Source organism: Cellulomonas citrea (genome assembly GCF_009829685.1).
Lineage (GTDB): Bacteria > Actinomycetota > Actinomycetes > Actinomycetales > Cellulomonadaceae > Cellulomonas > Cellulomonas citrea.
Window position 1 is genome coordinate 1 of the sequence record NZ_VWSD01000001.1, and the last position, 56585, is coordinate 56585.

Annotated in this window: 51 protein-coding genes, 2 tRNA genes and 2 pseudogenes (1 of these 55 running past the window's edge); 17 read left to right on the forward strand and 38 right to left on the reverse strand. The window is 70.2% G+C overall.

All coding sequences use genetic code 11. The features are described from left to right. Positions 1 to 143: 143 nt before the first annotated feature. The 4 genes from F2B26_RS00010 to F2B26_RS00025 all read right to left on the reverse strand — a co-directional run bounded on the left by F2B26_RS00010 (position 144) and on the right by F2B26_RS00025 (position 2908). Positions 144 to 800 carry a DsbA family oxidoreductase gene (locus tag F2B26_RS00010; RefSeq protein WP_159805111.1) on the reverse strand — a complete coding sequence of 219 codons (657 nt, stop codon included), beginning with the start codon at positions 798 to 800 and terminating at the stop codon, positions 144 to 146. A gap of 75 nt (positions 801 to 875) precedes the next feature. Further along, positions 876 to 1427 carry a hypothetical protein gene (locus F2B26_RS00015; protein WP_159805113.1) on the reverse strand — a complete coding sequence of 184 codons (552 nt, stop codon included), beginning with the start codon at positions 1425 to 1427 and terminating at the stop codon, positions 876 to 878. A 61-nt stretch (positions 1428 to 1488) separates the two neighbouring features. Further along, positions 1489 to 2508: an NADP-dependent oxidoreductase gene (locus F2B26_RS00020; protein WP_159805115.1), complete on the reverse strand. Its 1020-nt coding sequence runs from the start codon at positions 2506 to 2508 to the stop codon at positions 1489 to 1491. Between the two features lie 13 nt (positions 2509 to 2521). Then, positions 2522 to 2908: a DUF1304 domain-containing protein gene (locus F2B26_RS00025; RefSeq protein ID WP_159805117.1), complete on the reverse strand. Its 387-nt coding sequence runs from the start codon at positions 2906 to 2908 to the stop codon at positions 2522 to 2524. 109 nt (positions 2909 to 3017) lie between these two features. On the opposite strand from F2B26_RS00025, the gene F2B26_RS00030 reads away from it, so the two are divergent. From F2B26_RS00030 to F2B26_RS00045, 4 genes are all read left to right on the forward strand, one after another. Next, positions 3018 to 3608 carry a TetR/AcrR family transcriptional regulator gene (locus tag F2B26_RS00030; protein ID WP_159805119.1) on the forward strand — a complete coding sequence of 197 codons (591 nt, stop codon included), beginning with the start codon at positions 3018 to 3020 and terminating at the stop codon, positions 3606 to 3608. Between the two features lie 44 nt (positions 3609 to 3652). Next, a complete protein-coding gene (locus tag F2B26_RS00035) occupies positions 3653 to 4663 on the forward strand; it encodes a DUF2804 domain-containing protein (protein ID WP_159805121.1) in 1011 nt (336 codons plus the stop codon). A 72-nt stretch (positions 4664 to 4735) separates the two neighbouring features. Continuing rightward, positions 4736 to 5119, forward strand: coding sequence for a hypothetical protein (locus F2B26_RS00040; RefSeq protein WP_159805123.1), 384 nt, complete (start codon positions 4736 to 4738; stop codon positions 5117 to 5119). Between the two features lie 168 nt (positions 5120 to 5287). Further along, positions 5288 to 7222 carry a hypothetical protein gene (locus F2B26_RS00045; RefSeq protein ID WP_159805125.1) on the forward strand — a complete coding sequence of 645 codons (1935 nt, stop codon included), beginning with the start codon at positions 5288 to 5290 and terminating at the stop codon, positions 7220 to 7222. 58 nt (positions 7223 to 7280) lie between these two features. On the opposite strand, the gene F2B26_RS00050 is transcribed toward F2B26_RS00045, so the two are convergent. After that, positions 7281 to 8006, reverse strand: a complete 726-nt coding sequence (locus F2B26_RS00050) for an SDR family oxidoreductase (protein WP_159805127.1) — start codon at positions 8004 to 8006, stop codon at positions 7281 to 7283. Positions 8007 to 8059: 53 nt separating this feature from the next. Here F2B26_RS00050 and F2B26_RS00055 point away from each other — a divergent pair, with 53 nt between their 5' ends. From F2B26_RS00055 to F2B26_RS00065, 3 genes are all read left to right on the forward strand, one after another. Continuing rightward, positions 8060 to 8464, forward strand: a complete 405-nt coding sequence (locus tag F2B26_RS00055) for a winged helix-turn-helix transcriptional regulator (RefSeq protein WP_159805129.1) — start codon at positions 8060 to 8062, stop codon at positions 8462 to 8464. A gap of 134 nt (positions 8465 to 8598) precedes the next feature. Further along, complete coding sequence (locus tag F2B26_RS00060) at positions 8599 to 10458, forward strand: methyl-accepting chemotaxis protein (RefSeq protein WP_159805131.1); 1860 nt, start codon at positions 8599 to 8601, stop codon at positions 10456 to 10458. 153 nt (positions 10459 to 10611) lie between these two features. Then, entirely contained in the window at positions 10612 to 10995 is a 384-nt protein-coding gene (locus tag F2B26_RS00065) for a cupin domain-containing protein (protein ID WP_159805133.1), read from the forward strand. A 134-nt stretch (positions 10996 to 11129) separates the two neighbouring features. Here the strand turns inward: F2B26_RS00065 and F2B26_RS00070 are convergent, their stop codons facing one another. From F2B26_RS00070 to F2B26_RS00095, 6 genes are read right to left on the reverse strand one after another with little or no spacing between them, the layout of a single operon-like run. Further along, the gene (locus F2B26_RS00070) at positions 11130 to 12185 is read right to left on the reverse strand and encodes a LacI family DNA-binding transcriptional regulator (protein ID WP_159805135.1); all 1056 of its coding nucleotides are present in this window, start codon (positions 12183 to 12185) and stop codon (positions 11130 to 11132) included. Continuing rightward, positions 12182 to 13603 (reverse strand): glycoside hydrolase family 13 protein, encoded by a 1422-nt coding sequence (locus tag F2B26_RS00075; RefSeq protein WP_159805137.1) that lies wholly within the window; start codon positions 13601 to 13603, stop codon positions 12182 to 12184. Before F2B26_RS00075 ends, F2B26_RS00070 begins: the two co-directional genes overlap by 4 nt. A gap of 1 nt (position 13604) precedes the next feature. Further along, positions 13605 to 14423 carry a carbohydrate ABC transporter permease gene (locus F2B26_RS00080; protein WP_159805139.1) on the reverse strand — a complete coding sequence of 273 codons (819 nt, stop codon included), beginning with the start codon at positions 14421 to 14423 and terminating at the stop codon, positions 13605 to 13607. Continuing rightward, positions 14420 to 15370: a carbohydrate ABC transporter permease gene (locus F2B26_RS00085; RefSeq protein WP_159805141.1), complete on the reverse strand. Its 951-nt coding sequence runs from the start codon at positions 15368 to 15370 to the stop codon at positions 14420 to 14422. Before F2B26_RS00085 ends, F2B26_RS00080 begins: the two co-directional genes overlap by 4 nt. Beyond that, positions 15367 to 16653, reverse strand: a complete 1287-nt coding sequence (locus F2B26_RS00090) for an ABC transporter substrate-binding protein (RefSeq protein WP_159805143.1) — start codon at positions 16651 to 16653, stop codon at positions 15367 to 15369. Before F2B26_RS00090 ends, F2B26_RS00085 begins: the two co-directional genes overlap by 4 nt. Before the next feature lie 41 nt (positions 16654 to 16694). Next, entirely contained in the window at positions 16695 to 18389 is a 1695-nt protein-coding gene (locus F2B26_RS00095) for a glycoside hydrolase family 13 protein (protein ID WP_159805145.1), read from the reverse strand. Between the two features lie 177 nt (positions 18390 to 18566). On the opposite strand from F2B26_RS00095, the gene F2B26_RS00100 reads away from it, so the two are divergent. Then, on the forward strand, positions 18567 to 18911 hold the full coding sequence (locus F2B26_RS00100; protein WP_159805147.1) for a PadR family transcriptional regulator: 345 nt from the start codon (positions 18567 to 18569) through the stop codon (positions 18909 to 18911). After that, positions 18911 to 19510 carry an HAAS signaling domain-containing protein gene (locus F2B26_RS00105; RefSeq protein WP_159805149.1) on the forward strand — a complete coding sequence of 200 codons (600 nt, stop codon included), beginning with the start codon at positions 18911 to 18913 and terminating at the stop codon, positions 19508 to 19510. The genes F2B26_RS00100 and F2B26_RS00105 overlap by 1 nt, the downstream gene beginning before the upstream one ends. A 6-nt stretch (positions 19511 to 19516) precedes the next feature. Here the strand turns inward: F2B26_RS00105 and gtfA are convergent, their stop codons facing one another. From gtfA to F2B26_RS00185, 17 genes and pseudogenes are all read right to left on the reverse strand, one after another. Then, positions 19517 to 20998, reverse strand: coding sequence for a sucrose phosphorylase (gene gtfA, locus F2B26_RS00110; protein ID WP_159805151.1), 1482 nt, complete (start codon positions 20996 to 20998; stop codon positions 19517 to 19519). Positions 20999 to 21108: 110 nt separating this feature from the next. Further along, positions 21109 to 21885: a siderophore-interacting protein gene (locus F2B26_RS00115; RefSeq protein ID WP_159805153.1), complete on the reverse strand. Its 777-nt coding sequence runs from the start codon at positions 21883 to 21885 to the stop codon at positions 21109 to 21111. Between the two features lie 9 nt (positions 21886 to 21894). Then, entirely contained in the window at positions 21895 to 22527 is a 633-nt protein-coding gene (locus F2B26_RS00120) for a MerR family transcriptional regulator (RefSeq protein WP_159805155.1), read from the reverse strand. Beyond that, positions 22440 to 22940 carry a hypothetical protein gene (locus tag F2B26_RS00125; RefSeq protein WP_159805157.1) on the reverse strand — a complete coding sequence of 167 codons (501 nt, stop codon included), beginning with the start codon at positions 22938 to 22940 and terminating at the stop codon, positions 22440 to 22442. Before F2B26_RS00125 ends, F2B26_RS00120 begins: the two co-directional genes overlap by 88 nt. Before the next feature lie 49 nt (positions 22941 to 22989). Then, a complete protein-coding gene (locus F2B26_RS00130; RefSeq protein WP_159805159.1) occupies positions 22990 to 23532 on the reverse strand; it encodes a hypothetical protein in 543 nt (180 codons plus the stop codon). 114 nt (positions 23533 to 23646) lie between these two features. Then, the gene (locus tag F2B26_RS00135) at positions 23647 to 24429 is read right to left on the reverse strand and encodes a carbohydrate ABC transporter permease (protein ID WP_235929400.1); all 783 of its coding nucleotides are present in this window, start codon (positions 24427 to 24429) and stop codon (positions 23647 to 23649) included. Between the two features lie 32 nt (positions 24430 to 24461). Beyond that, positions 24462 to 25412 (reverse strand): carbohydrate ABC transporter permease, encoded by a 951-nt coding sequence (locus F2B26_RS00140; RefSeq protein WP_159805163.1) that lies wholly within the window; start codon positions 25410 to 25412, stop codon positions 24462 to 24464. 83 nt (positions 25413 to 25495) lie between these two features. After that, positions 25496 to 26737, reverse strand: a complete 1242-nt coding sequence (locus F2B26_RS00145) for an ABC transporter substrate-binding protein (RefSeq protein WP_159805165.1) — start codon at positions 26735 to 26737, stop codon at positions 25496 to 25498. A gap of 147 nt (positions 26738 to 26884) precedes the next feature. Continuing rightward, on the reverse strand, positions 26885 to 27766 hold the full coding sequence (locus F2B26_RS00150) for a glycoside hydrolase family 43 protein (RefSeq protein ID WP_159805167.1): 882 nt from the start codon (positions 27764 to 27766) through the stop codon (positions 26885 to 26887). Positions 27767 to 27958: 192 nt separating this feature from the next. Continuing rightward, entirely contained in the window at positions 27959 to 29014 is a 1056-nt protein-coding gene (locus tag F2B26_RS00155; protein WP_159805169.1) for a LacI family DNA-binding transcriptional regulator, read from the reverse strand. Positions 29015 to 29140: 126 nt separating this feature from the next. Further along, the gene (locus tag F2B26_RS00160) at positions 29141 to 30055 is read right to left on the reverse strand and encodes a glycoside hydrolase family protein (RefSeq protein ID WP_159805171.1); all 915 of its coding nucleotides are present in this window, start codon (positions 30053 to 30055) and stop codon (positions 29141 to 29143) included. A 259-nt stretch (positions 30056 to 30314) separates the two neighbouring features. Next, positions 30315 to 31922 carry an alpha-L-fucosidase gene (locus F2B26_RS00165; protein ID WP_235929407.1) on the reverse strand — a complete coding sequence of 536 codons (1608 nt, stop codon included), beginning with the start codon at positions 31920 to 31922 and terminating at the stop codon, positions 30315 to 30317. Positions 31923 to 32120: 198 nt separating this feature from the next. After that, positions 32121 to 32618 (reverse strand): annotated as a pseudogene (locus F2B26_RS17130) (fumarylacetoacetate hydrolase family protein); the annotation flags it as partial. After that, entirely contained in the window at positions 32554 to 32826 is a 273-nt protein-coding gene (locus tag F2B26_RS00170; protein ID WP_159805175.1) for a hypothetical protein, read from the reverse strand. The pseudogene F2B26_RS17130 and the gene F2B26_RS00170, both read right to left, overlap by 65 nt. A gap of 111 nt (positions 32827 to 32937) precedes the next feature. Then, positions 32938 to 33738: a hypothetical protein gene (locus F2B26_RS00175; RefSeq protein ID WP_210766837.1), complete on the reverse strand. Its 801-nt coding sequence runs from the start codon at positions 33736 to 33738 to the stop codon at positions 32938 to 32940. 142 nt (positions 33739 to 33880) lie between these two features. Further along, entirely contained in the window at positions 33881 to 36679 is a 2799-nt protein-coding gene (locus F2B26_RS00180; protein ID WP_159805179.1) for a LamG-like jellyroll fold domain-containing protein, read from the reverse strand. 354 nt (positions 36680 to 37033) lie between these two features. Beyond that, complete coding sequence (locus tag F2B26_RS00185) at positions 37034 to 37600, reverse strand: dihydrofolate reductase family protein (RefSeq protein ID WP_159805181.1); 567 nt, start codon at positions 37598 to 37600, stop codon at positions 37034 to 37036. A 122-nt stretch (positions 37601 to 37722) separates the two neighbouring features. Between F2B26_RS00185 and F2B26_RS00190 the strand changes: the two genes are divergently transcribed. After that, positions 37723 to 38202, forward strand: a complete 480-nt coding sequence (locus F2B26_RS00190) for a hypothetical protein (protein ID WP_159805183.1) — start codon at positions 37723 to 37725, stop codon at positions 38200 to 38202. Positions 38203 to 38363: 161 nt separating this feature from the next. Next, positions 38364 to 38693: a hypothetical protein gene (locus F2B26_RS00195; protein ID WP_201292529.1), complete on the forward strand. Its 330-nt coding sequence runs from the start codon at positions 38364 to 38366 to the stop codon at positions 38691 to 38693. Positions 38694 to 38739: 46 nt separating this feature from the next. On the opposite strand, the gene F2B26_RS00200 is transcribed toward F2B26_RS00195, so the two are convergent. Then, positions 38740 to 39195 (reverse strand): MarR family winged helix-turn-helix transcriptional regulator, encoded by a 456-nt coding sequence (locus F2B26_RS00200; RefSeq protein ID WP_159805185.1) that lies wholly within the window; start codon positions 39193 to 39195, stop codon positions 38740 to 38742. Positions 39196 to 39280: 85 nt separating this feature from the next. Here F2B26_RS00200 and F2B26_RS00205 point away from each other — a divergent pair, with 85 nt between their 5' ends. Further along, on the forward strand, positions 39281 to 40699 hold the full coding sequence (locus tag F2B26_RS00205) for an MFS transporter (RefSeq protein WP_159805187.1): 1419 nt from the start codon (positions 39281 to 39283) through the stop codon (positions 40697 to 40699). 11 nt (positions 40700 to 40710) lie between these two features. Beyond that, positions 40711 to 41277 carry a YbhB/YbcL family Raf kinase inhibitor-like protein gene (locus F2B26_RS00210; RefSeq protein ID WP_159805189.1) on the forward strand — a complete coding sequence of 189 codons (567 nt, stop codon included), beginning with the start codon at positions 40711 to 40713 and terminating at the stop codon, positions 41275 to 41277. A gap of 619 nt (positions 41278 to 41896) precedes the next feature. On the opposite strand, the gene F2B26_RS00215 is transcribed toward F2B26_RS00210, so the two are convergent. Beyond that, positions 41897 to 42421, reverse strand: a complete 525-nt coding sequence (locus F2B26_RS00215; protein WP_159805191.1) for a GNAT family N-acetyltransferase — start codon at positions 42419 to 42421, stop codon at positions 41897 to 41899. A gap of 320 nt (positions 42422 to 42741) precedes the next feature. Between F2B26_RS00215 and F2B26_RS00220 the strand changes: the two genes are divergently transcribed. Then, positions 42742 to 43907 (forward strand): IS3 family transposase gene (locus tag F2B26_RS00220; RefSeq protein WP_235929401.1). Its coding sequence is split into 2 segments (ribosomal slippage): positions 42742 to 43026 and positions 43029 to 43907, totalling 1164 coding nucleotides; the frame shifts between segments, so codons are not numbered across the junction. 129 nt (positions 43908 to 44036) lie between these two features. Here F2B26_RS00220 and F2B26_RS00225 read toward each other — a convergent pair. The 6 genes from F2B26_RS00225 to F2B26_RS00250 all read right to left on the reverse strand — a co-directional run bounded on the left by F2B26_RS00225 (position 44037) and on the right by F2B26_RS00250 (position 51387). Further along, positions 44037 to 44741 (reverse strand): hypothetical protein, encoded by a 705-nt coding sequence (locus tag F2B26_RS00225; protein ID WP_159805193.1) that lies wholly within the window; start codon positions 44739 to 44741, stop codon positions 44037 to 44039. Positions 44742 to 44758: 17 nt separating this feature from the next. After that, positions 44759 to 46198, reverse strand: coding sequence for a deoxyguanosinetriphosphate triphosphohydrolase family protein (locus tag F2B26_RS00230; RefSeq protein WP_159805195.1), 1440 nt, complete (start codon positions 46196 to 46198; stop codon positions 44759 to 44761). A gap of 626 nt (positions 46199 to 46824) precedes the next feature. Then, positions 46825 to 46960: transfer RNA gene (locus tag F2B26_RS00235), tRNA-OTHER, on the reverse strand. Positions 46961 to 47099: 139 nt separating this feature from the next. After that, on the reverse strand, positions 47100 to 48131 hold the full coding sequence (locus tag F2B26_RS00240; protein ID WP_159805197.1) for a hypothetical protein: 1032 nt from the start codon (positions 48129 to 48131) through the stop codon (positions 47100 to 47102). Beyond that, entirely contained in the window at positions 48106 to 50763 is a 2658-nt protein-coding gene (locus tag F2B26_RS00245; RefSeq protein WP_159805199.1) for a hypothetical protein, read from the reverse strand. Before F2B26_RS00245 ends, F2B26_RS00240 begins: the two co-directional genes overlap by 26 nt. Before the next feature lie 429 nt (positions 50764 to 51192). After that, positions 51193 to 51387 carry a hypothetical protein gene (locus F2B26_RS00250; protein WP_152187124.1) on the reverse strand — a complete coding sequence of 65 codons (195 nt, stop codon included), beginning with the start codon at positions 51385 to 51387 and terminating at the stop codon, positions 51193 to 51195. 577 nt (positions 51388 to 51964) lie between these two features. On the opposite strand from F2B26_RS00250, the pseudogene mobF reads away from it, so the two are divergent. The 3 genes and pseudogenes from mobF to F2B26_RS00265 all read left to right on the forward strand — a co-directional run. After that, positions 51965 to 52540 (forward strand): annotated as a pseudogene (mobF, locus tag F2B26_RS00255) (MobF family relaxase); the annotation flags it as partial. 217 nt (positions 52541 to 52757) lie between these two features. Next, positions 52758 to 53672 carry a tyrosine-type recombinase/integrase gene (locus tag F2B26_RS00260; protein WP_235929402.1) on the forward strand — a complete coding sequence of 305 codons (915 nt, stop codon included), beginning with the start codon at positions 52758 to 52760 and terminating at the stop codon, positions 53670 to 53672. A 210-nt stretch (positions 53673 to 53882) separates the two neighbouring features. Beyond that, positions 53883 to 54254, forward strand: coding sequence for a DUF4357 domain-containing protein (locus F2B26_RS00265; RefSeq protein ID WP_159805201.1), 372 nt, complete (start codon positions 53883 to 53885; stop codon positions 54252 to 54254). A gap of 575 nt (positions 54255 to 54829) precedes the next feature. Here F2B26_RS00265 and F2B26_RS00270 read toward each other — a convergent pair. After that, positions 54830 to 54902, reverse strand: a tRNA-Arg gene (locus F2B26_RS00270). Positions 54903 to 55069: 167 nt separating this feature from the next. Next, positions 55070 to 56585, reverse strand: partial view of an arsenical pump-driving ATPase gene (gene arsA / locus F2B26_RS00275; protein WP_328698639.1) — the 3' portion only. It continues 290 nt past the right edge of the window; 1516 of the gene's 1806 nt are visible here — the last part of the coding sequence; its start codon lies off the right edge, out of view; the stop codon is at positions 55070 to 55072.

The following is a 56585-nucleotide window of genomic DNA, read 5'->3' on the forward strand; positions in this document are numbered from 1 at the left end:
GGCCGAGGCCTGTCCGCCGGCCGGGGTCGCGGCCGCCGGTGCGGCTGTGTCGGCGTCGTCCGGCACCGGGCCGCACACCCCGTCGGCGCACACCGGCGCGGGCCCGTCGCTCGCGATCATGATGAGGCCCGGGAGCTGCGGGTTCATACCGCACGCTCGGCGGCGACCTGGGCCAGCACCTGGGCGAACGTCTCGGGCGGCTGGGCGCCGGAGATGCCGTAGCGCCCGTCGATCACGTAGAACGGCACGCCCTGGATGCCGTAGGCGACCGCCTGGTCGAGGTCGGCCTGCACCGCGGCCGCGTACCGGCCGTCGGCCAGCGCGGCGCGCGCCTCCTCGGGGTCCAGCCCGACCTCCTGCGCGTAGCCGACGAGGTCCTCGACGTGCCCGACGTGCCCGCCCTCGGTGAAGTAGGCCCTGAACAGCCGCTCGGCGAGCTCGAGCTGCAGACCGCGCGCCTTCGCCAGGTGCAGCAGCTGGTGCGCCGCCAGGGTCTTGGTGTGCCGCAGCGCGTCGAAGTCGTAGTCCAGGCCGACCTCGCGGGCCAGCCCGGCGACGTGGTCGAGCATCTGGTGCACCTGGTCGGCGGGAAGCTGCTTGTACTCGGCGAGGAACTCGACCTCGCTGCCCTCGAAGTCGAGCGGGGTGTCCGGCGCGAGCTCGAAGGAGTGGTAGGTCAGCGTGACCGGCGGGGCCTGGTCGCCGAGCGAGGCGAGCCCCGCCTCGAAGCGCCGCTTGCCGATGTAGCACCACGGGCAGGCGATGTCGGACCAGACGTCGACGGTGAGAGGTGTCGTCACCCCCGGACCAACCGCGCCGGCCGCGCGAGTGTTCCCGGCGGTCAGGCGGAGAGAGTCGAACAGACCCCGGGCGGGTCACGGCACGCGCGAGGCCTCGCGGACCGGGACCGGGCAGCCGCTCTCGTTCGGCAGCCGGCGCACGATCGCGTACCCGAGCAGCACGATCCCCGCCGCCCCCAGCAGCGGCTGCACGGGTGCGAACCACTGGATGGCACCGGCGTAGCCCAGTGCGAGCAGCGCCAGCTTGTTGCACACCGGGCAGCCGACGGCCAGGAAGGTGAGCAGCCCGCCGGCGGCGCCGAACCGGCCGGGGCGGTCGTCATCGGCCGGGACGGGGGCGACCGCGAGCCCGGTGCCCGCCAGCCCGGTGCCCGCCGGCTCAGCGGCGCGGTCCCGCACGTACGAGGCGCTCAGCACCCCGGAGAGTGCGGCCGTGACAAGCAGCACCGGCCAGGCCCACACCGTCACGGCGACCTCCCGCCCGAAGACCGGCGTCGGGATCATCGCCGTCGGCACCGCCACGACGAGCACGGTGAGCACGGCCGCACCGGCCGCGACGAGGTGCCGGCGGGCCGACCAGCCACGCCAGACGCGGACGGCGTCACCCACCTGGGTCGAGATGCTCATCTGATCCCCGTTCGTGAGGCGGCGCCCCGTGGCGCGCCGCCTCACGATACCCCAGGGGGTATCAGACGGCCGGGTCGATCCGGACGACCATCTTGCCGACGTTGGCCCCCGCCATGAGCGCGTCGAACGCGTCGAGCGCGTGGTCGATGCCGTCGACGACGGTCTCGTCGAACACGACCTCGCCCGCCGTGAGCCAGCCGGACATGTCCCGCAGGAAGTCGCCGTACAGCTCGGTGTGCGAGCCGACGGTGAACCCGCGCAGCGTGAGCCCCTGGGTGATGAGCAGCGCCATGTTGTCCGGTCCGGGCGCCCGCGTCGTGGCGTTGTACGCCGAGATGGCCCCGCACAGCGCGACGCGCCCGTCGCGGTTCATCACGTCGAGCGCCGCCTCGAGGTGGTCCCCGCCGACGTTGTCGAAGAACACGTCGACACCGTCCGGCACGAGGGCCGGCAGCTGCGTGCGCACCGGGGCGTCCTTGTAGCTGAACGCCGCGTCGTAGCCGTAGCGGCTGGTGAGCAGGTCGACCTTGGCGGCCGAACCGGCCGACCCGACGACGCGCGCCGCACCGAGTCGGCGGGCGATCTGCCCGACCGCGGTGCCGACGGCCCCGGCCGCACCGGAGACGAAGACGGTCTCGCCGGGGGTCAGCGCGGCGATCTTCCGCAGCCCGACGTAGGCCGTGTAGCCGGTCATTCCGAGGATGCCCAGGTGCACCGAGAGCGGCAGCCCCGGCAGCTTGGGCACCACGCGGAACTGTGCCGCGTCGCCCTGCGCGACGTCCCGCCAGCCCAGGGTGTGCAGCACGGTGTCCCCGGGCGCCAGCCCCTCGGCGGCGGACTCGACGACGCGGCCCACGGCGGCACCGGTCATCGTCTCGCCGAGCGCGTAGGGCGGCGTGTAGCTCTTGGCGTCGTTCATCCGGCCCCGCATGTAGGGGTCGACCGAGATGAACTCGTTGCGCACCCGCACCTGCCCGTCGGTCAGCGGCGGCAGGTCGAGGGTGAGCGTGCGAAAGCAGTCCGGCGTCGGGCGGCCGTGCGGGCGCGCGACGAGCTGGACCTGGGTGCTGGTGGCAGACATGGTTCCTCCGGGGTCAGGCGAGCAGGCCGACGACGAGGACGAGGACGCCCAGGGCCGGCGGGACGAGCTGGACGAGGGCGGCACGCGCCTTGTCCGGCGAGGAGACGAGCAGCACGAGCCCCGCGGCGACCATGGAGCCGGCGCCGGCGAGCACGAGGGCCAGGCCCACGCCGTGCTGCCCGGCGGCGACGAGCACGGTGCCGACGGCGACGAGCACGGCCAGGAACAGGTTGTAGAAGCCCTGGTTGAGAGCCATCTCCCGGGTGGCCTGCGCCTGCTGCTCGCTCAGCCCGAAGGTGGCGCGGGTGCGCGGCGAGGTCCAGGTCAGCGACTCCATCGTGAAGATGTAGACGTGCATCGCGGCCGCCACCGCGGTGAGCACGAGTCCGATGACGAGCATGCGCCCTCCCAGGTCAGGGGTTCTAGACCGAATGATCTAGTAATTTGTGTACCGCTCGATCCAGTTGAGAGACTATAGTGGATCGAGCGATACACAAATCGGAGGTCAGATGGGCAGGCCGGCCGGCTACGAGCTGAGCGAGGTCGTGAGCGCCGCGCGCGACGTGTTCTGGGACCGCGGCCTCGACGGCACCTCGCTGCCCGACCTCGAACGCGCCACGGGCCTGTCCCGGTCGTCGATCTACCACGCCTTCGGCTCCAAGCGCGGGCTGTTCGACGCCGCCGTGCGCGACTACCTCGACACCGTCGTCCGCCCCCGGCTCGCGGTGCTCGTCGACGAGCCCGTGGCCCCCGATGCGGTCCGCAGCTACCTGCGCGGGCTCACCCAGGCCGTCGAGACCCTGCCCGACGACTCCCCCCGCCGTGGCTGCCTGCTGTTCGCCTGCGCCACGAGCGCCGGGCACGACCCGGCCCTCGCCGACGTGATCGAGGACTACCGCGCCGAGCTCACCGGCTCGTTCGCCGTGGCGCTGTCCGCGCGCTACCCCGCCGCCTCGTTGGCCCGGCTCGCCCGCCGCGCCCGCCAGCTCACGTCGATGACCGTGGCCGGGCTCGTGCTCGCCAAGATCAACCGCGACGAGGCCGTCGCGACCCTGCGCGCCGGGCTCGAGCAGATCAACGAGTGGGACCAGGACGACTGAGCCGTCGCACAGACAGCGCACACCGCCGTCAGGCACGATGGCTCATGGCCGTCGACCAGACCGAGATCACCGCACCCGTCGCCCTGCAACGCCCCGACGGGACGCTCGACCCCGCCGCGGTCGGCTGGACCCGCACCCCCCTGCACCGCACCGACCTCGTCGGCCGGGTGCCGCGGCGCTGGGGCAGGGCCAAGCGGTGGGAGTACTGGGCCGTGCTCACCCCGACCCACGTCGTCGGGCTCACCGTGTCCAGCCTCGACTACCTCGGGCTCACCCAGCTGTGGGTGCTCGACCGGGTCACCGGCCTCGAGATCGACCAGGTGAGCATCGTGCCCTTCGCCGTGGGCACGCACCTGCCCGGCACGCTGGGCGCGGGCCCGGCCACCGCACGCACCCGCGGCCTGGCCGTCCGGATCGACGAGACCCCGGCCGGCACCCGGTTGCGTGCCGCCACCGCCCGGGTGCGGCTCGACCTCACCGTGCCGCTGCCGCCCGGGCACGAACGGCTCGGCGTCGTCGTGCCCTGGGACGACCACCGCTTCCAGTACACGGTCAAGGACGTCGCCCGCCCGGCCCGCGGCACGCTGCGGGTCGATGCGCTGCGCCACCCGGTCGACCTCGACGCCTCCTGGGCGACGCTCGACCACGGCCGCGGCTACTGGCCCCGTGAGCTCGCCTGGAACTGGGGCTTCGGGGCCGGGGTGGTCGACGGGCGCACCGTCGGGCTGCAGGTCGGCGGCCGCTGGACCGACGGCACCGGCTCCACCGAGAACGCCCTCGTCGTGGACGGGCGGCTGCACAAGATCCGCGAGGAGCTGGTGTGGGACTGGACGCCCGGGGCCTGGACCGAGCCCTGGCACGTGCGCGGCGCCACGGCCGACCTCACCTTCACCCCGTTCCACGACCGGGTCTCGAGCACCGACGCCGGCCTCGTGCGCTCGTCCACCCACCAGTGCTTCGGCCACTGGTCCGGCTGGGTGCTCGACGCCTCGGGCGACCGGCAGTCCGTGGACGGGCTCGTCGGCTCGGCCGAGGACGTCGAGCAGCGCTGGTGACCGGGGTCGCGGCGCGCCCGGCGGCAGCAATGTCCTCGCGGTGCGCGCGCGGGGACGCCTAGCCTGCCACCCATGGTCCCCACCGGCTGGTTCGAGCACCGACGCCCGGGCGACCGCGAGGTGCTCGGCTACCTGCGGCCCGACGGCGACGGCTTCGTCGCGGTCGACCGGCTCGGCCGGGACGTCACCGGAGTCGTCGACTGGGTCGAGGCCGAGGAGGCCCTCGAGGCCCACGGGCTCGGCTGGTTGGCCGACCTGTGGCAGCTCACCCAAGCGGACGGCACGCGGGTGCGCGTGCGGCTGGTCGAGGTCGGGCCGGACCGGGTGGTCGTCGCGGCCGACGACTTCGGCGCGGTCGACGCTCAGGTGCCGAGCTACGTGCTGCCGTTCCCGGCGCCCGCCACCCTGCAACGCTTCGACGGCGACAGCGGCCAGATCGACGCCCTGACCCGCTGACCGGGCGTGCCCGCGGCGCGGTTCGAGCTCCGCCGCGGCACCGCACTGGCCCGTCCGGGCGACGCCTCGGCACACCGGATCTGACATGCCGTCACGACCACACCCGTCGGCGGTCGCGTGTCGATAGGGTCGTGGGGTTCTCACCTGCAGATTCGCCCAAGGAGCCCCATGCTGCGCCGGCTGATGCACGCCGCCCTCCCCCTGGCAGTCGCGGCGCTCGTCGTGGCGGGAACCGCACCGGCCGCCGCCGCGTTCGACGGCTCCGCCAGCGTGTCGGCACCCTCCACCGCGACCGTCGGCACGAATGTCAGGATCACCATCGACAACAGCGGTCTGGTCCCGGCGCCGACGTCCTACACGGTGCTCTGGCAGTCCCAGCCGGTCGGCGGCGGGACCATCACCGACCTGGCGGCCACCGGCCCCGCGATGCCCGACCCGAGCGGCATCACGGACGTCACCTTCACCGGGACCACCACCGTCGGCACCTATCTGCTGGCCCAGGTGACGCTCACCAACGGTGCCAACACCTACGTCGCGGGGTCGCAGACCGTGATCCAGGCCGGCACCTTCAGCACCGCGCCGAGCGCGCTCGCGGTGTCGGGCACCGCGCGGGTGGGCCAGACGCTGTCGGTGACCACGACCGCATCGGCGTGGACACCCGCGCCCGGCGCCATCACCTACGCCTGGCACGACGTGGCCGACAACTCCGTGATCGGCACCGGCAGCAGCTACACGCTCACGGCGGCCGACCTGGGCCGCACCCTCTACGTCCAGGCCGCGGCCACCAAGGACGGGTACACGACGAGCGAGGTCGCCTCGTCGTTCATCGGCGCCGTGGGCGCCGGCTCGTTCACGCTGGTCAGCGCCCCGGCGGTCACCGGGGGCCTGCGGGTGGACGAGTCCTTCACCGCCACCGCTCCGTCGTTCACCCCCACCCCCTCCTCGATCACCTACCAGTGGCGGCACACCTCCGGCGGGGCGGCCGTCCCCGGCGCGACGTCGCTGAGCCTCACCCCGACCGCGGACCTCGTCGGCGAGTCGCTCTACCTCGAGGCCACCGCGACCCTCGACGGCTACCAGTCCTACGTGACTGCGTCGAACACGTCCGGCGCCGTGGCGCAGGCCGCGCTCACCCCGGTGACCGCGCTGGCCGTGCCGTCCGGCGCGACCTTCGGCGTCCCGGTGACGCTCACCGTCCCGACCTTCACCCCCGCCGCACAGTCCGTGACCTACCAGTGGTACCGGACGCCGGACGTGGCGATCGACGGGGCCACGGGCACCAGCTACACCCCGACGGTCGACGACGTCGGGAGCCAGCTCTACGTCGTCGCCACGGCGACGGCGACCGGCGCGCAGGGCTACGAGTCCGCCTCGAACCTCACCGGTGCGGTCGCCCTCGCCTCGTTCACCACCGCACCGGTCCCCGCGATCAGCGGGCTCGGCCTCGTGGGGGCGGCGTACACCGTCGACGCGGAGGCCGGCTCGTGGGCACCCGCCCCGACCTCGATCACCTACCGCTGGTTCCGGGCCACCCCCGACCAGCCGGTCGGCACCCTCCTCGTGGGGGTCACCGGCACGACGTACACGCCCACCGAGTCCGAGATCGGCTCCTACTTCTACGTGGAGGCGACGGCCCACCGGACCGGGTACGCCGACTACGTCATCGGGTCCAGGCCGAGCCAGTCCGTGGGGCAGCGCTGGGTGCAGACCGACACGGCGGACGGCACGGTCACGACGAGCGTGCGCGGTCAGCTCCATGTCACCCTGCACGGCCTGTCCCCGCTGACGACCTACCAGCTGGAGATCCACTCGACCCCGATCTCGCTCGGGTCGTTCACGACCGACGCGTCCGGTTCGGCCGTCATCGACCTGCCGCTGCCGGACGGGGTCGGCGCCGGCCACCACACGCTCGTCGTGCTGCAGAACGGCACCCAGGTGCTCAGCGCCCCGGTCACGGTCACGGCCGCCACGCTCGCCTCGACGGGCGCCGAGCCCGGGGTGCTGCTCGCGCTCGCCACGTCGCTGCTGGCGCTGGGTGCCCTCGCGCTCCAGGTGGCCCGCCGCAGGACGTCGGCGCGCCCGCAGGCGGTCCGCACCCGCTGAGCCTCGTCGGTGGTGCGCGGCCCGGGCGGGCTGCGCACCACCGCGGGACGCGCGACGCTCAGACCAGCCGCGCGCCGCCCTCGACGTGCAGGGTCTCGCCGGTGACGAACCCGGCACCCATGAGCCACAGCACGGCGTCGGTGACGTCCTGGGGCCGCCCGGCGCGGGCCACCGGGTTGGCGGCTGCTGCACCGGTGAGCAGCGCATGCTTCGCGTCGTCGCCGAGCCCGTCCCAGGCACCGGAGTCGATGATCCCCGGTGAGACCGCGTTGACCCGCAGCGGCGCCAGCTCGACGGCCAGGTGCGCCGCGAGGAACTGCACCGCACCGTTGGTCACGCCCATGACGGTGTAGGGCGCAGCGGGACGCCAGGCGGTGACCCCGGAGAACAGCGTGAGGGAGCCGCCCTCGCCCATCACCGGTGCGAGGTGCTTGGCGAGCAGCAGCGGGCCGACCACCTTGGCCTCGAGCGCCGCGAGGACGCCGTCACGCTGCACGGCGGTCACGGGGACGTTGTGGTGGGCCGTGGGCAGCACCACGACGTGGTCGAGCGGGCCGGTCGCGGCCACCGCGGCGACGATGCTCGCCTCGTCGGTGATGTCCAGGTGCACCGCCTGGGCGTCGGGCAGCTGGGTGGCGAGGGCCTGGGCCCGGTCCAGGTCACGGGCGCCGACGACGACGTGCGCGCCGGCATCGGCGGCCGCGCGGGAGATCGCGGCGCCGAGGTTCCTGGCCCCGCCGACGACGAGGACGCGGGTTCCGTTCAGAGAGGTGTGCGTTGTCATAGCGCGACGGTATGGTTTTGATACCAGTATCTTCAACGGAACCGGGAGCACCGATGGGCCAGGCCTACGACGTCATGTCGGCGAGCTGCCCGGGCCGCGTCGTGCTGCACCGGATCGGTGCGCGCTGGACGGTGTTCGTCGTGGTCGCGCTCGAGGACGGGCCCCTGCGGTTCACCGCGCTCAAGACCCGGATCGAGGGCATCACGCCCAAGGTGCTCACCGAGACGTTGCGCGCCATGCAGGTCGACGGGCTGCTCGAACGTCGTGACCTGGGCGGCAACCCGCCGCACGTGGAGTACGCGCTCACCGATCTGGGCCGGTCGCTGCTCGGGCCGCTGGGCGCCGTCCGGGACTGGGCGCAGACCCACGTGCCGGACATCATGGCCGCGCGCGACAGGGCTGGGATCCCGCTGCAGAACGGAGCGCAGGCCGCCGATCTGGCCGCAAACATCCCCTGACCAGGGACGACGCTCACTCTTTCGGTGGTATCAGAGCGCCGATGACTGGTATTCGGGCGAAACGGGTCGATACCAGCGCTGTGAGCACCGACGGCACTGCGTCAACCCTGCCTGCTCCCCCCGTCGACGACGGCGTGCGAGGGACGACCCCGCACGCCCGCGGCTGGCGCCGCCTCGCCGGCCGGCTCACCTCGCGACTCCCGCTGCGCACCCGGCTCAGCCTGCTCGTGGCGGCCCTCATGGTGCCGACCGTCGTGGCCGTCTGGTCCTTCGCCGGCGCCGTGGGCGCGTCCATCGCGTTCTCCGCGGCCGAGCGTGACGGGCTCGTCGTCCTCGAACCCGCCCTCCTGGCCCTGTCGGCGACCGCCGGCGGGCAGGACGTCGACCTGAGCGCGCTGCGGACCGCCGTGGACGCCGAGCCCTCGCTCGCGCTCGACGGCTCGATGAGCAAGGCCGAGGCCCTCGTCCCGGCCGCCACCGACCCGGCGGGCCGGGCCGCGCTCGCGCAGGCGCTGGCCGCGCTCGTCACCGAGGCCGGCAACAGCTCGAACCTCATCCTCGACCCGGACCTCGACTCCTTCTACGTCATGGACCTGCTCGTCGTCCAGGTGCCGAAGGCGCTGGTCACCGCCGCGCAGGCGGCCGTCGAGCCGACCGGCGGCCCGAACGAGAAGGTCGCCGCGCACGCGCTGCTCGCCGGGTCGCTCGCGGCAGCGGCGGGCTCGTTCGGCTCGGATGTGGAGACGTCACTGTCCACCACCTCCTCGACCGCACTGAAATCTCAGCTAGCCGAGGTCGCGGCCGCCGCGACCTCCGTGACGGCACTGGCCGACACCCTCACCGCGGGGCTCGCGTCCCCCGCCGCGCAGGACCCCGCTCCGGCCGCGGCCGCCGTGGCTGCCGCCGTCCCGTCGGCGTCCGCCGGGCTCGACGCGCTGCTCACCACCCGGATCGCCGGGATGACCGACAAGCGCCTGTCCACGCTCGCGCTCACGGCCGTGGCCACCCTCATCGCCCTCGCGTGGGCGTTCGCTGTCGTCACGAGCACCCGCGACGACGTCGACACCGCGCTGCGCGGGATCGAGGCCATCGCAGCCGGCGACCTCACCGCCAAGCCGGTACCGACCGGGCGTGACGAGGTCGGCGACATCGGCCGGGCCATCCAGCGCGCCCGCACGTCACTGGCCGACGTCGTCAGCCGGCTGCTCGAGGCGTCCGGGCAGGTGGCCGGGTCGGCCGAACGGCTCAGCCGCACCGCCCAGGCCGTCGACTCCTCCGCGAACCAGACGCTCGCCCTGTCCCGGGCCGCCTCCAGCGAGGTCGAGACCGTCACCGCGATGATCGGCGAGGTGAGCGCCGCGACGCAGCAGGTGACCGCCGCCTCCGGCGAGATCGCCTCGACCATGACCGAGGTGAACGCCACCGCGGCGAAGGCCCTCGACGACCTGTCCCACGCCGTGACCCTGACCTCCGCGCTCGGCGAGTCCAGCCGCACCATCGAGAGCACCGTCGAGGCGATCGCCGCAGTGGCCGCCAAGACCCGCATGCTCGCGCTCAACGCCACCATCGAGGCCGCGCGCGCCGGCGAGGCCGGCAAGGGCTTCGGGGTGGTCGCCGACGAGGTGAAGAACCTCGCGCAGGCGTCCTCGGGGGCCAGCAGCGACATCGGCCATGTCGCCGGCACCCAGCACGCGGAGATCGACGAGGTGCTGGCCGCGATCGACCGCGCGCACCGGGCGATGGACGTGGCCACGCAGTCGCAGGGCACCGTCATGGCGGCGACCGAGGAGCAGCGGGTCACGATGACCGATGTCGCCGGCTCGCTGTCGGCCACCGCCGCGGCGACCGGGCGGATCAGCGAGGGGATCCGTCAGGTGGAGGACGTCGCGGTCGGCACCACCCGGGAGGCGGACGCCCTCACCGAGGCCGCCCGTGGCATGGCCGACGTCGCACGTGCGCTGGCGGTCCAGGTCGGGGCGTTCCAGGTCGCCTGAGCCGCAGGCGTGGGCCGGCCGCAGGCGCGCGCCCACCCGTGCTGTCGCCCGGCTGTCCGCCTGCTGTCCCGCCCGTCCCGCCGACAGCGGTACCGGCAGGATGTGCGCAGCGCCACCGCGCGCCGTCCCGCACCCCGCCCCGGAGGACCCGCCATGCCCGCCAGCGCCGCCGAGCCGCTGCCCGCCACCACCGCCCTCGCGCAGGCGAGCGCCACCCTCACCGGCTACGACCTGCCCGCCGAGACGGTGGTCGCCGGCGACCCGAAGGCCGCGCTCCTCGAGCTCGGCACCGTCGGTGGCGCCCCCGTCGGGCTGTGGGAGCTGACGTGCGGCACGGTGACCGACGTCGAGCAGGACGAGGTGTTCGTCGTGCTCGCCGGTCGCGGCACGCTCACGGTGCTGGACCCGCCCGCGACAGTGCTGCTGGAGCCCGGGGTGGTGTGTCGCCTGGTCGCCGGCGCCCGGACCCACTGGAATGTCAGTGAGCCGATCCGCAAGCTCTACGTGACCGGCGCGTACGCCGCACCCGAGGTCTGAGCCCGGCTACCGACCCGCTGAAATGTCAGTTGAGGGCGGCGCGCGGGCCGAACAGGCATGAGCCGCAGCGCCCTGACCTGCAGAGCGACCCACGATCGCACCACTGAAATTTCAGCAGGTCCCGCCGGCCCCGGTCAGGCCGGGGGCGGCGGCGCCGTCGAGCCGCGCAGCAGCAGCACGGTGGGCAGCCGCATCTGACGGGCCGTCGGGGTCTGCTGGTCGGCCGTGATCGCCTCGACCAGATAGTCCGCGGCCAGACGCCCCTTGGTCTCGATCGGCTGACGCACCGTGGTGAGGCCGGGCCGGGTGTTCTCCGCCTCGGCCAGGTCGTCGAACCCGGTGACCGACAGATCGGTCGGCACGTGCACGCCGTGCCGCTCGGCGGCGGTGAGCACCCCCATCGCGATCACGTCGCTGAAGCACACCACGGCCGTCGGCCGGTTCGCGGGGTCGGCCCACAGCTGCTCGAAGCCCTGCTCACCGCCGCCGCGCGTGCACGGCACCTGCCGCACCTGCACCTGCGGGTCGTCCAGGCTGAGCCCGCGGGTGGCCAGCGCCGCCTCGACGCCCAGCAGCCGGCGCTTGACCGGGCCGTGCCACTGCCGCCACTCGACGTCGACCCCGGTGTCGATCGCCAGCACGCCGATCCGCCGGTGCCCCAGGTCGAGCAGGTGCTCGACGAGGGACTGCACCGCCTCGGCGTCGTCGATCTCGATCGAGGAGACGCCCTCCACCGGTTCGCTGTCGACCAGCACGAACGGGATCTTGCGCTGGCGCAGCGCACTCACCTCGCCGCGGTCGGTCTCCAACCCGCTCACGATGAACCCGTCGACCGCCGCGTAGGGGATGGCCTTGAGCATCGACCCGCGCAGCGGCGGGGCCAGCAGCAGCGTGTAGCCCTCCTGGTGGCAGGTCTGCCCGACCCCTTGCAGGAACTGCGTGTAGTACGGGTTGGTGAGCACCAGGTCGAGCTGCTGGGGCAGCAGCAGCCCGAGGCTGCTCGTGCGCCGGGTGCGCAGCATCCGGGCCGCCGGGTCCTGCGCGTAGCCGAGCTCCTCGGCGACGGCCAGGACGTGCCGCAGCGTGGCCTCCGACAGCCGGGAGCTGTCGTTGAACGCGAACGAGACCGCGGTCTTCGACACGTGCGCCGCATCCGCGACGTCCTGCATCGTCACTCGCCGCTGTCTCATGCCCCGCGGCCTCCCGCTGTCTCCCCCGCCGCCAGCACGACGGCGTCGGCGGGGCCGACCCGAAGGCTACCGGCCACCTTCGACGGGTCACCGCCGACCCGCCCGTGCAGCACCTGCCACGACGTGCCGGGCGCGCGGCCGACGAGCGCGTCGAGGTCGACGTCGAGGTCACCGCTCCCCCGGTTGACCACGACCAGCGCCAGCTGCGGACCGTCCTGCCGGACGAGGGCCAGCCCGTCGGGGCCGAGCGCCACCACGCGCTGCTCACCGCGTCGCAGCGCCTCGTTCGCCCGCCGGGCCGCCGCGAGCCCGCGCACGGCGGCGTACAGCTCACCGTCCCAGCGCTCGCGCTCCCACACCATCGGCGCACGGCAGCCCGGGTCGTTCTCGCCGACCATCCCGACCTCGTCGCCGTAGTAGACCATCGGCGCCCCCTGCGCCCCGAACAGCAGCGCGTAGGCCAGCAGGGCTGCCGCCCGGTCGCCGCCGTGCCGGGTGAGCACCCGCTCGGTGTCGTGGCTGCCCAGCAGGTTGAGCATGGCGGGGCGGGCAGGGGCCGGCACCCGGTCCCACAACGTGGTGAGCCCGGCGGCCACCGCGGGTGCGTCCAGGGAACGGTCGGCGGTGAAGCCCAGCACGAGGTCGCGGAAGGTGTAGTTCATCGTCCCGTCGGCGGTGTCCCCGGCCAACCACTGCTCGGGCTCGCGCCACTCCTCGGCCACGATGTAGAGCTCCGGGTCGATGCCCTTGACCGTCTCGCGGAACCGCCGCCAGAACGGCATCGGCACGTAGTAGGGCACGTCGAGCCGCCAGCCGTCGATGCCCTCGGCGATCCAGTGCCGGGCCACCTCGAGGTGGTGCTCGCGCACCTGCGGGTTGAACGCGTTCCACTTGGGCAGGTACCAGCAGCCCGAGCAGGTCTTGTAGTTGGGCTCCGGGTGCGAGGTCACCGGGAAGTCCGCGACCGAGAACCAGTTCACGTACGGCGAGGCGGCCTCGTGCTCGATCACGTCGGCGAACGCGTGGTGGCCGATCCCGCAGTGGTTGAGCACCGCGTCGAGCACGACCCGCAACCCGCGCTCGTGGGCCGCGGCGACGAACCGCCGGAACGCCGCCAGGTCGCCCAGCCGGTGGTCGACCGTGAAGTAGTCGACCGCGTCGTACCGGTGGTTGGTCTGCGCCTCGAAGATCGGCGTGAGGTAGAGCGCGGTGACGCCCAGCTCCACGAGGTGGTCGAGGTGCTCGACGATGCCCGCCAGGTCGCCGCCGAAGAAGTTGTCCCTCGTCGGCTCACCGCCCCAGGGCTCGACGTCGGGCGGGTCGAGCGTGCGGTCCCCGTTGGCGAACCGCTCGGGGAAGACCTGGTAGAAGACCGCGTCGGCCAGCCAGGCAGGTGCGTTCCAGGTGGTGTCCGTCATCTCAGTCCTTCAGTCCCGTCATCGCGATGCCCCGGATGAGCAGCCGCTGGAACGCCATGAACACCACCATCGCCGGCAGCGTGGCCATCACGGTGCCCGCCATGAGGTAGTTCCAGGAGGTCCCGTACCGGCCCTCGAACGAGGCCAGGCCGATCTGGATGGTGCGCATCTCGTCGGAGTTGGTGACCAGCAGCGGCCACAGGAAGTCGTTCCAGGCGAACAGGAAGCTGAAGATCGCCAGCGTCGCGAAGGCCGGGGTCGACAACGGCACCATGATCCGGACGAACGTGCCGGCACGCGAGCACCCGTCGATGCGTGCCGCGTCCTCCAGCTCCTGCGGGATGCCCGCGAAGTACTGGCGCAGCAGGATGATGCCGAACACGTCGGCCAGCCGCGGCACGATGAGCCCGGCGTAGGTGTCGATCCAGCCGAAGCCCGCGACCAGCGAGTACGCCGGGATGACGGTGACGAAGGTCGGCACCAGCAGCATCGCCAGCAGGAGCACGAACAGCGGGTCGCGTGCCGGGAAGCGGAACCGCGCGAAGGCGTACGCCGCGAGCGCGTCGAGCACGAGGTGCCCGAGCACGATCCCGGCAGCCATCACGAGGCTGTTGAGGTAGTAGCGGCCGAACGGCGCCGCGGCCCACGCGTGCGCGTAGTTCTCCCAGTGCCACGACGTGGGCAGCACGCTCGTGCTCGTGTACGTCTGCGCCCGGGTCTGCAGCGATGTCGTGACCATCCACAGGAACGGGACCACGACGGTGACCGACCCGGCGAGGAGCACGGCGTGCCGGGCGAGGGTGGCGGTGCGGCGGCTCATCGCAGGCTCGACCTCCCCGACCCGGAGGCCCGCCACTGCACGAGCGTCACCCCGAGCACCAGGAACAGCGTGGTGAAGGCGATCGCGGTGCCGTAGCCGAAGTGGCCGAGCCGGAACGCCTCGCGGTACATGAACATGCCGAGCACCTCGGTCCCCCCGCGCGGCCCGCCGCCGGTGAGGACATAGACCAGGTCGAAGGACTGGAACGTGGTGATGAGCGCCTGCACCACGACGAAGAACGTGATGGGCCGCAGCAGCGGCACCGTGATGAGGCGGATCCGCTGCCAGGTCCCGGCACCGTCGAGCTGGGCGGCCTCGAACACGGAGGTCGGCAGCGCCTGCAGCCCGGTGAGGTAGAGCACGACGTTGAAGCCGAGGCTCTTCCACACGGTGAGCGAGGTGAGCAGCACGAGCGCCCACCAGCGGTTCCCCAGCCAGTCGGGCCCCGCGACACCGACCCGTTCGAGCAGCCCGTTGACGTACCCCGACGGGTCGAACAGGTACCGCCAGACGATCGCCGCCGCGACCGAGGAGGTCACGGTCGGCAGGAAGTACAGCCCCCGGTAGAACCCGCGGCCGCGGATCGGGGCGTCCAGCAGCAGCGCCACCGCCAGCCCGCTGACCACGCCGAGCACGCTCACCCCGGCGGCGTACAGCAGGGTGACGCCCAGGGAGTTCCACAGCGCCGGGTCGTGCGCCAGCGCGACGTAGTTGGCCAGGCCGACGAACGGTTTGGTCGGGCTGTAGCCGTTCCACGACGTGAGGCTCGTGCGGGCGGCCGAGACGATCGGGTAGAGCACGAAGACCGCGAGCACGACGAGCGCCGGCGCCACGAAGAGCGCGGCGGTCACGACCTCCTCGCGGTCGTAGCGACGGGGCCGGAGCCCGCCCCGCGCCTGGTCGGGCGCGGGGCGGGTCCGTCCACCGGGGGTGGTGGTCACGGTCATCCTTGTGCGATCACCTGGTTGACGGCCTTCTCCGCGTTGGCCAGCGCCTCGTCGACCCCGACCTCGCCGGCCAGCGCCTTCTCGATCTGCTGGGCGAAGGCCAACGAGATGGCCGGGTACAGCGGGGTGTTGGGCCGGGCGTGCGCATCGGCCATCTGCTCGACGTAGGGGCGCAGCCGGGGCTGCTCCTTGTCCACCCAGCCGAGGTAGTCGGCGCTCGTGGCGACCGACGTGGTGACGGGCAGCATCCCGGTCTTCTCGCTCCAGGACGTCACCTGGGCGGGCTGCAGGAACCAGGCGAGGAAGTCGGCGGCCGCCTTCGTGCTCGCCTCGTCGTTGGCGAAGACCATGGCCTGCTCACCGCCGAGGTTGGTGGCGGCGACGCCGTCGGCCGGGGCCGGGACCTTGGCGACCCCGAAGTCGAACGGCGGGTCGGGCGCCCAGATCCCGACCATCCACGACCCCTCCTGGGCCGCGGCGGCCTCGCCCTTCTCGAACGCGCCCCACGCGGCGTAGGGGCTCACGCCGGACTTGATGAGGTCGACCCAGTACTGCAGCGCCTTCTTGCCGGCGGGGGTGTTGAACGCCGCGGCCTTGTTGTCCGGGGTGAGGAACTGCCCGCCGGCCTGCCACAGGTTCACCTGGAAGTTCCAGGTGAGGCCCTCACCGGAGTCGCCGGCCTGGGTGAACAGCTCGTAGCCGGGCTTGCCGGTCTTCTCCAGGATCGTCTTGCCGGTGCTCAGCACCTGGTCCCACGTCGTCGGCGGCTTGTCCGGGTCCAGCCCGGCCTGGGTGTAGAGCGTCCGGTTGTACATGAACGCCAGGTTGTTGGCCGAGACCGGCACCGAGACCTGCTTGCCGTCGATCGAGCCGAACGAGACGAGCGCCGGGTTGACGTCGGACAGCACCTGGGACGGCAGCAGGCCCTTGAGGTCGGCGAGGGTGCCGATCTGGTTGATCTGCGGCACCCACACCAGGTCGCCGATCGCGATGGTGGGCAGCGTCGTGGACGACGCCGAGGCGCGCAGCTTCGTGAGGAAGTCGGCGTTCGGGATCGTCGCGGTGGTGATCGTCACGCCGTCGGTCTGCTCGTCGTAGGCCTTCACCATCGCGTCGAAGGCGTCGGCGTTGGCGCCGTCCCAGTAGTTCCAGATCTCGACCTTGACGTCCTTGCCTGCGGCCGTGCCGCCGCCCGAGCTCGCGCCCGACGAGCAGCCCGCCAGTGCGAGCGCGCCGACGGCCAGGCCGGCCGCCACGGAGAACCATCGTGTCCTGCGGTGCATCGTTGCTCCCTTGTTCTCTGACGGTGACTGTGACTGCTCTGTCAAGCCCTCGCCGGCGCCCCTGCGCCCGACGGGACGTCCCATGCGACCGACCGGAGCCCACCGGGCACCCGTGCCGTGTCGATCCAGACCGCGCTGTCGCGCACCAGGCCACCGGCCGTACCCGACCGGGCGACGACCGCCTGCTCGAGCTCCGGTGCCAGCGGCAGGTCATCGCCGCCGACGTTGACCAGGCACAGGCCCGCCCCCCGGGTGAAGGCGAGCACGGCGGGGTCGGGGTGGTCGACCCAGCGCAGCGGTGCGCCGGGGGCGAACACCTCACGTCGGCCGCGCACCAGCCGGCGGTAGAGCGCGAGGAACGAGCCGTCGTCGCGCGCCTGCCGGTCGACCGCGTACCCCGCGAACCAGTCCGGGGCCGGTAGCCAGGGGGCCGCCCCGGTCGGGTCGCTGAACCCGAGCCGCGGGGCGTCGGCACGCCACGGCAGCGGCACCCGGCACCCGTCGCGGCCGAGCTCACGCCCGCCCGAGCGCACCCAGATCGGGTCCTGCCGCACGTCGTCGGGCAGGTCGAGCACCTCGGGCAGGCCGAGCTCCTCCCCCTGGTAGAGGTAGACGCTGCCGGGCAGGGCGAGCAGCAGCATGACGGCGGCCCGGGCGCGCGCGGCACCGACGGCCAGGTCCACCGGGCCGGTGCGCCGGGCCGCGGCGAGCAGGTCCTGCGGGTCGGGGGCGGACAGGTCCTGGACCTGCCCGTACCGGCTGACGACGCGGTGCACGTCATGGTTGTTGAGGGTCCAGGCGGCGGGTGCGCCCAGTTCGTCCGCCGTGGCCAGGCCGGACCGCACAGCGCCGGCCAGCCGGTCCGCGTCCCAGGGCTGGACGAGCAGGTCGAAGCAGAACGCCTGGTGCAGCTCGTCGGGGGCCAGGTAGGGCCGCAGCCGCTCGGTGCCGTCCACCCACAGCTCCCCGATGAAGTACTTGGGGTCGGGGCGGTACTCCTGCGCGATGCGCCGCCACGTGCGGTAGATCTCGTGCACCTCGGGCTGGTCCCACATGGGGTGCCGGTCGACCGCGCCGTCGGCGGGCAGGTCGGGCAGGTGCTCGGCGACGACGAGCCCGTGCGCCACGTCGATGCGGAACCCGTCGACGCCGAGCCCGAACCAGAACCGCAGCACGTCCTCGAAGTAGGCGCGCACGCTGGCGTCGCGCCAGTTGAAGTCGGGCTGGCTGGCGTCGAAGGAGTGCAGGTACCACTGGCCGTCGGCGAGGCGCGTCCAGGCCGGGCCGCCGAAGACGGACTGCCAGTTGTTCGGCGGCAGGGCCCCACCGGGGCCGCGCCCGTCGCGGAGCACGAACCGTTCGCGCTGCTGGGACCCGACGGGGGCGCCGAGCGCCTCGCGGAACCACGGGTGCTCGGTGGAGCAGTGGTTGGGGACCAGGTCGAGCAGCACCCGCAGACCGCGACGGTGGGCCTCGGCGACCAGGTCGACGAGGTCGTCGGTGGTGCCGTAGGTCGGGTCGATCGCGAAGTAGTCGGCGATGTCGTAGCCGTGGTCGCGCTGCGGGGAGACGTAGCAGGGGTTGAGCCACAGCGCGTCGACGCCCAGGTCGACGAGGTGCCCGAGGCGGGTGCGCAGCCCGGCCAGGTCGCCCACGCCGTCGCCGTCGCCGTCGGCGAACGAGCGCAGGTAGACCTGGTACACGACCGCGTCGGACCACCAGGAGTCGTTCGTCACCGTTGCTGCACCGCCATCGTCGCCGGGGTTAACTGTTTAGTTGACCGAAATACTGGCGGGGAAACGGAGGGCTGTCAAGCCCCCCGTGGCAGCGCGCGGCGCAGCCCGACGAGGACGGGTCGCACGGGGGTCACGAACCGGTCGTCGCGCCGAGGCCGGACGGCTATAGTGCGTCGCATGGTACCGGGCGACAGCGCCATCCTGGCGAACCTGCGCCGCGGTGCGCTCGAGTACTGCGTGCTCGCCGCGCTCGGCGCCGGGCCGCGGTACGGCCTGGACATCGCGCGCAGCCTGAGCCGCGACGGCGTCCTCATGGGCGGCGAGGGGACGCTCTACCCGCTGCTCGGCCGGCTGCGGAAGTCCGGCTGGGTCCAGACCACCTGGCAGGAGTCCCCCACCGGGCCGCCGCGCCGCTACTACCGGCTCACCGCCGACGGCGAGCACGCCCTCGCCGAGTTCACCCGGATCTGGGGACCGTTCCGGGACGCCGTCGACACCGCACTCACCAGGGGAGAGATCTGATGGAACCGGCAGCCGAACGGGCCGCGACCCGCTACCTCGACGACCTGGGCCGCATGCTCACACCCGCGCCGCCCGTGCAGCGGGCCGAGGTGCTCGCCCAGGTCCGCGAGCATCTCGACGAGGCGTTCGCCGAGCTGGGCCCGGAGCCCACCGAGGCCCAGGTGCGCCAGGTGCTGGCCGATCTCGGCCCGGCCGAGCAGATCGCCGCCGACGTGCTGCCCGCGACCCCACCGGCCACCCCGCTGCTCGCCCGGGCCGGTCTGCCGTGGGTGGTCGTCGGCCTCATGGCGCTGGGGTTCGTGCCGCCGTTCGGCTGGCTCGCGATGGTGCTGGGGCTCGTGCTCTTCCTCGTCTCACCGCTGTGGCACCGCGCGTGGAAGGTCGGCGGCACGCTCGCCTACGTCCTCGTCCCGCTGCTCCTGTGGGGGGCCATGCGCCTCGGCACCGCCACCGACCCGTCCGTCGAGTCGCCGTCGGTCCTCATGCCGAGCACGTTCCTGTTCCCCTGGCTCATCCTGCTGGTCCCGCTCGGCTGGGTGGTGGTGGCCGTCGTGCTGGCCGTCCGGGTGAGCCGTCGGCCGCGTCCGACCCGAGGCTGAGCCCCCTCAGCCGACCACCGGCGGGTCGGTGACCAGGTCGCGGGTCTCGTGCACACCGTCCGCCGCGGTCCAGCGCAGCACGGTGGCCCCGGTGTCCAGCTCCGTGACGAGCTCCGCGCGCTGCTCCCCCGACGTCCAGACCAGGTGCAGCCCCCGCTCGGCGGGCAGCACCTCGAACTCGCCGCCGAAGGCCGGGTGCGCGTTGCGGAACCGGCACAGCGCGAGCAGACCCGCGACCACCGGACGGGCCAGCTCGGCGGTCAGCTCGGGCCCGGAGTAGCGGTGCCGGTTGATGTCGCGCCCCACGCCGGAGCGGGCCAGCAGCTCCATGTCGTTGCGGCCGGCCAGCGCCCCCACGTAGTAGACCTGCGGGATCCCCGGGCAGAACAGCTGGACGGCGCGGGCCGCCAGGTAGCGGGCGTCGTGCGCACCCAGCGCGTCGTAGAAGGTGCAGTTCACCTGGTAGATGTCCAGGTTGGAGGCCGCAGCCCCGGTCGCCGCGCGACTGCGCCCGCCGCTGGCCTCGTGGATCGACTCGACGAGCGCGTCGAGCTGGTCGGCGGTCAGCAGCCCCGCCTCGCCGGTCTGCGGGTCCGGGCCGACGTCGACGATCCCGATGCCGTCGTGCGTGTCCAGCACCGTGACCGCGTTGGCGGGGCGGATGCCCAACCAGTGCACGAGCGGGGCGTGGTCACCGCTCGCCGCGGCGTGCAGCACGAGGGGCGGCAGCGCGAAGTCGTAGACCCGGTCCACCTGCCGGGCGATCTCGACCTGCCGCTGGAAGTACGAGTGCACCTCGACGAGCACCTCGAGCCCGCGGGCGTGCGCCTGGCCGGTGAGCTCGTCGATGAACGCGAACGTCTCGGGCGTCATGAAGCACGAGGTGCCCGGCGTCTTGACCGCATAGCCCGCTGCGTCCAGCCGGATCATCGAGACCCCCGCCGCGGCCAGCGCGTCGAGCACGCTGCGCAGGTAGGCCGCGCCCGCGGCCGAGTGCACGTCGATGTCGACCTGCTCGGACGTGAACGTGGTCCACACGAACCGCCGCCCCTGCCCCATCCGGAACGACGTGAACGGCAGCCCGGGCCGCGGCCGGTAGATCCGCAGCAGGTCTTCCTCGGTGGCCCCGTCCGGGAACACCGAGCCGAATGTGAGGAACATGTCCGCGTACGGCGAGGCGGCACCCCGTGCCTGGGCGTCCTGGAACTGCGCGCTGCGTGCCGAGACGTGGTTGACGATGACGTCGACCGTCACCTCGACATCGTCCGCGAGCGCCCGCACCGAGCCCCAGTCCCCCAGCCGCGGGTCGACGCTCGTGTGGTCCACCGGGTCGAACCCGGCGTCCGCACCGTCGTACGGGGTGAAGAACGGCAGCACGTGCACCCCGCCGAAGGCGCCCGCGAACGGGCCGGCCAGCACGTCGCGCACCCCGGCGAGGGTGCCGGCGAGGCGGTCGGCGTAGGCGATGAGCGTGACCTCGTTGCGCATCAGGCGCTCCGTTCCGGGCGTGGGTCACCTGCGGCGGCAGGGGCGGGCGCGGCGTCGCGTCAGGCCCGTGCCAGGCACGCTACCGCCCGACGAGGACGGGCCGCCCGCCGTCAGGTGGCGGGGACGTCCGCCTCGACCTCACGCTTCCAGACCGGCTTCTCGGCGCGCCAGGTCTCGTCGTCCCGACCGAGCCGCCAGTAGCCCGAGACCGAGGCCGCTCGCTCGCGCGGCACGCCGCGGTCGAGCAGCAGGTGCCGGCGCAGCGTCCGCACCGCACCGGCCTCCCCGTGCAGGAAGACCTGCGGCGTCCCGGCGGGGAAGTCCAGCCCGGTCACCGCCGCGACCAGGCGTTCGCCGCGCGGGGCCCCGTCCCGGTGCACCCACACCACCTGGGCGTGCGCCGGTGCGACCAGCGGCACCTCGTCCGCCGGTCCGTCGACCTCGACGAGCACCCGGGCCACGGCGTCAGCCGGCAACGCCTCGAGGATGACCGCGACGGCCGGCAGGGCGCTCTCGTCGGCGACGAGCAGCTGCCAGTCGGCGGCCGGGTCCGGGAGGTACCCGCCACCGGGGCCGGCGACCAGCACCTCGTCCCCCGGCCGGGCGTCGCGCACCCACGGGCCGGCCAGGCCGCTGCCGTGCACGACGACGTCGAGGGTGAGCTCGTGCGCGGCCTCGTCCCAGGCCCGCACGGTGTAGGTGCGCATCGCCGGCCGGTCGGCGTCGGGCCGGTCGAACACGAGCTTGACGTACTGGTCGGCGAAGCCGTTGACCGGGAAGTCGTGCAGACCGGGCCCGCCGAGCACCAGCCGGACCATCGACGGCGTGAGCCAGGAGCGGGCGACGACGGTGGCGCGCCGGGGCGGCGGACGGTCACGGGGCGGCATGAGTCGAACCTACGTCGCCGGTGTCCGGTGGCGCAGCGCCGCCGAGGCCGCGAGCGCCCTGATCCGGGCCACCTCGTCGGCCGGCAGGTCGAGCGACTCCAGCAGGCGCTGGTGCAGGTCGGGGTCGGCGCCCTCCGCGGCGGCGTGCCAGGCCTGCTGGCGGTCGGCGCCGATCCCGGCCCCGTCGAGCAGCGCGACCAGGGACTCCTTGTCCAGCGACCAGGTGCGCTCCCCCTCGCGACCGGCCGCGAGCGCCCCGAGGATCGTGCGCTGCCGGGCGCGCAGCTCGGCGATCTGGTCGTCGAGCTCACCGAGCCGGACGGCCAGGGCCGCGACGAGCTGCGGTGTCGCGGACTCGAGCACCCGGCCGATCTCGACGAGCGGCAGCCCGACCCGGCGCAACCGGCAGATCGTGGCGAGGCGCTCGACGTCGCGTGCGTCGTAGACCCGGTAGCCGGCCGCCGAACGCGCGGACGGGCGCAGCAGCCCGATCCGGTCGTAGTAGAGCAGCGCCGTGCGGGACAGGCCGAACCGCGCGGCCAGCCGCCCGACCGTCAGCTCCTCGGGTCCGCCGACGGCTCGTCCACCAGGCAGCAGCCCGTGCTCAGGTAGTGGTTCGCCTGCGCCTCGCGCAGCCGCCACAGCCGGCGCTGGTCGTCCGCCGTCCAGCCGAGCACGTCCGGCACCCCCTGCGGGCCCAGGGCGGTCGACGTCGTGCGCAGCCGCGCCGTCGTCGTCCGCGGGCCGGCGGCGCTCAGCTCGAACCGCAGCGTCCGGACGCTGAGCCCCGAGCGCACGGTCGTGTACTCGATCCGGGTCGGCGGCTCGTACCTCGTGGTGACCCATGTCTCGCCCCGCTCCCGCGTGAAGACGCAGCCCAGCTCGGCCGCACCGCTGTCGCTGTGCACCATGCTGCACGACCAGTCAGGGATCCAGTCGTACTCCCGGACCGGGCACAGCAGCGCGAACACCTCCTGCGGTGTGCCGGTGAACGTGAGCGGGATGTCGACGACGAGTCGCGCCGGCGCGACGACGGGCTGCGGTGTGGTGGGCATGACCCCACGCTCGGGTGTGCACCCGTAGACAGGTCAAGGCGGTGCCGGCTCAGGGCCGGATCACGGTGCAGGTGGAGGCCGGCAGCCCCAGCGCCTGGCGCAGCGCGTGCGAGCTCGACGCCCGGGTCTCGTTGAGCCGCTTGTCGTCGTCGGTGTGCGCCGCCATGTAGCCGTCCGTGGTGTACGGCGTCATGAGGAAGCTGTCGTAGGCCTGGACCGCGGCGATGAGGTCCTGGCCGAGCGGGGCGACGTCCGGCGGGAAGTCGATCGACTGCAGCGCGGCCACGAACGGGGTGTCGGCGTTGACCTGGCTGAGCAGGTCGTCGCGATGGGCGACACCACCCTCGCTCCTGATCGTCGCGTCCACGGCCTGCCAGGCGGGGTAGGCGGCGTTGACGGCGGCCGCATACGCCTGGGCCGCCGGTGACGCGCCCTCGCCCGGAACCGTGTCGCAGCGCCCCTGGCTGGCGGTCGCGCTCGTGCGCCTCGAGGGGTCCCACTCCCCGTGCCCCGGCTTGCTGCACCCGCCCAGCACGAGAAGAAGGACCACCATGCCTGCGACGACGCTGCCCCCGACGATGCGCTTGCTCACCCGTGCTCACTCGGCAGCGCGGGCGGTCCTGCTGATCGCGGACCGCGCCGCGTCGTCCGATCGGCCCAGGTCAGCCGCGCAACCAGGGACGGCCGCCGGGGGTGCGAGCCGCCCTCACCCCTTGACGCTGCCCTGGGTGAGGCCGTCGACGATGTAACGCTGCATGAACAGGAAGAACACGACGACGGGCACGAGCAGGATCACCGTGAGCGTCATGAAGAGCGGCCAGTCGGTGGTGAACTGCCCCACGGCCGAGTAGGCCAGCAGCACGAGCGTCTGCTTCGCCGGGGTGCTGATGAAGACGTTGGGGGTGATGAAGTCGTTCCACACCCACATGGTCTGGAAGACGCTCACCGTGATGAGGATCGGCCGGATCAGGGGCAGCACGATCGCGAAGAAGATCCGCCCGGTGCCGGCGCCGTCGATGCGCGCGGCTTCGAGCACCTCGGCGGGCACGGTGCGCATGTACCCGAGGATCAGGTAGTAGCAGAAGATGGCGCCGCAGCTGTAGATCACGACCAGCCCGTTGAGGGAGTCCACCAGTCGCGCGTCGACGAGCATCTGGTAGATCGGGATGAGTGTGGCCTGCCCTGGGACGAGGAAGGCCACGGCGAGCAGGCCGCCGACGGCTGCGGTGAGCTTGGTCTTGCCGAGGATCATGCCGTAGGCGGCCATGGAGCCGACGAGCACCATGAGCGCGACCGAGAACACCGTGACGTACAGGGTGTTGAGGAACGAGCCGACCACGTTGGTGGTGGCGAAGACCTGAGCGTAGTGAGCCAGAGTGGCGTGGATGGGCAGCGCGAGAGGCGATCGGGCGGTCTCGTCCTGGCTCTTGAAGGTGTTGACGAGGATGTAGTAAAAGGGCACGGCCATCGCAGCGGCGATGATCAGCATGATGGCCGACGTCAGCCATCCACGGGTGCGAGTCATGTGTATCGCGCCTCCAGACGGCGGCTGATGGTCATCTGACCGAGGATGATGGCCCCGACCAGAAGCAGGAACAGGACGGCCAGCGCTGAGGCCTTGCCGATGTCGGCCTGGGCCACTCCTTGCTCGATCAACGACTGGGTGACGGTGCGGGTGGCGAAGCCTGGTCCACCGTGGGTCAGGGTGAATGGCAGGTCGTAGACCTTCAGTCCCCCGGTCATCAGCAGCAGCTGGCTGACCGTGATCGCGGGGGTCAGCAGGGGCAGCGTGATCGACCGGAACATCCTGACGCGTCCGGCGCCGTCGATGGTGGCCGCGTCGTAGTAGTCGCTCGGGATCGACTGGAGGTAGGCGAGGTAGAGGATGGCGTGCCAGCCGGTCTGTGCCCAGACGGCGACGACGATCACCGAGATCTGGGCCAGGCGCGGGTCGGAGAGCCACGGCACCGGGCCGATGCCGGCCACAGCGTGCAGCGCGCTGTTGAGGACCCCGGAGCCGAGCGGGTTCAGGATGAAGCCCCAGACCATGCCGAGCACGGCGATGCTCGGCACCGCGGGGAAGAAGAATACCGAGCGGACCACGTCACGCCCGAAGAAGCGGGTGTTGAGGACCACCGCCAGCGGGATCGCCAGGCAGGTGACCAGGACGGTCGTCACGACCGCGTAGCCGAGGGTGAACCACAGCGCGGAGAGCATCTCGGGGTCTTTGAACGCCGAGGCGTAGTTCGCAAAGCCGATCCAGTGCATGTCGGTCGTGTACCCGTTGGCGTCGGTGAAGCTGAACCACAGGCTCTGGCCCAGGGGGATCGCATACAGGACCACGAAGATCGCGATGATCGGGGCCAGGAAGAGCCACGGGCCGCCCGAGGCGGCAAAGCGCCGACGAGCGCGTGGGCGACCCGCGAGCGCCGTTCGCGGGATGGCCGCCGAGTGTGACAGCGACAAGGCCATGGAAGGGGTGCCTCTCTCGGTCGAGGTGAAACGGGAGGTGCCTCCGCGGCAGATCGCTTGGGTCCGCCGCGGAGGCGTCGGCGTCAACTCCCGAGGCTTGCGAGCTTCGCGTCGAGCGCTGCCGCGAACTTGGCCGGGGTCGAGGTCCCGGCGATCAGCTGCTGCATCTGCGCGGCGGCCTCGGGGCCGAGCACCTCCGAGTGCGTGGGCCACGAGACCTGCGGCAGGTAGAACTGGCCCGCGCGCACGGCCGTGGCCATCTCCGTCAGGGCCGGGTCGAGGGTCGGGGTGAAGTCGGCGGTCGTGGTGATCGACTGGGTCTGCTTCTGGTAGAGCGCGACACCTTCCTTGCTTGCGAGGTACTCGACGAACTTCTCCGCGGCCACCGGGTGCTGAGCCTTCGCGTTGATCGCGTAGCCCGGCGAGACAGCGCCGACCCAGTACAGCGTGCCGTCAGTTCCCGGCACGGCGGCGAACGACACGTTCAACTTCGGTGCGGCGGTCTTGATCGTGCCGAGCGCCCAGGATCCGGTGCCGATCATGGCGACGTTGCCCTTCTCGAACTCGGCCATGACCTGGTCACCGGTCAGGCCCGCCGCGGCGCGGGTCTCCATGCCCGTGGAGAAGAGCTGGCTCCAGGTCGTCAATGGGTCGGTCCACGTGCTGGCGAAGGTCTGCTTCTTGGCCCAGATGTCGGCATCCATCGATCCGCCGAGCTGCTGGTTCTTGATCCCGAGCAGGGCCGCGAGGGTCACCGTGATGCCGTCGCCCGGCTCGAGGAAGGGCGTGATGCCCGCGGCTTTGAGCGTGGCGCCGTCGGCAAGGAACTCGCTCCAGGTCTTCGGCTCGGTGGTGATGCCGGCCTTGGCCAGCAAGTCCTTGTTGTACAGGATCCCACCACCCCATGAGGCGATCGCGGCACCGTAGGTGGCGCCGTCCTTGGTGTACGTGTCCTTCGCGGCCTTGGCAATGTTGGACATGAAGGGCTGCTTGCTGAGGTCCTTCACCAGCTTCTGGCCCATCAGGTCCTGCTTGTTCTCGGCGGTGATGATGAAGACGTCGGCGGCCGTGCCACTGCGCAGGCGGGTCTGCAGGGTCGAGACGTACTGGGTCACCGGCGGCGAGTAACTGAAGTCGACCTTGATGCCAGGGTTGGCCTTCTCGAACCCGTCGATGACCGGCTGCATCGTCGCCTGGGTGTCCCAGGAGAAGAAGCTGACCGTGGACTCGGCGACCCCGGCGCTCGCCGAGGACGTGGAGCCCGCGGAGCTGCTGCTGCACGCGCTCAGGGCCAGGGCCACCACCGCGAGGGTGCTCAGGGCCATGACCCTGCGGCGGCTTGCCGGGGCCCGACGGGGGGTGTCGGATTCATGCTGGTTCAGCGACATTGCTGGTCTCCTTGTCGGTGTTGGCAGAGAGGTGTTGTGCTCGTCACGGACTGTGCGGCGGTGAGGGCGCCGCCAGCTGTGAGGTCAGGGGGATCGGACGTCGGCGAGAGCAGGGTCCTCGCCGATCCAGGACGGCACGGTGTCCAGCTGGAGCACCGAGGCGTGGCGCGTGCCCGGCGGCACCGACACCTCCAGGGGGTGCCACGTCTGCCAGTCCGTGCTGACAGACCCGCCGTAGGTGCCGGCGAGGTAGTGGTCGTAGAGCAGGACCCACTGGTCGTCGACCCGGTACAGGGTGGGGCCCTCGGCGGCGTCGTCGCCGATCGGCCCGACGAGGCCGTCGAACGGCCCGCCAGGGTCGAGCGCGTTGGTGAGCATGATGCGTTTGAACGGGTTGTGGGCGACGTTCTCCCCGCGCTCGTCCTTGAACGCCATCCGCAGCAGCCCGTCGGTGCGCACGACCGCGGCGTCGATCACCGAGTAGCCGGGGTCGAAGAAGATCGCGGACGGCGAGAAGCTGGCGAAGTCACTGGTCTGGCAGCGCCAGATCCGGTGGTCCTGCGGGTTGTGCTCCCAGTCGTGTCCTGCGCCGTCGAGCTGCCCGTCCACGCACGAGGACCAGATGATGTGCACCAGGCCCGCATCGTCGACGAAGAACTCCGGCGCCCACGCGTTCTGGGCCCCGGGGACGTCCGTCATCACCGGCAGGAGCTCGGGCTGGTCCCAGTGCCACAGGTCGCTCGACGTGGCGTGCACGATCGACGTGCTGCTCCATCCGTCGGTGCCCAGCAGGTGGAACTTCCTGTCAGGTCCGAGCCCGATGAACGGGTCGCGGATCCGGCCTGTCCCGACCGTGCTGGACAGCAGCGGTCGACCGCCGTTGAGGGGCACGAATCGTCGCCCGTCCTCGCTGACGGCGAGATGAACGCTCTCGTCGTCAGCGGTGAAGTACGACATGAGGAACATGCGGGTCTCCGGATTCTGGATGTGTGGTCGACAAGCGATCGAGTGCGGGGCGTGTCATCCGGGAGGACGAGCGGCCGGATGAGGGCGTGGACGATCAGCACGACGGCGTGCGTACCGCCGCGCGGGTTCGTCGATTCGGGCTGCAGTTGTGCGAACTCTGTCCGGTGGACCGGTTCGGAGCGGAGGGGGCCGTCAGCCCGTGGCGTGCGACGCGGAGGTGGAGCGGTTGGTGCTCGCGTCGGTGTCGGCGGCCTGTCCGGTGCTGCCTCGGATCACGAGGGACGTGGCAAGCCGGATGTCGTCGGTGACCAGGCTCTGGCCGTCGAGCAGACTCAGCAGCGCGCGGGCACCGCGCAGTCCCATGTCGTGCAACGGCTGACGCACGGTGGTCAGGCCGGGGAAGCTCTGCCCGGCCTGTGGCAGGTCGTCGAAGCCCAGCACCGACAGGTCTCGGGGCACGTCCAGGCCCGCAGCGCGCGCGGCGTCGATCGCACCGAGGGCCATGAGGTCCGCACCGGCTGCGATGGCAGTCGGGTTCTCGCTGAGCAGCGACGTCGAGGTGCGGAAGCCACTGTCGTAGGAGAAGCTGCAGGTTTTGACCAGGCGTTCGTCGACCTGGAACCCGGCCAGGGTGAGCGCGTCCGAGTAGCCGCGGAACCGCAGCTCGGAGCTCTGCAGCTCGTCGTCGCCCCGCAGGAAGGCGATGCGGGTGTGGCCCAGCGCGATCAGGTGCTCGACGCCGGCCCGCATGCCCTCGTAGTTGTCGACCGTCACCCGTGGCAGAGGCGTGTCGATCCGCCGGGGATCGATGACCACGCACGGGACGCGGTTGTCGCGCAGGAAGTCCAGCGTTGCCGGCTCCAGCACCGGGGCGACGAGGATCAGCCCGTCGACCTGACCACGGGACAGGCTGCGAATCCGGTCCTGCTCGCGCTCGGCGTCGTGGTAGGACGCGTTGATGAGCAGCTCGAGCTCGTCGTCCGCGAGCTCCTCGGCGACGCCCCGGATGATCTCCAGCGTGTACTGCGCGGTGAGGTCCAGCGTGATGAGCCCCACGAGGCCGGTGCGCCCGTTCTTGAGCGACCGGGCGGCGGAGTTGACGACGTAGCCGAGCCGGCCGGCCGCCTCCAGGACGCGCCGGCGGGTCTCCTCCGAGGCGCCGGGGCGGTCGTTGAGCACGTTCGACACGGTCATCGCGGACACGCCGACCTCGGCCGCCACCTGGGCGATGGTCACCCGTCCCACCATGTCTGCTCCCTGACCTGCATCGCCGCCGCCGCAGGCGTCATGCCTGCGAAACGGTCGGGTTCGTCGCTGAACGTGCACTACTTTAACGCTAAGTTGAGGACTGTCAAGCAGCTGCCGGACGGCCGCTCAGCCCAGGTTCAACCGGGTCTGCGCCGCGCGGTCGCACACGAGTGCGTCGCCGCGCACGTCGAGCGCCGCGACATGGATCGTCGACCGCCGGGTCGCCCACGTGCGGCGGTCCTCGCCGAGCGGGTGCGTGAAGTACGTGAGGTAGGCCTCGTCACCGTGCACCAGGACGTCGGCGTGCAGACCCGGCCCCTCGTCGTCCGTACCGGGGCGGCCGGACGCGCCGTCGAGCAGCACACCCGCCGGGCGCCACGTCTCCAGGTCGTCGGAGGTGAACGCCAGCTGCCCGTCCCACGAGTCGACCACCATCCAGTACCGGCCGCGGAAGGTGAACACGTTCGGCCCCTCGTGACCGCCCTCGGTGCGCAGCACGGGCCTGGGCTCGTCCCAGTGGTACAGGTCCGCGCTGTCCGAGGCCCAGGTGCTGTTGCCGTCGGCCTCGTTCTTGAACCACATGCGGTACCCACCGGCCGGCAACGGGTGGACGCAGGCGTCGATGACGAGCGGGTACCGCGGCAGGACGTCGCCGTGATGCGTCCACGAGACCAGGTCGGGGCTGGTGTAGTGGTGGATGTGCCGTTCATGGCCGGCCCAGCGGTCCGGGACCCCGCGGATGTAGCTGACGTACATGTGGAACTCGCCCTCGGCCCAGACCACCTCCGGGGCCCAGAAGGTGTTCCGCCCCGGCTCGTGCTCCAGCCCGGCGAGCACCCCGCGATACACCCACGTCGCGCCACCGTCGGACGACGACGCCGTACCGATGTCGCTGCCGTGCACCCACGCCACGCCCTGCCCCGCTGGGGCATCGGCCCGCCGGCTGGTGTACAGGAGCCACCACAGCCCGTCGGTGCCGCCCGGAACGATCACCGGATCGGTCGCACCGTCATGGATCGGGTCACGGAAGAGCTCTGACATCTGATGGTTCCTTCCTCGCCCACATTTCCCTAACGTCATTGCCGACGTTCATCGACAACCACGGGCATCGGCCGCGGGTCGCTGTTTGCCGAGCCCTCCCATCGCACCGAACAGAGTCACCCAGGAAGTCACCGGGTGCACGCGCGCCGTCCGGGCGCGATCCCTGGGGACAAGAGTGAGAGTCCGTCGGCGTGGTGCACCCGCAGTCCGATGATCGTGTCGTCGGCGGCGACACGATCATCGGCCTGCGGGGACGCCTTCAGCCGTGAAGGAAGTCGGTCCGCTCGTGCACCGCTTCACGTTCGAGCCACAGCCTGACCACGACGCCGACGTCGGTGAGGGTCCCGCCCTCAGGTCGGGGTCCCAGGTCGACGGTCAGTGCCGCATGGTCGTGCTGCCAGAGCGGCGTGTCCACCTGTCCGAGCACGCTCACCGCCCGGATCCCCCGGGTCAGCAACCCCCGACCGCGCCCGAACGACTCGATCCGCGCCACGCCGTCGACGGGCCGCCGCAGCACGATCGCATACACGTAGTCCCCCGTGACGTCCGTGCGCGAGGTGAACCGCAGATCCGACGAGGTGTACGGCGCGGCTTCGTGATCGACGAACGACCCGACGGCCACCGCCGTCGGCCCTTCCCCCGCCACGACCCACGGACGCGTGCCGTAGATCGCCTCCCCGTTCCGCGACAACCACGCCCCCAGCCCTTCCAGGATCTCCTGCTCGGCCGGCGGGATCGTTCCCTGCGCGGTCGGCCCCACGTTCAGCAGCAGGATCCCGTTCTTCGCCACGACGTCGACCAGCTCGCCGACCAGATCGGCCACCGACTTGTAGTCGTGATCCTTGACCCAGCACCACGAGCTGCGCGACACCGACGTGTCGTTCTGCCACACCTCCGGACGGATCCCCGCGATCGACCCCCGCTCGACGTCGAACACCGCACTTCCGTCAGCGAACGCCGTCCACTTGTAGTTGATGACGACCTCACGCCCCCACTGAGCAGCACGGTTGTAGTAGTACGCCGCCAGCTTGCGCACGTAGGGCTCGAAGGCCGGCTGCTCGATCCACCAGTCGAACCACAGCACCTGCGGCCGGTACCGATCGATGATCTCCACCGTCCGCAACAACCAGTCCTCGAGGAACTGCTCGTTCGGTGCTGTCTCCTCGCGCTGAGCCGGACCGTAGAAGTCCACGAACTCCGGGTCCAGCACATCGGAGTCGAACCGCGCGCCACCATTCATGAAGAACCAGTGCTCCGCGCGGTGCGACGACACCCCCGCCACCATCCACGCACGCCGCGTGGCATCGAGCAGGTCTCCCAGCACATCCCGCTGCGGACCCATCGCCGTGGCCTTCCACCGCGACCGATCCGTCTCATACATCGCGAACCCGTCATGATGCTCCGCCACCGGCACCACGAACTGCGCGCCGGCACGACGGAACAACGCCGCCCACGCATCAGGGTCGAACTGCTCCATCGTGAACGACGGGATGAAGTCCTTGTACCCGAACTCCTTCTGAGGTCCGTACGTCGCCACGTGATGCTCGAACTCCGGAGTGCCCGCGAGATACATCGACCTCGAGTACCACTCGCTCCGAAAAGCCGGCACCGAGTACACGCCCCAGTGCAGGAAGATCCCGAACTTCGCATCCAGGTACCACAGAGGTGGCCGGTAACCCGTCAGAGACTCCCAGCTGTCCTCGAACGGCCCGCACGCAATCACCGCGTCCACCGCGGACAACCCCGCCGAGTTGTCCGCCACATCCACCACCGGCGGCAACCCGGCCCACTCGGTACCGCGCCGAACGACCTCACCCACATTGACTCCATTCCACATCAAGAGCGATTGGCGGAAGCACGCCGTCACGCCGAAACTGTCAGACCGTCTCATTCTGAGGGGACACTGGCGCCCGGACGGCGGGTCACCTCCCCGAAAGTGTGGACGCCGAGTCCCCATCGGAGTTCGATGCACGCCTCGCGGTCCTGCGCATCGACCGGATCGCGTCGCCGGTGGCTCTTCCGCTGGACCAGAGCCTCCACAAGGCCCCACCGGGGCGTCGTCGGGCGAGTCGAGGTACCGGGCCGTCGAGCCGATCACCATAGCCAGCTCCACCCCCCAGTCGGTCTTCGCCGACGTCCTCGGGATCAGGACGTCATCATTTGGTCCGATCAGAGCCGACGGGTCCTTCAGGAAAACGACCGGTCCCACCGGGATCTGGGCGCCGGTCTCCACCGCGTGATCCCGGTAGTTCAGTCCGATGCAGACGATCTTCGTCGGCACAGCGACCGGAGCCCCGATCCTCGAACCCGACACCCCGGCGAGTATCGGCAGCGATCCCGCAGTGGCGAGCGCAACCGCCCGTCCGATACCACCGCCGGCGAGTAAAGCTCCATCGATGTCGTCGGTGACAGACCGCAGGTCGCAAGCGGCACCGCCGATCTGCACCACCGGGATCTCCGCACCGGGTTCGCCCAACCGCGCGAGTGTCATGATCTCGTCAGGTCCGTTCTGTGTCAGTGATGTCATGATCGGGCGCGATCCTCCCGCGCTCGTCGGGCGCATAGGCGGCCTCGACGACCCCCATGGTGCCCTCCTTCTCGAGGGCCGCCTCCAGGACCTGTTTCGCCAGGCCTGCCAGCAACCCACCCGTGCCAACCAGGTCGATCCCGGCCACCCGAGCCTGCTCGACCAACTGCGCCGCCACCTCACGCTGCGCGCCCTCGTCCAACCCCATGCCCGTCATCGTCACCAACTCGATCGTCCCGTTCATGCTGCCCACTCCCTCGCCACGCCATGCTCGCCATTTCTGGCTGGACAGCACTTACAACACTGTTCGGACAGGCTCGCAGCCTCGACACCGGATCAACCGGTTGCAGCGCCGTCACGGGGTAATGCATCTGCCGGATTCCAGGCATCCTCGGGCAACAAATTCTAGGGCAGCAGAGCGTGCGACTGACGCGGCGGAGGCAGCTTGCGCAAGAAGTGCCGAGTATCTGTCCTCGGTGTAGAGCATGACGATCATTTTGTTGGCCTCCGCTTCCGCTTGTCCGGCATGTAGCCGGACGAAAGCGGCGATATCGGGGCGGGCACGGAGGAACGACGTAATCGAGCCAGTATCAATGTTGATGGTGCCGTTGGTCCGCATTGCATCCCGCAGATCGAAGCTGTACTGGTCCTGAAGATATTGGAAATAGTTTGCTTCCGTGTACTGCACCGGTCCGTAGATCGGCTTCTTCTCGGCGACCGCATCGCGGCGTCGGGTGTTCTCGTCACGGAGCTGAGTCAGAAACGAGTCGTACGTCGCCGACTCGGCGATTCCGTAGGTCACGGCCCACCGACGCTGAACCGTGGCGCGCGCGATATCGGCCAGGGCCGCATCGATGAGGTGCTCGGACGGGGTCGAGTCGCCATACCGCGTCGTCCAGAAGCCGGCTGAGCCTGCGTCGTGGTTCTCGGCCTGATAGTGCGCGATGGTCGCGGCTCGATCCCGGTCCAGGTAGATCTGCAGCTCCCGTGCGGGCACGGCGATACCGTCGACCGTCGCGACGTCGGTGTCCTGGGCCAGCAGGGTCGCGGGGCCGGACGCTGCCGGATGGCCGACGGTCGTCGGCTTGAGCCACGCTGCGGCGCAGACGACTGCCAGAACGAGCAGGGCCAGGACGATGCCGACGATCAGGCGCACCGGCCGGCGCGTGCTCGCGGCAATCCGGTCACGTGCCGTGGACCTCGTGGACTGCATCGGTTCTCGTCTCCGTCGTGCTGACCCGTCCCTGTCGCGAGGGGAGGCGCCCGGGCCCTCGACACGCCCGGGCGCCTCCCCCGGCTCAGGGAGTGGCAAGCGTCGCGATCTCAGCGGATGTCAGCGTCCGGTTGTAGAAGTGCACCTCGTCGATCGCTCCGTTGACGAAGTCAACAGGCGTTCGCGCCCAGACGGCGGACCCGAGTGCGGTCGCCCCCCTCACCCGGAAGATGCTCGCCGCGCTGGCCGACCCCTGCAGCGAACCGTTCACGTAGAGCGAGATCGATCCGGCGCTGGCGTCGAACGTGCCGAGCACGTGGTACCAGACCCCGGCCGTCGGTGTCAGCGTCGACGCCACGCTGCTCGCCGTCGCTCCTGTTGCGTCGGAGGGACGGGTCGTGAACGTGAACTTGCCACCGGCCAGCTGGAGGTAGAACGGACTGACGTTGGCGCCGTAGCTGCTCACGAAGGTCTGGTTCCCGCTGAGGGAGCTGAGCTTCACCCAGGCGTCGACCGCGAAGCTGGCGCTCGTGTCGATCGGCGTCGCACCGACTGCACCCCAGGTGCCCTTGGTGCCGTCGAGAGCCAGGGCGCCCGCTCCCGCCTCCCCGGCTGCCCACCCGGCCGATCCCGTGAGCCAGCCCGGCACGGTGTACCCGGTGACGTCCGCGAACGTGCGGCCGGCGTCCTCGTTGAAGGCGAAGTAGGCGGAGGCGCCGCTGCCGATCGCGAAGGCCTCGCGGTCGGTCAGGGCCCGGGGGATCATCCTTACGTCGTCGATCGTGGCGTTGGCGAAGTCGACCGGGGCGCGGTTCCACTTGGCTCGCCCGATGGTCGTGTGCCCGGTGGCCTTCCATGCGGACGAGTAGCTCGCGGTGGACTGAAGGACACCGTTGACGTAGAGCTTGATGGTGTGGGCGACGCTGTCGTAGACGCCCATCAGGTTGTACCAGGTCCCGGCGACCGCGGCGGGTCCGACCGCTTGGGTGTACGAACTCGAGGTGGAATCTGCGCTCCGCTGGGTGAAGGCGAAGGAGCCGCCCGACAGCTGGAGGTAGAACGGGCTGATGACCGACCCGTCGATCGAGGCGTAGGTCTGGTTCCCGGTGGTCGTGGTCGGCTTGACCCACGCCTGGACGGTGTACGAGCCGCTCGTGTCGACGGCCGTCGTCGGGATGTCGACGAACCCGGTCGAGCTGCCGTTGAGCGCCACGGCGAACGGCCCCATCCGACCGGCCGCCCATGAGGCGCCGGCCTGCAGCACCCCCGGGTTGTTGTTGCCGGACGCGTCCAGCGCGGCCGTCCCGCTGCCGGTGTCGAAGCGCCAGAACCCGCCGGGGGTGGGTGCCGGGGCGGCGACGCCCGCACCGTTGTAGGCCCCGATGTTGGGCGCGGCCGACGACGAGACCGGGTTGCCGAAGTAGTCCAGCCCGCCGTTCCCGGCGACCAGCGCGCCCGCCCCCAGGGCCGGCGACCCGGTGCGCAGCTTGTACGCCGCCGCAGAGGCCCGCCCAGAACCGGCGCCGCCCGGTGCGACGAGCAGCGGGTCGGCGGTCACCTTGGCGGCGTCGGCCGGTTCGCTGCTCGGGTGGTTGCCGTACATGAGGTTGTGGTTCCAGGTGGTCCTCGTGGTGGCGTAGCCGCCGGTCCCGAGCTTGTAGATCACGTTGTTGGTGAAGACGGCGCTGGCGCCCGACGACGGTGTGCCGGCGGTGAGGTCACCGTTGTTGCCCGCGGGCATGTAGAAGGTGTTGTTGTAGACCTGGGCGACCGCACCGGGGGTCAGCCCGCCCAGCAGCCCGATGTTGGCGTTCGACGCCCCGTCGTTCTGGCTGATGTTGTAACGGATGGTGCTCGTTCCGCTGACACCGAATGTCGCGCTGCAGCAGAACTCCATGAAGCCCCACGGGTTGTCGTGCGTGTAGTTGTACTGGAGGACGGTCCCGCTGTCGTTGTTGTCGATGTCGAAGGCCTGACCGTCGACGAACGACTTCCAGTTGCGCGCCACCTCGTTGTACTGCCAGATTCCGTTGGTGGTCCACCCCGACCAGAGCGCAGCCCCGGAGAAGCGGTAGCCGCTGTCGGTGGAGACGTTGTACTGGATGAGCGGGGCGGAGCAGAACACGCACACGATCGAGTTGCCGCCGGCGTTGGTGATCGTGTTGTTCTGGATCACCACACCCGTCGTCACCTTGTCGTGGTTGAGGCCCTTGAGCGACCCGATGTAGATGGCACCCGCATCGGTCTTCGTCAGGGTGTTGCCGTCGATGAGGATGTCGTCCCAGCCGCTCGTGGTGTTCGCGTCGCTGAGCTCGAAGGCGATGGCCGAGGTGTTGACCGGCTGCGGGTCGTTGGTGTTCCAGTTCCCCGCGATGTCGTGGATCGTGTTGTTGACGATGTGGATGCCGTGCAGGCTCCCCGTCGTGTCGTTCCCGACGTGGATGCCGGCCCGGTACCCCAGGGTGGTGGCGGTGTTGGTGATCTCCAGGTTCTGGATCGTCCAGTCGTGCTGGTCGAGCAGGCTCACCGCCGCGGCGGCGCCTCCCCCGGCCACGATCGGCGCCGCACCCGAGCCGTAGCTCGACACGACGACAGGGTTGCCGCTCGCCCCGGACCCCTGCGGTGCGAGGGTGCCGGTCCACGAGCCGCCGGCCGCCAGGAGGATCTGGTTCCCGGGGGCGAAGGTCGTCGCGTTGACGTTCGTCAGGGTCTGCCAGGGGGTGGACGGGCTGCAGCCGTCGTTGGCGTCGTTCCCCGCCGCCGACGAGACGTAGTAGGTGGCACATCCGGTGGCGGAGGCGGCCGGGGCGGCGATGACGGCCGCACCGAGCCCGACCACGGTGGCGGCTGACACCGCGACCAGTCGTCGTAGGGACGCTCGCATGGGACTTCCTTTCGTCTGCGCTGACGTGGGAGCGGGCACCGCCGCCCGAGGAGCCCGCACGGGGGCCAGGGGGCGCGAGCCAGGTTTACGAGGCTGTAGCGTTAAACATCATTGAGATTTACGGGCGGCGTGTCAAGCGGCGGGCGGCCGGAGGGCGAGGCCGGGACGGCACCGAAGGGTGCTGCCGCGGGACGCCGCCGAAGGGCGCTGCTGCGGGACGCCGCCGAGGGGTGCTGCGGCCGGGCGCCGTCACGGGTCGTTCTCGGGACGGGAGGGACATGCGCGGCGCGGCCACGCCGTCGAAACCGACGGGCGGCGGCATGCGCCACCGTCGAGGGCGGTCCCCCGCGACCGTCAGCCCGGGTGGCGCACCGCGTAGCGCAGGTGCACCACGCCGTTGGCGAAGCGGCCGTGCTCGGCCAGCTCCAGGTCGAGCCGCACACCGCGGGGCAACGCCGGTTTGCCGCCACCCACCAGGACGGGGCAGACCAGCAGCACGCACTCGTCGACCAGCCCGGCCCGGAACGCCTCGGCCGCGATCCCCGGGCCGCCGATGCTCAGGTCCGCGGCTGACGTCTCCTTCAGCCGACGCACCGCCGCGGGGTCGAACGTCCGCTCGATCCTCGTGCGCGCGGTCGACACGTCGGCCAGGGACGTGGAGTAGACGACCTTGTCGGTGTCCCGCCAGATCCCCGCGTACTCGCGGACCACCGCGGGCTCGTCGACCAGCCAGTCGTCGTGCTCCCAGACGCGCATCGTCTCGTACATGCGCCGCCCGTACAGCGAGGTCCCGATGCGCCGCTCGTGCCCGTTCCAGAACGCGTGCACCGCCTCGTCGGGCACCGACCAGTCGAACGCCCCGGACTCGTCCTCCAGGAACCCGTCCAGCGACATGTTCGCTGCGTAGATCAGTGCACCCACGGCGGCCTCCGTCCCGACGAAGGCTCCAGCGTGCGGCGGCCGGGCGGCGGCGGCAACACGGCGGAAGGGGCCGCGGACGGTCGGGTCGTGCGCGCGGAAGCGGTCGCTGAGACGATGCGCCGGTGGTTGACAGTCCCCGGACGACGCAGTTCCAGCTGAGTGGTGTCCGGCTCTACGTGCCTGACGAGGAGCTGGGCGCACGGCTCGTCGGCGGCACGGAGCGGCTCGCCGCGTACATCAAGACGTTGACGTGGGTGTGCACCGAGTACTTCGGAAGGCTCGGTCGGGACTTCGGCTCGATCGGGATCCTCATCGTGGTGGGGGTCAAGCCCGATGGCGAGACCCGGCTGTGGTGCGAGCCGGTCGGGGGCGAGGTCGACGCGGAGTCGTGGACGGCCCTCGTCGGCCTGCTCGACGGTGCCGGCTCCGACGTTCGTCCCCTCGTGACCAAGCCGATCGCGTTCGCGATCGAGGGATACCTCGCCGACGGGCCTCAGGTGCCGTTTCCCGAGGTGCCCCGCGCGTGGGTCGACGCGTTGGCCGGCAGCGAGTCGCCGGTCAGCATCCCCGACGAGCTGTTCCACCTCGTGTTTCCCAGCTAGCCCCAGTCCGCGCCGACGCACTCCAGCGATCCGGTCACAGAGAGCATGCCGGGGACGAGCTCGCGGCCTCGTTCGTTCGGATGGCGGTCCGCCCGGCCATGTCACGGACGCAGCGCCCTGGTGGCGACCGCCTCGCCTCGTCGAGTGGAAGACTCCGGATCATGGAACGGCCGCTCACGCCGCGAGAGCGCGACGTGCTCGATGCCCTGCTCGCCGTGGAGTTCGACGGTGTCACAGAGCTCCGAAGGCAAGCGCGGGCGGCGACCGTGGTCGGCGGGTGCTCGTGCGGTTGCCCGTCGATCGACTTCGTCACCGAGCCGGGCGCCGGACTGCACGTCCGCGTGAACGCGGCGATCCGGGGAACCGACGACGAGCTGTTCCTCTACACCGTTGACGGGCGACTCGGCGGCATCGAGTACGTGGGCGTCTCCGACACCGCAGACCCCAGCGAGCTCCCCGACCCGGCACTCCTCATCCTCGAACCCGTCTAGTCGGACACGGCGCGGTGCGCGCCTCGAGATCCGGCCCGCGGCCCCCTCATGCGCCGGCGATGTCGCGGAGCAGCTCGCAGGCGCGGGCGATCGCGCGCTGGTCGTCGGGGCTCAGGGCGTGCAGCTGCTCGTCGAGCCAGGTGTTGCGGCGGGCGCGGGTGGCGAGGGCGAGCTCGGCGCCTTCGGGGGTGGTGCCGATGAGCACCTTCCGGCGGTCCTTCGGGTCGGGGGTGCGCACCGCGTAGCCGGCCGAGGTGAGCCGGTTGACGCTCTGGCTCATCGAGGCGGGGGCGACGTGGGCGTCCTCGCTCAGCTCGGTGAGGGTCCGCGGGCCGTGCTTGTGCAGCCAGGTGAGGACGTCGAGCGCCGTGTCGCCGAGCGTGCCCTCGGGCCGCTCGCTGCGGAAACGCCGGTACAGCAGCCCGACCGCCGAGCGCACCTGGCCGCCGAGACCGGCCTCGTCCGACGTGCCGAGGTGCTCGCGGTTTGCCTCGGTCCCCATGGGTCGTTAGTGTACCTAAACACCGATCCTTAGTATACCTAAGCACCCTGGTCCGGGTCGGTCCCCCGTCCGCATCGGAGCCCCCATGACGTCCCCGCAGACCGCTGCCCACCCGACCGTGAGGGGCAGACCGTTCTCCTGGCGGTTCACCACCCCGCTGTTCATCGGGTCCGCGCTCAACCCCATCAACAGCTCGATGATCGCCACCGCGCTCGTGCCGATCGCGGCCGGGCTGCACGTCTCGGTCGGGCAGACCGCCTCCCTGGTCACCGCCCTCTACCTGGCCAGCGCGATCGCCCAGCCCACCGCCGGCAAGGTCGCGGAGGTGTTCGGCGCCCGCCGGGTGTTCGTCGTCGGGATCGTGCTCGTGCTGCTCGGCGGGGTGGTCGGCGGGGTGGCGCACAGCCTCCCGACGCTGCTCGTCGCCCGCGTGCTCATCGGGCTGGGCACGTCATGCGCGTACCCGACGGCGATGATGCTCATCGCGCGCAGGGCCACCGCGGCCGGGATGGAGAAGCCGCCCGGCGGGGTGCTCGGCGGTCTGCAGATCGCCGGCATCGCCACCGCGGCCCTCGGCCTGCCGATCGGCGGGGTGCTCGTCGACGCCGCCGGGTGGCACTGGGTGTTCCTCGTCAACGTGCCCGTGGCGCTCCTCGCCCTGGCTGCGGCGCTCCGCTGGATCCCGCGCGACCCGCCGCAGCAGGCGCCGCGGAGTGCGCGCGAGGTCGCCTCCCGCATCGACCTGACCGGCATCGTCGGGTTCGCCCTGGCGATGACGGCGCTGCTCGCGTTCCTGTTCTCGCTGTCCCGCCCGAGCTGGGCGCTGCTGGCCGGCGCCGTCGTGCTGTTCATCGCCCTGACGGCCTGGGAGCTGCGGGCCGCGCACCCGTTCCTCGACGTGCGACTCATGGTGCGCAACGCCGCGCTCACCAGGACGTACCTGCGCTTCGCGCTCGTCGGGCTGTGCGTCTACGTCGTGCTCTACGGCCTCACCCAGTGGCTCGAGGCGAGCCGCGGGATGTCCGCGCTCGGCGCCGGGCTGCTCCTGCTGCCGATGAGCCTGGTCTCCGGCCTCGTCGTCGCCCCGCTCTCGCGGCGCAACCTGGTCCGCGGGCCCGTCATCGCCGCCGCCGTCGCCAGCCTCGTGGGGTCCGTCGGCGTGCTGCTGCTGAGCGCGGGCACGAGCATCGGGTGGATCCTGGCGATCACCCTGGTGTTCGGCGTCGCGCTCGGCACCGCCGCCAGCGGCAACCAGATCGCCCTCTACGTCCAGGCCCCGCCCGAGCAGCTCGGCGTCGCCTCCGGTCTGTTCCGGACGTTCGGCTACGTCGGGTCCATCGCATCCTCAGCCATCACCGGCATCGTGTTCCGCACCAGCGTCAGCGACGGCGGCCTGCACCTGGTCGCGCTCATCATGATCGGCGTGAGCATCGCCGCCGTGGCCCTCACGGTCCTCGACCGCACCCTCCGCGACCCCGGCCGCACCACCCCACCCACGAGCTAGGACCCACCACCATGCCCGTCAACCCCCTCGGCCACGCGCTGCGCCACCGGCACGCCGGCCACCACACGCTCGTCTGGGCCCGCCCCGACCTGCAGGCCCCCGAGACGTTCACCCTCACGAGCCCCGCGTTCGACCACGGCACCCCGATCCCCGCACGCCACCGCGGCCGGATCTTCGGCACCAACCTCTCCCCCGCCCTCGCCTGGACCCCGCCGCCGGCCGGCACCGCCGAGCTCGTCCTCATCGTGCAAGACCCCGACGCGCCGCTGCGCACCCCGGCCACCCACGCGCTCACGCTCGGCATCGACCCGGCACTCACCGGCATCCCCGAAGGCGCCCTCGCCCACCCCAGCCCGCTCGACGGCCTCACCCACGGCAAGGGCGGCCTCGGCCGACGCGGCTGGTCCGGCCCCATGCCCCCGCGCTCGCACGGACCGCACTCCTACGTGTTCCAGCTGTTCGCGCTGGACCGCCGGACGGGGCTGGGCGAGGGCTTCGGGCTCGGCGAGGTGCTGGAGGCGATGACGGGGCACGTGGTCGCGCGGGCGCGGCTCGACGGGACGTATGAGAACCGGTAGAGCGTGACCAGGGCGGGCGGCCTGCCGACGCCGATCTCGCCGTGTCCGAAGGGTCCTGCGCACGGACCACGACGTTAATCTCGCTGGCTTGGCCTGAAGATGGAGACCTTCGAGGCCCGCTGCACGAACGCCTGGCTACTTGACTCCCGTCGAGGCGGACCATGCGGCAATCGAGTCGAGCACTCGCAGAGGCAGCTGGCTGCAAGGGCTCCGCCGTCTGCACGGGTTCGGCCACCGCCGGGGCGCCGCATGACCTACTCACGGCGCCTTGCGCGCCGTTACCGACTGGAACGACCGAGACCGGCCTTAGGACTTGGGGCTGCTGCAAGTTCAGTTGACACTCGGGTGAGCGGTTCTGCGGCGGCTGCGCAGATGTTCTCCGGCTCCACCGGGGTGGAACGACCCAGGCGGGACTCGCGGTGTGGGAGGCGGTAGGTCTGCTCGAGCCAGGCCACGATCGCCTGGCGCAGCTCGTTGCGGGTGTCCCGGCGCTTGCGGTCCAGGACGTTGTTCTGCAGTTGGGCGAAGAACGACTCCATCGCGATCACACCGCCATCGGGAACCGGCCTTCGATCCCACTCCTCCACGCAGGCGTCAGCGACGTCCTGAGCCAGAACAGCTAGGACGAGGCTTCGGGCCGGGCGAGCCGCCAGGTCCGGGTGGGCCGGCCCCAGTCAGAGCGAGTGTCGGCGTCGGGGACGAAGCCGCACCGGCGATGGGTGCGGACCGCGGGCGTGCGGTCGTCCTCGAACTCGTTGACTGCATGCGCAGCATCGGTGTCGGCCCAGACCCGGGTCATCAGGAGCGTGAGGACGGCTACGCCCAGGCCTCTGCCGCGCACCTCAGGGACGAGGTTGATGCCGATGTTCGCGACCCCGGCGTCGACCTCGTAGTGCGCATGGCCGATGTAGTCGGAGGTGATGGTGTCTCGGACGTAGAAGTAGCCGTGCCGGTCGGCAGGCTGCAGGAGCCGGTCCTCAAACGCGGCCCACTGGTCAGGCGGCCAGTCGATGCATCCGGTCACCCGGTCATAGCCCGGGTGGTCCAGGTTCCAGCCCGCGTTGTAGGACATGAACCCGGGGTCGGCCAGCCACGCCTGGCGCACGCCGAACTCCGCGCGAGAGGGAACGTAGAGCTCAACCATGCAGCGACCCTACGTCCCAGGCGCCGACATGCGACGGGACAAGACCGCACAGGCACTTCGAGGCGATGCCCCCGCTCTCGCGCATGTCGGACACCCGTTAGCCATCCGCCGGCCGCGGATGTCCCCGGAGGGCGCCATCGCGAACCTTGGCCATCGGCGCCGAGGCTCTGACCTGCAGCGATGCTCCGAGGCGATACTCGACCCGAGAACCACTCTCGGTCCACGGAACCGTCGCAAAGAACCTGACCCCTGGGGTCTGCTGCACGGTTAGGTGACACCTGATCTGGCTTGCCGGTGGGCGGGCCGGGGAGGATGTCGCTGTGCCGAAGCCCTACCCTCGTGAGTTCCGTGACGACGTCGTGCGGGTGGCCCGAAGCCGCGAGCCCGGTGTGACGGTCGAGCAGATCGCCAAGGACTTCGGGGTCCACCCGATGACGTTGTTCACGTGGTTGCGTCAGGTCGACGTCGATGACGGCGCCCGGCCCGGGGTCGGCCGCACGGAGTCGGCGGAGCTGGGCGAGGCCCGCCGGCGGATCCGGCTGCTGGAGCAGGAGAACGAGGTCCTGCGCCGCGCGGCGTCCTACCTGTCCCAGGCGAACCTGCCGGGAAAAGGCACAACCGGCTCGTGAGTGAGCTCGCCGGCGACCAGATCCCCGTCGCGGTGACGTGCCGGGTCCTCAAGCTCGCAAGGCAGCCCTACTACCGGTGGCTGGCCAACCCGATCACTCCCGCCGAACTGGCGCGGGCGTATCGCGCCAACGCGCTGTTCGACGCCCACCGTGACGACCCGGAGTTCGGCTACCGGTTCCTGGTCGACGAGGCCGCCGACGCCGGTCAGGCGATGTGCCGGCGGACCGCGTGGCGGATCTGCGCCGACAACGGCTGGTGGAGCGCGTTCGGCAAGAAGACCCGCGGCAAGGCCGGCAAGGTCGGCCCACCGGTCCACGACGACCTGGTCGGGCGCGACTTCACCGCCACCGCACCCAACCAGCTGTGGCTGACCGACATCACCGAGCACCGCACGGGCGAGGGCAAGGTCTACTGCTGCGCGATCAAGGACGTGTTCTCCAACCGGATCGTGGGCTACTCCATCGACTCGCGGATGAAGTCCACCCTGGCCGTGGCTGCCCTTCACAACGCCGTCGCCCGCCGCGGCGTGGTGGCCGGGTGCGTGGTTCATTCTGACCGGGGCTCGCAACTTCGATCAAGGAAGTTCGTCCGGGCGCTGAACGGTCACGACATGGTCGGATCGATGGGCCGGGTCGGCGCCGCCGGCGACAACGCCGCCATGGAGAGCTTCTTCTCCCTGCTGCAGAAGAACGTCCTGGACCGGCGCACCTGGGCCACCCGCGACGACCTCCGGATCGCGATCGTGACCTGGATCGAACGCACCTACCACCGCCGGCGCAGACAAGAAGCCCTGGGCCGATTGACCCCCATCGAGTACGAGACCACCATGACCGCACCGGCCACCAAGGCCGCGTGACTACCCGCTGTCACCTAACCGTGCAGCAGACCCAAGCGACCTGGAGGCGGCGGAACGGCTGCTGGCGACACCGCTGAAAGGTACACCCGGGGCGGAGCGTGCCCCCAACTGCCAAGGCGGAACCCCCGACTACTCGTGAACGCCGTCAAGAAGCGAGCGTATCGGCACGAAGTAATTCGTTGCGTCTCCGAACTTCGCTCGGTCGATCACAAGTGCGCTTACCCTACGAGGTGGTTCCCCTTGTTTCAGATAGCGGCTCGGCAGCGCCATTGAATCCAGGAACTGGATGTACGGGTACTCGAGCGAAGCTCGCTCCACCAGCGAACTGCGCACCCCCGCCTCGACTACTGCGATACAATCGCGCACATCCGGATCAAACCCATTGATTCGCGCCACCAGATCGATCGGCGCCCCTAGATAGTCAGTGTCGACACGGACACATTCGCCACCGGTGAACGACGCCCGCGCCTCCAAGGAAGGGTAGCTGGGGTCGGCGTCGACCTCGACGTGCCAGTATCTGTTTATCGCATCGAACACTGCTGGCAACTCGATGACAGTTCGCCAGTCAGTGGCATGCAGCAGAACTCCGTCGCCAAGCTCCTTAAAGACCTCCGCGCCAGGGTAAGCATCAATAATTTCGCCGAGCAACTGCGAGAAGACCCGGGCTCGCGCGAAGGACCTGCGGTCTCCCGCGGCGACACGATACGCCGCACTCCCGCGAAGATCCAACATCCCCCAGTACCCGCCGACCGTTGGCGCCCCCTCGTATGCCTTGTACACAGAGTCTTCGATGTCTTTGGCCCGTGCCAACAGACGCGCGCTTATCGAACGCATTGGGCTGCTTGTCATCTCTACTCAAGCCCAACCAACTCGAAGACATCACGGTCCGACATCCCCATCAGGAGGTCGACCGTTGTTTGCACTCTGCGCACAGGGTCGTCAAGCCCACTCTTGGCTGTCGCTACCAGATCCGGGGCATTCCATCCTTCCAACCTCGAGTGCCGCTCTATCAGTCGGTAACCAACCTCCTTATACGGCTTGTAGAGAACTTCAAGCGCATTGACAATGATGCCGTCCAGCGTCAAGTTACGCGATAGTATCCGCTCACGGCTAAAGATGTCGGACTCCAGGAACTGCTTCATCAACGTCAACGTCAGAGCGCCGCGCTTGGAAAGGGTGACCACCGGTTCAACTTCACTGACCGTTCCAGGAGTCGCTTCAGTCATGTTGCGCTGGCTCGTGCGGACAAGGTCGTCGATAAAGTACGTGTAGAGTTTCCCGGTGTTGTCGTCCACAAGTGCAGCCTTGACAGACTCTTCGAACTCGTGTCCGTAATTTCGACCAAGTCTCTGATGAGCAGTCTGCTCCCCCTCCAGGGCAGCCACGCGCGACGCTTCACTCAGATTCTCTAGCACCCATGTGATGTCGTCGCAGTACCGGGCGAGCATCGCTTCATGAGTGCCGTGTTCTTGCCTAATCGTCTGCGGCTCATCGCTAAGCGAAATCGAGTGCTCAAATGCGCTCGGGACCACCTCCGGATCCCCCAGAGAATGCCGCCACACGCCGTACATCGTTTGAGCGAGATAAGCCGACTCTTTGCTCCGATGGAGAAAGGGGTTCGTCGTCAGCGCCCAATAACTCTCCTGACCCGTGGAATAGGCAGGAGCGTTGCTCCAGCCGCGGGCCCACGGCAAGTAGGCATCAACCTTTCGTCGCAGATCGTCCGACTCGATCTGGTCGACCCAGTCCGGAGGAACCAGGGGGAGCCCGCTGCCGCTAGGGACAGCCTTCAGCAGTTCGCCCTGCCGTGGGCGCTTTGCCTTATCGGTATCGTGCGAGTCCTGGGCCTTGATCTGGGCCTTCACCCAATCTGCAACGATCCGCTTCCCGCGGTGCACAAACGGGACACCGCCAACCTTCGAGCCGAGGACGATTGCCTCAACTAGTTCAGAATTGAGTTTGAGACGATTCGCCACAGACCGGGCAACGTGGGCTGCCCTCAGCGCGTGCGTGGTGTAGTTGCGCGCTAGCCGGCTTCCGCCGATGAAGAGCACATGATACTTCTCGTCTTGCCTGCGAAACTCATCTGAGTAGAGGATGCGGTCCCGGTCGAGCGATACGGGGGTACGGCCCCGCAATTTCGCCTCCCCCTCGGAGGTTCGCCAGACCTCTGAGTAGTACTCGAAGCTGTCGCGCCCACCCTTGACGAGCGAGGCCGACATCGATCGGAAACCAAACTCCCCAATCCCGGCTTCCAGCTCCGCGACGTGATCCTCGTAGCCTGCAGGCATCGGAACCCCCCAAGGTCGGCGCGCCGCGGCGGGATGGCCGAGGCGCAGACACCTTCATGCTATGGGGTCGAGGGGCGGATCGGGGCCGCATCTCGCTGCTACCTGCCGGAGCGTCGGGCTCAATCCGGTGAGGCCCACGTCGTGAGAGGGGCTCCATGTCCGCGGTTGTCACCGACGCCATTGACGGCACCATCCAACTGGCAGGCGTGAGGTCGCCGTCAACCCCGTGTGGCCTCGTCCTCCCGGCTCGGACCATGTGCAATCGCGAGCTACCCAGCATGCGAGCCTACGCGAGCATTCCTGGCCGCGAGGTGCGAACCCGCCTGCCTCAATCGATGATCTCGTGTCAACGACCCGCTGAGGCTTCCGCCATGGGAGCGCCGCGGGCTTCGGGGCCTCGCGTGCAAGGAACGAGGGTTAGCGCGCGTTCGATGGTTGCATGCTCCCTTCTCACTGGCGCGCCCCCCTCAGGTTGCCATGGAGGTCCGCCACGTCCGTCCCTGTCCTAGACAGACCATCCACTTCCTGAGAGAGCCGCCGACCGCACGCTGACCCTGAGCCCCAACACAGCCTTCGCGGCCCTTGCGCCCACGCACCGAGATCAGCCTGGCCATCACGAATAGCTGTGCGCCTGGGCAGATTCGAACTGCCGACACCCGCTTCAGGAGTCCGATCTTGGTCTGTGGATAACGCGCTGACCTGCGGAACTGCAGGCAGGTAGTTCGCGTGGTGACCCCGTTCCGGGGTGTGCGCTGACCACGCGCTGACCACGAGCCCGCCTGCGCACCCGCTAGTCGACCTCAAGGGGCGGGCTCGGAGTCCGCGCGCCGCCGAAACGGCGCCGACGCTCCCAACGGTCGAGTGCCACGACGCGAGAGCGGTCGCCCTCTGCCGTCGGCACCTACCCCTCCTCCGCCGAACGACGCCGCGAGTACCTCGGAGACAGGAACCTAGTACGAGCGTCTCCAACCGTGAGCTGCCCGGCGCGCACGTCGTCCATCGCTCGTTCCAGTTCCTCGACCGAGGGCAGCCCTGTGACAGCGAAGCCAAAGTGGCCGTCTCCGTACAGGGACGGGCTTCCAGTCACTCCGTTGAGGAACCGCACGACGTCATCAACCGCCTCCACCCAGAACCGCACGAATCGAAGTTCCCGGTGGGTGATGTATGGCGACGTCGTCCACTTGCTGAAGGTCCCGCGGCCGTCCCACCCGATGACCGCCGTGGCGGACGCAACCGCGAGCTCCTGCGCCTTCACCTGCTCAGAGAAGTCGTATCCACGCCACGCGAGTCTCGACATGTCGGCACCGACGCTCTTCACGTCGTCCACCTCTCGGAGCCGACGCGCAGCCTGTCGCCACGCTCTCCGATTGTGCTTGCCTAGCTGCAGTCGAAGGACTCGTCGCGCAGGGACAAAGACTTCGGGCTGGCCGTCCTCGGCCGGGACTTGCCTAACCCCGAGAGCCGACTCTGCAACCGACCATGCAGGCAAGAATCCCAGGGAAGGAAGCCCGGAAGGACGCCCCTCGCCTCCGCGCCTACGCCGGCCGCCCCGCCCCGCCAACGCTTCTTGGTCTAGCAGATGAAGTTCCATCAGCATGTAGTCAGAGCTCAGCGACTCCTCAAGCAGGTAAGCCGCGAGGTCGCAGACAAGTGACGCCGGGTCATCGCCGTATCCGACTCGGTCAAAGTCATCTAGGAGGCGAAGGAGAACGTCGCGCGCGTGCGCCATGGTTGTCCCGCTCGCCTCCAAGCCCACCTCGTAGGCGTACCGCCGATTCCTCAGGTCGTCTTTCAGCATTGCCGAGTAGAATCCGCTTCGATCGCGCCCCCTGCGACGTGCAGCCAACTCGTCTGCCTGGAAGAACCTCCAGGCGGGAATCCCGATCCTGGGACCTAAGTCATGGAGCTCAATCATTGTCATCATCATCACCATCCACGTCGCCAAAGTCGAGGAGACGAAGGTACCTCTCCGTCTCGGTGGGTGGAGTCGCGCCGGTGCCAATGGCCTGGGGTCTCAGCCACCGCACATAAAATGCGCCTTCGAAATGGCCCGCGCGAACGTCCCGCAGGAGACGCATCGTTGACTCACCGAGTTTCAAGTTTTTCTGTGATGTCCTTGCGTAACGCCCGCCAAAAGCGCCCATCTCGAACAGTCCGGCCGGCACGCCAAACTCCTCGATCGCCCTATTGGCGCGCATTTCGATGTTCGATCGGTCGATCCCTCCGGCCGTGAGGCCAAACAGCAAGGTCTCAGAGGCCAAGGTCGCCGCGGCGCGTGCCAGCACCTCAGTCGCCTTCTCCCTGTCGGCAAGGGCGTACTTCCACACCGCGTCAAACGGGGCAAACAGGCGCCGATCGCCCCGCACCTCGGAAACCACCAGCGCAATGCCGCTCAACTGAAGTAGACGCAAGTGAGGTTCGGCGACATAAGAGCTGATGACCGAGGGGTCATTCTGCCGCACCGTTGCAAGCAGCCGCTTCGTGGCGACGTCGCCAGCCCAGTAGAGGAGTGTCGCCTTCTGCCGCAGTTCCTCGGCGTCGCCTGGGTCACACTCGAGCACTCGCCGCAGGAGGTTCTCGTGTGCGCGGTAGTACGCCCAACCGAAGTGATCGGGCCTATCGGAGTCGGGCGCTGGGTCGACCATGGCCGCTAGTCGAGCGATCGGCATCTCAAGGAGGTCTGCCAGGGCTCGAGTGCGCTGATCCAGGACAGCCGTGCGAGTGTCAGGCCAACGGTCGTCGTGCTCGAGATGGACCGCTTCGCACGCGTCCAGCAAGGCACGGGCGGCCCGTGTTGCCGTCCCAAGCTTCTCAGTCAGTTCGTACGCGCGGCTCAGCGCGGCCCCAGCGGCCCACGCCCTCACTTGGCCGACCTTCAGCACCCATGGCCAGAGCTCGGCTTCGACGTACGCGACCAATAGAGATAGTTCGTCTACCGCTTCTGTGGCGAGTGCCCTGGCGATCAATTGAACGATGGCGTTGTCTGGAGTGATCCGTTGTCCTTCGATGCGGTACTCAAACGATATTGCCTCACGTAGGTTCTCAATACCCTGCGTGACCAGACCGCCCGCTGGCAGGTGCTCGCTGCGGTTGAGTACGTAACTCGGAAGATCAGGAAGACTCCGCCGCATGCGCTCGCAGTAGTCCGCATAGCCCAGGCATGCACTGAGCGCCTCGAGCATGACACAGTCGACAAGATTGTGAGCGCCCGCCTCATCGGGAAGTGCGAGGTGCTCCTCCCGCGAGAGGCCCCTGCCGGATACCGGCCTAGAGTCAACAGAGAACGCGAGAGCCTCCCTGCTCCCGGCAAAATCGCTGACGGCGTTCATTGGCGCGAAGGTCGCAGCGGCCAACCAAAGCCTCATCTCCGCGAACTGGCCGTACGCGCCGAGGGTGCGGGAGAGTGGGGGAAGCCCGCGCACCGCGCGCTCAACGGAGCTCAGATCGCGTCCGGCGAGTACACGCTCAAAGAAGTCAGCAAGCCAACGCTCAAACCATAGCTCGTCAACCACCTCGCTTGCTGGAAGTGTCGTACCTGTGGCAAGTGCCACGCTGACTTCGGAATGCGACGAAAGAAACCAGTCCTTGGCTTGAGTGCGCCTCGGGCTCCACCCGGGCAGCGTTCTGATCGTGTGCTTCACCTGTGCGTAGTCTAGCCACGCGACCTGCAGATAGCGGAGTGCGGTTCCTATCCGCGGGTCGTCAGTAGCATTCTTCCCACGTCCGCCGGCACGCTCATGCTCGCGGTCCAGGATCAAGGTGACGAGATCGTTGAGAGTCTCTAGGCCCTCTCGAATCCCGACGTTTGACCGGCGGACACTGACGAGAGAGTGCATCTTGCGCCTACCAAGCACATGTGCGCGGCGAATCCACCGATTAAGTGTCCTCTGGATTTGCGGGAACAATGAGGTTGGTTCGAGGAGGAGAAACAAGGTGGCCCAGATACGACCGAACGAGACTACGACCAGCGCTGCGGCGACTCCAGCCAACGCAAGGGTCAGGTTCGTGGGTGCTTGGTCTAGCAAGGGGAGCGCCAACGCGCCAGCCGTGTAAACGACAGCTTGCGTGAAGAAGGTTGCGTACCACCCGGACTCTGGCTGGCGGACGATGTGGTCCCTCAGTCGTCTAGTGGCATCTTCGTAGGTCGTGGATACGACAAATGTAACGCTCGCGAAGTAGACCGCTACGAAAACCCCCGCCACACCAATAGCCGCGGTGAGCAGAGCCGTCGAGTCGAACTCTGGATCTACAGAGGAGGTGATCCAGCCGCCGAAGTCCTGTGCCCACTTCGGAACTTGCTCCTCAAGACTCTCCGTCCAACGGTGCACCTGCGGCGCCCGCTGAGTCACCCACAGCCCAACGATCGGCACACAAAGCAGCAGCAGCGATCCGCCAAGCGCTCGGGATCCGATCGACAAGAGCCCCGCGAGTCCCCTCGCCCGTCTCCGAGCGCTCACCTGGACCGATGTCGCGCTGGCGCCGACCGCCTGCCCGTAGGCGCGAAGGCGCCAGTAGTGCTGTGACTCCATCGCCCGGAGTCTCAGGGCTGCAAGTAGGAAGCTCACGCCAGCGCCTCCGCTCGATGTCGACAGGGACGGGGCAATGGCCATTCAGACACGGCCTCGGCGGCGCGGCTCGCAGAACGGGAGAGCTGGCCGTCCCCACGAGGCTGCATCACCGGCGCTTCTCCAGATGGTTCCTTGGCGTACGGGTTGCGCAGAACGATAGGGCCGGACGTCGCACGCCTCGCCGGTTTGGCGCGCAGATCAAGCAAACCGCCCGAACTCGTTCGGGCCGCGCGGCGTCGTCCGGGAGTCCACCCGACGTCAGCTGACTGAAGCACGAGGGCTACCCACAGCCCCGATCGGCGACGGCCGGGTATCCGCGCACACTTCGTGCAAGAAGAGTCGCGGTCGTCATCGGGTTGCGGTGGCGAACGAGGCAAGGCATCGCGGTCGCCGAGCGACTGTCGACCGGCGGTGAAGCCCGGTCTTCTAGGACAGGAAGTCCTCGACGTCTTTGACCACGGCGGCGTATGCACCGTCGATGTCTCGGAACTCGGGGCAGAAGCTGTACACCTCGCCGCCGAGCAGATAGTCGACGTCCGCCCAGCCACCCGTCCAGACCACCGCCTCGAACTCGTCGTCCGTGGCGTGCTTGCGCAACGTGAACCCCAGTGACTCCGGCACCCGGACATCGGAGCGATCTGAGGTGATCGGCTGAGGCCACGTCGCTGCTTCATCACGCCAGGTCAGCGGCCCCACCGCCGCCCAACGCCGCCACTCCTCGAGGACGGACCGCAGTCGCGCTGCAAGGACATCCAGATCAACGAGGTGCTCCACAACCCACATGGTGCCGCGTTCGCCAGCGGTTGGGCTCCGTCCCGCGACATTCGCGCTGACGTGAGCCGCCAGAACCGGCCAGGAACAGCCGGAAGCACCAGTCGCCACCTGACGACGGAGCGTCAACGCGACGCACCGCCGTCCGACCCAACGAGCACTGACGCGCCACGAATGACGCGATGACGGACCGGCGGCGCGGAGCGCCGTCATCGCACTTGTTCGCGTGATTGCCGACGAGGCCAGTTCGTCATCGCTCTGTCTATCGGGCATGAGGAGCCTGGCGTCGTGTGCAGGACCCGACTCCGCTCCTCTGCGGCGCGAGAGGGGCCAGGACGGCGGGCAGCGACGGATCTTCTCGTCAGCCACCGCACACCTGCAGGTAGCGGAGTCGACGCCATGAGGGGAGTGACTGCCGGTGATGTCGATGCACAAGCTCACATCCAGGGACGGGTACGCCTACCTCACCCGGCACGTCGCCGCGGGCGACCTCGGCCTCGACGCTGGGGCGTCGCTGACCGCGTACTACGAGCAGACCTGCAACCCGGCTGGCCGGTGGCACGGCGAGGGTCTCGCTGGGCTCGGCCACGGGCTGTGGCGCCTCCACCTCGGCGACGTCGTCACCGAGGCGGCGATGACGGCAGTCTTCCGTGACGGCGTCGACCCGCTGACCGATGACGCACTCGGCCGTCCCTACCGAGACTTCGATGACGGGAAGCGGCACGCCGTCGTCGGCTACGACCTGACGTTCACCGCTCCGAAGTCCGTCTCGGTCCTGTGGGCGTTGGCCGATGACGCGACGCGCGTCATCGTCTATGACGCGCACCGGGCGGCGTTGGCGTCATCGCTGGAGTTCGCCGAGCAGCGAGTCATCCGCACGCGCGTCGGCGACGCCGGCCGTCATCAGGTCCGCACCCTCGGGATGGTCGCGGCCGCCTTCGATCACTGGGACACCCGGGCTGGTGACCCGAACCTGCACACCCACGTCGTGGTCGCCAACAAGGTCCAGGGCCCCGACTGCGTATGGCGCAGCATCGGCAATCGGCCAGACCTCGCCGCCTCCATAGACCTCGGGCACCGCCCTGACCCGGTGCATCGACGCCAGGCGCTGGAAAGCCGACCAGCTCGCGAAGCTGGACGCCGGCTCGTGGATCGACCCGACGCGCGGGCGCATCACGTTCGGGGCGCTGGCCGAGGAGTGGCAGGCCTCGCGCGGTCACTTGGCGGTACGCAGCCAGGAGACCACACGGTTCCTGCTCGACAAGTACGTGATCCCGGAGCTCGGCGCGTTCCCGATCGCGGCGATCTCGGCGGCCGACGTCGAGCGGGCGATGTCAGCGATGACGGCCCGCGGGCTGGCGACGGCGACACGGCGCCGGGCGCTGTCGATGATCCGGCTCGTGTTCGACTACGCGATCCGCGACCGGCGGCTGAGCGTGAACGTCGCGCGGATGGTGTCGCTGCCGCGCGGAGGGACCAAGCGCGAGCCGCACTGGCTGCGGCCCGAGCAGCTCGGCCGGCTCGTGATGGCGGTGCCTCCGCTGTGCCAGCCGGTGGTGCTGTTCCTTGGGACGACGGGGTGCCGGTTCTCGGAGATGGCCGCGCTGCGGGTCGACGACGTCGTGCAGACCCCGCACGGGCTCGGGGTCCGGGTGCACCGGGCGGCGACACAGTCCAAGCGGACCAGCGGTGCGGTGTTCGGGCCGACGAAGACCCACCAGACCCGGACCGTGCCCGTGCCGGCGGCGCTGGATGAGTACGTGCGGGAGCGGGTCGCTGCGACCGCGGCGGGCGGGTACCTGTTCCCGAGCCCGACCGGCGCGGTCTGGACGAACACCAACTTCCGCGCACGGTCGGGGTGGATGGAGGCGACGCGGCGAGCGGGCGTCGAGGAGACGACGATCCACGATCTGCGGCACACGGCCGCGTCGCTGCTCATCGCTGCTGGGGCGGACGTGAAGGCGGTGCAGGTGATCCTCGGGCACTCCACCGCGACCATGACGATGGACCTGTACGGGCACCTGTTCAGCGAGGCCATGTGGCAGGCGATGGAGCGGCTGCCGGTGATACCGCTGATGGTGGCGACGCTGGCGATCGACCCACCAGCCGTGGAGGCGCCCGACCCTCTCCAGTGACCGAGGCACCGGCGCGTCGGAGCTACAGGTCCTCGCTTGCCCGTGGGCCTTCGATGCGAAGCCGTGGCCGAGCACCGCATCGCGAGCAGATCGTCGCCAACCCAGGATTCGATCCGTGGCAGTGGGCTTGACGACTCCGAAGACTCCGTTAATCTCAGTGCTCACCAGAGCTCAGTGAGCACCAGAGATCAAGATACGTAGGAGAGCATCATGACGCTGACCATCCACATCGACGAGGAGATCGTTCGACGAGTCATCCGGCCCGGCGGCGACCTCACTCTGCGCGTCGTCGTCGACTCGCAGACGCCTGATCCGGACCCGGAGCCGGTCGGGCCGCCCAGGGGTCCGCTAGCCATCCTCCTCGAGCGTGGCGACCTCAAGGCGGGAGACAAGTTGCGCTGGCACCGACCTCGCCTCAAGGTCACGCACTTCGCGACAGTGCTCGCCAACGGTGAACTTGAGGTCGCCGGAGCTCGGTACGGGTCCCCGTCGGACGCCGCATCAGCCGTCGCGAGCTCCAGCGCGAATGGGTGGACGGCATGGCGCCGGGAGGACGGCAAGACGCTCGACCAACTCCGGTGAAGCGCAGCTCTGGGAACACCACAGCCTGGGCCGTTGTTGATCGACTCATGGTGTTTGGTTGCGGTCTGGGTGCGTGCGCGGGTTCAACTCCCGCCGAGCGCTGGTCCGTCGCGCCCTTCTCTGGGCACTCGCCCTTGCCGGCTTCGCCGCGCAGGGGATCATCGCGGTGGATGCCGCAACGAGCGTCGACGCCGCTCGGGCCATCCTTGAGGGGTGCGCCGCCGTAGTGGCGTCAGGTGCGGTGAACTTCGCCACCGCCTCGCCGGCGCCCGTACCCCCGCGGACGGGGGGCGCCCGTACCGGAGTCAAACACCGACGCTCAGAAGCCCCGCCGCACCAGCGGCGGGGCTTCTGAGCGTGCTCCCCCCGGCGCGAGCAGGTTGCCGCTTCAGGTCGCCGCGATGCGTTGCCGCGGCTCGTCAGGCGCGTCCGCCGACATCCGTCCACGTCCTAGACAGACCATCCACGTCCTGAGACACCCCGCTGACCATCCGCTGACCACGAGCCCCAAACCGGCCCTCGCGCCCCTCGCGCCCCAGTCACTGAAACCATCCCTGACCAGCACGAACCCTCTGTGCGCCTGGGCAGATTCGAACTGCCGACACCCGCTTTAGGAGAGCGGTGCTCTATCCCCTGAGCTACAGGCGCATGGCACTGGGCAAGTACGTGGGCAGATTCGAAGCCGGGGGTGCGGCGCCGGTGGTGCGGTGGTCCTTGTCAGTGCCGTTGCGGCCGTCGGACCCGTCTGGGAGGGCCCGCCGGACGCCGTGAGCCTACCGTGGACGCGCCGGGCGCACGTGTGCGGGGCGTGCGGATCAGACCGGCACGGGCTCGCTGGCGCCGGTGCTCGCCAGGGCGCGCAGAGCGTCGACGCCGACCGGTTCGTGGGCCAGCATCGGGACGATCGCGCACCGTTCGGCGTCGTCGGTCAGCACCCTGGCGATCTGGGGGCGTTCATTGGCGGCGCGGGCCAGCAGCAGCGGGTCGGTGGTGCGGGCCGCGGCCAGGCTGGTGTTGATCACCCAGGCCCAGGGCTCGATGCCGGCGCGGCGCAGGTCGCCGGCCAGGTCCTCGGCCTCGAGCACCGGGGTCGCCTCGGGCAGGGTGACGACGAGCACCTTGGTGTGCGCCGGGTCCTGCAGGCGCATCATCGGCGTGGTCAGCGTCCCGGCGGTCGAGCCGAGCTGGCGCACCACGTCCCGGTGGTACGAGCCCGTGGCGTCGAGCAGCAGCAGGGTGTGCCCCGTCGGTGCGGTGTCGATGACGACGAACCTGCGGCGCCCCTCGTTGACGACCTTGGAGAACGCCTGGAAGACGGCGATCTCCTCGGTGCACGGGGACCGCAGGTCCTCCTCGAGGCTCGCCCGGCCGGCCTCGTCGAGCGCCGCACCCCGGCGCTGCAGGACGGCCTGCCGGTAGCGCTCGGTCTCGACCGCCGGGTCGATGCGCGAGACCTCGAGGTTGGCCGTCGTACCGCCCAGCGTCTGGTTGAGGTGTGCGGCGGGGTCCGTCGTCGTGAGGTGCACCGGCAGCCCGCGGTCGGCCAGCGCCACGGCCAGGGCGGCGGCCACCGTGGTCTTGCCGACCCCGCCCTTGCCCATGGTCATCACCAGCCCGTGCCCCTGCGCGGCGAGCTCGTCGACCAGCGCCGACAGACCGACCGTCCCGGCGGGCAGCTCCACGGGGGCGGCCGGCACCGTGCTCGGCTCGGGTTCGCCGCCGGGCTGGAGCAGCAGGGCCAGGGCGTCCAGGCCGACCATGGTCGCGGCCTTGAGCTCCAGCACGTCGCGCGGCAGCCCGGCCAGCTCGGCAGGAAGCGTCGCCAGCACGGCCTGCTCACGGTCGAACACCGCCTGCGCCAACCGGTCACCGGAGCGCGGCCGTGGCATGACCGCGTTGACCACGAGGTGCTGGCGCACCATCCCCAGGGCCGCGAGCTCGGTGTGCGTGCGCGCGACCTCGTCGACCGCCGCCCGGTGGGCACGGGTGACCAGGACGAGCCGGGTGAGGTCCGGGTCGGCCAGGGCTGCGACCGCATCGGCGTAGACGTGGCGCTGCCGGTCCAGACCGGCCAGCGGGCCGAGGCAGGACGCGTCACCCTTGCCGGTCTGCAGGAAGTCGGTCCACGAGGCCGGCAGCTGCAGGAGCCGGATGGTGTGCCCGGTGGGGGCGGTGTCGAAGACGACGTGGTCGAACCCGGCGACCGCACCCTCGTCGGTGAGCAGGGCGGTGAACTCGTTGAACGAGGCGATCTCGGTGGTGCACGCCCCGGACAGCTGCTCGGCGATGAGGGCGACCTCGGCCTCGGGCAGCAGCCCGCGCACCGGGGCG

Coding starts and splice junctions, on each gene's coding strand:
- F2B26_RS00090 (WP_159805143.1), bottom strand. CDS start 16,653: ATGCACCGCAGGACACGATGGTTCTCCGTGGCGGCCGGCCTGGCCGTC.
- F2B26_RS00045 (WP_159805125.1), top strand. CDS start 5,288: ATGCTGCGCCGGCTGATGCACGCCGCCCTCCCCCTGGCAGTCGCGGCG.
- F2B26_RS00050 (WP_159805127.1), bottom strand. CDS start 8,006: ATGACAACGCACACCTCTCTGAACGGAACCCGCGTCCTCGTCGTCGGC.
- F2B26_RS00025 (WP_159805117.1), bottom strand. CDS start 2,908: ATGCTCGTCATCGGACTCGTGCTCACCGCGGTGGCGGCCGCGATGCAC.
- F2B26_RS00070 (WP_159805135.1), bottom strand. CDS start 12,185: ATGAGACAGCGGCGAGTGACGATGCAGGACGTCGCGGATGCGGCGCAC.
- F2B26_RS00205 (WP_159805187.1), top strand. CDS start 39,281: ATGACGTCCCCGCAGACCGCTGCCCACCCGACCGTGAGGGGCAGACCG.
- F2B26_RS00020 (WP_159805115.1), bottom strand. CDS start 2,508: ATGTCTGCCACCAGCACCCAGGTCCAGCTCGTCGCGCGCCCGCACGGC.
- F2B26_RS00140 (WP_159805163.1), bottom strand. CDS start 25,412: ATGGCCTTGTCGCTGTCACACTCGGCGGCCATCCCGCGAACGGCGCTC.
- F2B26_RS00115 (WP_159805153.1), bottom strand. CDS start 21,885: ATGCCGCCCCGTGACCGTCCGCCGCCCCGGCGCGCCACCGTCGTCGCC.
- F2B26_RS00030 (WP_159805119.1), top strand. CDS start 3,018: ATGGGCAGGCCGGCCGGCTACGAGCTGAGCGAGGTCGTGAGCGCCGCG.
- F2B26_RS00035 (WP_159805121.1), top strand. CDS start 3,653: ATGGCCGTCGACCAGACCGAGATCACCGCACCCGTCGCCCTGCAACGC.
- F2B26_RS00100 (WP_159805147.1), top strand. CDS start 18,567: ATGGTACCGGGCGACAGCGCCATCCTGGCGAACCTGCGCCGCGGTGCG.
- F2B26_RS00135 (WP_235929400.1), bottom strand. CDS start 24,429: ATGCTGATCATCGCCGCTGCGATGGCCGTGCCCTTTTACTACATCCTC.
- gtfA (WP_159805151.1), bottom strand. CDS start 20,998: ATGCGCAACGAGGTCACGCTCATCGCCTACGCCGACCGCCTCGCCGGC.
- F2B26_RS00055 (WP_159805129.1), top strand. CDS start 8,060: ATGGGCCAGGCCTACGACGTCATGTCGGCGAGCTGCCCGGGCCGCGTC.
- F2B26_RS00155 (WP_159805169.1), bottom strand. CDS start 29,014: ATGGTGGGACGGGTGACCATCGCCCAGGTGGCGGCCGAGGTCGGCGTG.
- F2B26_RS00105 (WP_159805149.1), top strand. CDS start 18,911: ATGGAACCGGCAGCCGAACGGGCCGCGACCCGCTACCTCGACGACCTG.
- F2B26_RS00265 (WP_159805201.1), top strand. CDS start 53,883: ATGACGCTGACCATCCACATCGACGAGGAGATCGTTCGACGAGTCATC.
- F2B26_RS00085 (WP_159805141.1), bottom strand. CDS start 15,370: ATGACCGTGACCACCACCCCCGGTGGACGGACCCGCCCCGCGCCCGAC.
- F2B26_RS00195 (WP_201292529.1), top strand. CDS start 38,364: ATGGAACGGCCGCTCACGCCGCGAGAGCGCGACGTGCTCGATGCCCTG.
- F2B26_RS00160 (WP_159805171.1), bottom strand. CDS start 30,055: ATGTCAGAGCTCTTCCGTGACCCGATCCATGACGGTGCGACCGATCCG.
- F2B26_RS00225 (WP_159805193.1), bottom strand. CDS start 44,741: ATGCGTTCGATAAGCGCGCGTCTGTTGGCACGGGCCAAAGACATCGAA.
- F2B26_RS00145 (WP_159805165.1), bottom strand. CDS start 26,737: ATGGCCCTGAGCACCCTCGCGGTGGTGGCCCTGGCCCTGAGCGCGTGC.
- F2B26_RS00125 (WP_159805157.1), bottom strand. CDS start 22,940: ATGCCCACCACACCGCAGCCCGTCGTCGCGCCGGCGCGACTCGTCGTC.
- F2B26_RS00065 (WP_159805133.1), top strand. CDS start 10,612: ATGCCCGCCAGCGCCGCCGAGCCGCTGCCCGCCACCACCGCCCTCGCG.
- F2B26_RS00015 (WP_159805113.1), bottom strand. CDS start 1,427: ATGAGCATCTCGACCCAGGTGGGTGACGCCGTCCGCGTCTGGCGTGGC.
- F2B26_RS00240 (WP_159805197.1), bottom strand. CDS start 48,131: ATGGTGATGATGATGACAATGATTGAGCTCCATGACTTAGGTCCCAGG.
- F2B26_RS00210 (WP_159805189.1), top strand. CDS start 40,711: ATGCCCGTCAACCCCCTCGGCCACGCGCTGCGCCACCGGCACGCCGGC.
- F2B26_RS00215 (WP_159805191.1), bottom strand. CDS start 42,421: ATGGTTGAGCTCTACGTTCCCTCTCGCGCGGAGTTCGGCGTGCGCCAG.
- F2B26_RS00170 (WP_159805175.1), bottom strand. CDS start 32,826: ATGAACGGGACGATCGAGTTGGTGACGATGACGGGCATGGGGTTGGAC.
- F2B26_RS00080 (WP_159805139.1), bottom strand. CDS start 14,423: ATGAGCCGCCGCACCGCCACCCTCGCCCGGCACGCCGTGCTCCTCGCC.
- F2B26_RS00180 (WP_159805179.1), bottom strand. CDS start 36,679: ATGCGAGCGTCCCTACGACGACTGGTCGCGGTGTCAGCCGCCACCGTG.
- F2B26_RS00230 (WP_159805195.1), bottom strand. CDS start 46,198: ATGCCTGCAGGCTACGAGGATCACGTCGCGGAGCTGGAAGCCGGGATT.
- F2B26_RS00040 (WP_159805123.1), top strand. CDS start 4,736: ATGGTCCCCACCGGCTGGTTCGAGCACCGACGCCCGGGCGACCGCGAG.
- F2B26_RS00150 (WP_159805167.1), bottom strand. CDS start 27,766: ATGTTCCTCATGTCGTACTTCACCGCTGACGACGAGAGCGTTCATCTC.
- F2B26_RS00075 (WP_159805137.1), bottom strand. CDS start 13,603: ATGACGGACACCACCTGGAACGCACCTGCCTGGCTGGCCGACGCGGTC.
- F2B26_RS00200 (WP_159805185.1), bottom strand. CDS start 39,195: ATGGGGACCGAGGCAAACCGCGAGCACCTCGGCACGTCGGACGAGGCC.